This is a genomic window from Aquimarina spinulae, from assembly GCF_943373825.1.
Lineage (GTDB): Bacteria > Bacteroidota > Bacteroidia > Flavobacteriales > Flavobacteriaceae > Aquimarina > Aquimarina spinulae.
On the sequence record NZ_CALSBP010000002.1, the window covers coordinates 3,950,119 to 4,007,789 of the forward strand.

Sequence of the window (57,671 nt, forward strand, 5' to 3'; positions counted from 1 at the left end):
TTTTTATCAGGTTCTTGTATTTATACGATACCAAAAGGAGCAATTAAGTATTTTTATATTTTTAAACTTATTAAAGAACAAAAGCTTACAGTTCTTACAATGGTGCCTTCGATCATAAATTATCTAAGGCCTTATTTCCCCGAAATTAATGCTCCCGATGTGCGATATTGTAGTTTTGGAGGAGGAGCATTGCATAGTGATATTGCCAAAGAATGGAGCGAATGCCTTCCTAATTGTAAAATATTTAATTATTATGGCCCTACAGAGTTTACTGTTTATAGTGGCTTTTATCCATATCATAAAGAAACTCATCAAAAAGCCCATAATGGAATAATAGCCATAGGAACACCGCAAGAAGATACGTTGTATCTTGTGGTAAATGAGAATAATGAAGAAGTGCCAGTAAATGTAACAGGAGAGCTATCTTTGGGAGGCCCACAGATAACTCCCGGATATTGGAAAAATGAAGAACGAAATGCTCAAAGCTTTTTTGTAAGAGAAGAAAATGGAAAAAAACAACGTTACTATAAAACCGGAGATCTTTGTTTTAAAGATGAAGAAGGGGATTTTTTATATGTAGGTAGAGCAGATTTTCAAGTAAAAATTAGAGGATATCGGGTAGAACTGGCAGAAGTTGAATTTCATGCAAAGACAAAATCAGATAAAAAAGTCAATATGGTTGCCCTGGATATTACCAATGCATTAGGTAATGCAGAGTTAGGCTTAGCTATAGAATCTGAAGAATTTGATACTGAAGAGATATTCAAGTATATGAAAACTAAAATGCCTGATTATATGATTCCGGGACATGTACGATTTATAAAAGAGTTTCCGCATAGTATCAACGGAAAAATTAGCAGAAAAGAATTAAGAACATATTTTGACATAAATTAAATAATCAATAATGAGTAAAGAAGAGATTTTATCAAAAGTAAAAGAAGCTTTTGTATCTGTATTAGAGCATGATAATTTTCAACTTGCCGATGAAACTACAGCAGATGATGTTGATGGGTGGGAATCTGTAACGCATATGATGATTATTTCTGAAGTCGAAAAATCTTTTGGTATTAAATTTAAACTAATGGATTTAATGAATATGAATAATGTCGGGGATTTAATAAGAACCATAGAATCAGAATTATAAGTATATAAAGTACTTTTGTAGGTATATCAAGAAATAATTTGTAAAAAAAAAACGTGGATGGATAAAGTTTTGATAATTGGAGCTTCGGGTCACGCTAAGGTGATTATAGAAACTATTGAGTTGAATGCAAATTATCAAATTCATGGTCTTATAGATACGTTTAAACCAAAAGGTGAAAAGCTACTTGATTATGAAGTGCTTGGTACAGAAGATTATATTAAAGATCTTGTAGAAAAAGGGATTAATAAAGGAATTATAGCAATAGGAGATAACTGGACTAGGTTTTTAATGCAAGAGAGAATAAAAAAAATATCTCCGGATTTTGAGTTTATTACAGTAATTCATCCATCTGCAATAATTAGCCCAAGTGTTGTGATCGGCAAGGGAAGTATAATATTAGCTTCGGTTACTATTAATGCGCATGCAAGGATTGGAAATTTTTGTATTATGAATACCGATGCTAATTTTGATCATGATAGTGATATACAGGACTTTTCTAGTTTAGCACCAGGAGTTACTGTTGGAGGAAATGTTAGTATAGGTACATGTACTGCAATATCACTGGGCGCAAATATTATTCAGGGTATTACAGTTGGGAAACATAGTATTATTGGAGCAGGAGCTTTACTTCTAAACGATGTAGATGATTTTAAACTCGTTTATGGAGTTCCCGGAAAAGAAATAAGAACTGTTGTAAAAGGAGAAAACTATTTGTCTAAGTCCTAAGAACAAAGATTATAATTTTAGAAATAATGGTAAGCTTACGGATATAAAGCGTTGTTAATTAAATTTATAAAAGCGATAAAAAATATATGTACAACCCATATGTAAAACGATTATTAGATTTTGTGCTTTCCTTTTTGGGTATAGTAATGTTATCTCCCATTATACTAGTGCTGGTTCTAATATTAATTGTGGTTAATAGCGGTAAGCCATTTTTTTTTCAGTTAAGACCGGGAAAAAATGGTCGACTTTTTAAAATCATTAAATTTAAAACAATGTCTGATTTAAGATTAGTGGATAAAGATGATGTACACAATGTTTCTCGTATAACCAAAGCAGGAGCATTTATTAGAAAGTACTCCTTAGATGAGATTTTACAACTTATTAATGTTTTAAAAGGAGATATGAGTTTAATGGGGCCAAGACCTCTTTTGGTCGAATATTTACCTTTGTATAATGAGACGCAAAAGAAAAGACATGATGTAAGACCAGGTATAACAGGATGGGCACAGGTAAAAGGTAGAAATACAATATCCTGGAGTCAGAAATTTGAATATGATGTATGGTACGTAGAAAACCTAAGTTTTAGGTTAGATATAAAAATTTTATTTTTAACCATAAAGAAAGTAATTAAGAAAGAAGGTGTAAACATCGATCAAAATACCATTATGCCTGCTTGGAAAGGAAATAACTAATTAAAAAAAACTTTTATAAAAGTTCTTATAGAACACTATAATTCACACAACCAACAAATCAACTTAAATTTAGTAATGAGTAAAATGAAAATAACTGACGACCCTAAAAAAATAAGGATTTATGGAGCTGGCGGGCATTCTCAAGTCATACGAGAAGTACTAGAAGAGAACGGTTATGAAGTAACCGAAACTTTTGATGATAAACCATCTGGACGTCATTATGCGTCTAAGAATGTAACTTCTGGGGCAAGAAAAAATCTAAAAGAATTTCCACATAAAGGATATCCTGTAATTGTGGCAGTAGGTATAAATGCAGAAAGAGCAGAGATAGCTGGTTTTCTAAAAAGTGATTTTGAAAAGGCAATACATCATTCGGCGATTATAGCCCCAACAGCAAAAATAGGAGAAGGTACCGTTGTTTTTGCAGGAGCGATAATTCAACCCAATACGGTTATCGGAGAACATGTAATTATAAATACAGCAGCAAGCATAGACCATGATAATATTATAGGGAATTTTGCACACATCTCACCAAAAGCTGCTTTATGTGGTCATGTTGAGGTTGGAGAAGGTTCACATGTTGGAGTTGGTGCTGTTGTAATACCAAAGGTTAAAATAGGGAAATGGTGTACCATTGGCGCAGGAGCCGTAGTTTTAAAAGACGTTCCTGATTATTCTACAGTTGTTGGTAATCCCGGTAAAATAATAAAAACAAAACTCACAGACTTGAAGCTTAATAACAAACCAAAATCGTCAGATATCACTTTTATTGGTTCAGGAATTTCATCATCCTTTACGATTTTACATTTTTTAGATCTTATAGAAAGCCATAAAACAAAAAGAAAGATCAATATCAATATAATTGATAAATATAGAGAATTTCACTCTGGGATACCATACGGTTCAAGATCTGGTTTTTCGGTACATCTTATAACGTCTTTAAAAAACTTTTTGCCAGAACCAGAATTGGGAAAATTTATTAAATGGCTTAATAATAATAAGAATTGGTTATTAGACGAATTAAAAAAAGACGGAGGTACATTATCCTCTGAATGGATTACCAAACATGAGGATAAAATTAAAAATAATGAGTGGGAAGATCTTTTTATCCCTCGCCGCTTTTTTGGATGGTATATCAATGAAAAAGTAAAAAACAGATTAGAAGAATTTAAAATCAAAGGTGCTATTGATGTTAATTACATCAATGCAGAAGTGATTGATATAGAAAAATCAGAAAATACATATGAATTGTCTCTAGATAACCAAGACACTGTTTATTCTGAAAAAGTAATCTTATCTGTTGGTTCTCTACCTGTTAATCACCTTTGGAAAAATGAAGATATAATAGAAGAGGATAATTTACTTTTTGTAAATGATCCTTACAGTTCTGAGTTAAAGACAACTTTAGAGAAAATCGATAGCTTTCTTGAAAAACAATCAGAAAAGAAAACTAATGTGCTTATAGTAGGAGCCAATGCAAGTGGATTAGAGTTGCTTTATAAATTAAATGATGTCGAAAAAATAAAATCTAGAATTAATAAATTCATTATTCTTTCTACTCAAGGATTATTGCCAGATGCCGTTATCGATGAAAAACGAAAAAAAGAATACACGCCTTTTAACTTACAGGCATTAACCAAAGAAAAAAATATAACTGCAGAAATTATAGCAGAAGCAACATTTAAAGATTTGGATTATGCCGATCAGATTCATCTGGGAGCAGCGTCTACAGTAGATATTATATCAAAAGCTTTTGGCACTTTGTTAAATAAGTTAGACCCAGAAGAACTAAAAAAGTTTGCTTGCCATTATGGTAATGAAATAGGAAGAAGACAACGATGTGCCGGTTTTCATTATTCTAAAACCGTTGATGAATTGAAGGAGGAAAATCGTTTTGATCATATTGCAGGACGATTTAGAGATATTAATAACGAAACTACAGGAGAATATTCTTTAGAATATTTAGATACAAAATCTGGGAAAAATAAGACCCATGAAGATTCTGTAGGTATAGTGATTAATTGTGTAGGTAGTACAAATCTAACCAAACAAAATATCCCAGAATTATTAAAGAAATTAATAGAGAAAGGATATTGCAAACCTAACGATTCTAAGATAGGATTCGAAGTTAATGAGCAATTAGAAGCTTCTGATAATTTACATATTGTCGGACCACTACTAGCAGGAAATGTGTTTGATGGGAAAGCTGTGTGGCATGTTGAACATTGTGGTAGAATTATATGGCTATCACAAGTGTTATCTGAAAAAATGAATGATTACTTTTTAAAAAAAACTGAATTAAAAGAAAAACCTATATAGTACTAATAAACAACCATACCTAACTAATATTTTTACAATTGGAGCAAAATTACAAACTGTTAATTAAAAACCTTGATGAAAAATCAGACATCATAGAATATAAGACGCTCCTTCAAAAAAAATGGAACAACAATGTATATTATTCGGCCGAGCATTTGTTACATTTTGAGAAGGATTCTGATACGCTAAAATACTTTTTGTTTGAAAAAGAAAAAGAGCCTGTTATTCTAATGCCTTTTGTTTTTAGAGAAATAAAAATAAAAGATCAGAAACATCCGTATTTTGATGTTACAAGCCCATATGGCTATAGTGGACCTTTATTTAATGATACTGTTACAGAAGAAGATATTGCTCAATTTTGGGACAATGTTGATCAATGGTATATGGATCATAATGTAGTAACAGAGTTTATTCGATTTAGTTTAAATGGAAACCACAAAAAATATTCAGGATGTTTAACTAATACATTATCAAATGTTAGAGGGCATCTTTTAGATAATTTTGACGATCAATGGGTGGCATTTTTACCTAAAGTTAGAAATAACTACAGAAAGGCAGTGAATCACAATTTAGTATTTAAAATATTTCATAAGCATGAAATAACAAAAGATATCATTAAAATCTTTAATGATATCTATGTGAATACGATGAATCGCAATAATGCAGATCGTATTTATTTTTTCTCCAATACTTATTTTGAAAACCTGATATTATCAAATTTAGATAATTTTTCTATTGCTATTGCGTATTACGAAGGTATCCCAATTTCTATCGAACTTATCATTGGTTATAAGGATACTATTTTTGCATTTCTAGGGGGAACAAATGCAGAGTATTTTAGTTATAGACCTAATGATTTTCTTAGAGTGAAAATTATAGAATGGGCGATCAAAAATAAGATCAAATGTTATGTTTTAGGAGGAGGTATGAAAGATGGTGATGGATTGTACAGACATAAAAAATCACTTTTTCCAAAAGATGAGGATGTGATTTTTCATACCGGAAGAAAAATTATTAATGAAAAAATTTACGATGAGCTATGTCGCTCTGCCAATCCAGAATATTCTCATGTTCATAAAGAGAATGTAAAAGATTATTTTTTTCCTTTTTATAGATTAAGTATATGAAAAAGGTCCAGATAGATTATTTTTTTGAACTTTTTGAAAAAGGATTGATACCAAAAATATTTCCTAAGATTGGTAATTTAGAAAGTGAAGAAGGATTAATTAATCCAGATTATGATGAGAAATTAATAAATAATCCCGATACGGTTTACTCGGTTTTCTTTATAGCTGATTATCTAAAACCAGAACTTAATAAAGGAGTATTTAATCTAAAAAAAATTAATCAGTTTTTTAAGGGCTATGCTATTTTACTGGATGGTTTTGCTAGTGCAGATGCTTATGTAAAATATCGTTTCCGAAGTAATGCAAAAGGAATAAGAAGGAGAGTAAAACGACTCGAATCATGTTTTCAGATTTCATATAAAACATATTATGGCGCAATAGAAGAGGAGGAATACGATCTATTGATGGATTGTTTAGAAAAAATGTTGATCAGAAGATTTAAACAGCGTAATGATGTGAGTCAAAGTCTTATTCGATGGGATCACTATAAAAGCATATATTTTTCTTTGATTAATCAAAAAAAAGCATCATTGTTTGTTGTTTATGACAATGATAATCCAATAGTTATATCACTTAATAATCATTTTCACGGACAATTATTTAGTGCAATATCATCATATGATATTGATTACCGAAAATTTAGTTTAGGGAGTGTAGAAATTTATAAGAAATTAGATTGGTGTATCGCAAATAATCATAAGTCATATGAGATGGGGATGGGAGATCTTACTTACAAACGAGAATGGTGCAATCATATCTATAATTTTGAACACCAAATAATCTATCCCAAAAAATCTATTTCTGCCGCTATTAGTGCCACTATCGAATATTTGAAAGTAAGTTTTAAAGAATTTGTTTTTAAAATAGCTTATGTTCGATATAAAAAATATAAAGCAAAACGAAAAAAGAGCACTGTTGTCTTACAGGAGCCAGAATACCAAGCATTACCTATAATAGAGGCACAGTATGAAAAACAATACCCTATAATAGATTATAATAGTGTCGAGTATAATTTTTTAAGAAAAATTGTGTTTGACTTTTTGTATACTAGTATTGAAAAAGTATCAGATGTTAGCGTATTAAAAGTTTTGGAAGAAGAAAATACATATTTGATTATCGGGAAATCGAAGATGCAAAAAATTGTTTTTGAGACCAATTTACATATGTCTTAAATGATGTCGTTTTTTTACAATCCTGGCATTGTATGTCGGTATATATTTGTGATATGAAAAAAACAATTACAGCACGATTAAGTGTGCAGAAAGAAAGTACCGAACAATTTTTGATACAAGCAAAAAAGATGGTTCGGGAAAGTAATTTAGAAGAAGGTTGTATAACCTATCGTTTATATCAAGAAATAGATGTTGATACAGAGTTTATTTTTTATGAAGAATATACAAATATGAATGCAGTGGATGCTCATAATTCTTCGAATCATTTTAAAGAATTTATTTCACTGGTATCCTCAATACTTACATCAGAACCAGTAATAGAAGTTTTCTAATTGTTAATCAATAAAACGTCATATAAACCTAATAAAAGTTTGGCGACATATGTTGATCGAATTTATGTGCTAAAACATTCGGGAGCATTTAAATTGCCTGCGATTTTGCCTGGTACAGGTTTAGAATTGTTGTTTCATACTCATGAACCATTGCTAATAAATAATCATAAATGTGATAATGGCCATGTTATTTGTCCTAGAAATTCAATATTACATATAGATGAGTTTAGTGATGTTTCTTTTATATCGGTTCGATTTAAAAGTGGGGCTTTTCGTCACTTTTCTTCAATTCCATTTATAGAACTAAACAATCAGTTTGCTTCTGTCGAGGATATTTGGGGGGTTAAGGGTAAATATTTTTTAGAGAAACTAAATGAGCACCATACTATTAATGACAAAATTAAATGTATAGAGTCCTTTTTGCTTAAATGTTTGTATGATTACCATAATAAACAAAATGACAAATGGGACACTATCATGCATTCTTTGTATAAGCAGTATAATTCAATTTCTTTAAAAGAATTAGCTGCTTATACTAATTTGAGTTACCGCCAGTTTGAAAGAAATTTTAAATCTCAATTTGGGATTACGCCAAAGAAAATCCAACGAATTATACGGTTTGAAGCTACGGTAAAAAAAATACTATTAAACAGAAACCCTGGGTATTTGTCTACTGCATTAGATCATGGCTATTACGATCAAAGCCATTTTATCAACGAATTTCAGTTTTTTACCGAAGAAAAGCCTTCTAACTATTTTGTGACAAAGAATTATGATCATCATTTTTATGATAAATCAATAAAAGCACCAGAAAGGTATTAGTTTTTTACAAAGTTGATATCTCCTAAATATTGGGTAATATCCTTTGCTATGATATCTCTACCATGATTGTTCCAGTGTCTGTCATAGATTAAAGTAGTAGAACGATCAGAGGTTTCAAAAGAAGCAGAGAAATCGATGTAATTAAATTCATTTTTTTCTAAATACGATAAAAATAGAGGACTTGTTATTTTGGAGTCTAAAAGAAGCGTAAATCGTTTTTTATCATATCCATATTTAGAAATCAAGCTTTTGAAGTTGGCCAGGTATTTCTCTTCATTTTCTTTTTTAATTCTCAAAATTTCGGCATCATCTATCGAAACTGTCTTTTTTTTGGGTTTAAGCATATTAAGGAATCGATACATAAGTTCCTGAGGAGGATCTAAAATCCCAATGCTTTTACAGTATACTATTAGTTTACTTTTTTTAAGCATTTTGTTCATGGGAGACTCTAAAGCTAATCGACTATTAACAACCCGGTATTCTGCACGCGTTAAATCGTTAGAGAATTTTATACCCAAAATAACGTGGTCAATAAGATCGAATTGAGAAGCATACGAATGTATCAGGTGTAGTTGGTCTGCAAAATCATAACCGGCATAGCCATATTCATATACTTCAATTTCAGGAATAGCATTTTCAATCTTTTTACCAATAGAGTTGTAGTAGTTTTGATGAAACCCTTCTATAAATGAATCCCCAACCAATGCTACTTCGATTTTATCTTTTGTTGGGATAAATTCTCTATAAGAATTATACCCTGTCGTATTAATATGATATTCTGAAAAATTTTGCCTTCTGTTTCCAGTAACCGAAAAACCATTTTGGTTTGGTTTCCATTTTTCTACTTTGTATTCGTCGAGAAATCGGGTAGGAGTGTCTTTTCCTAAATGAAAAACACGCACTAAGCCTTCTAATACGATGAGTATTAAAAAAACATATAAGATACTTTTGATTATAAGTTTTTTCATGTGACTTTAAAATTATATCATAATGCTTTTTTTATTGTCATTATCTATTTTTAATTAGAATTGGAAATAAATAAATGATCTGTCTATGTTATCATCAAAAAACAGTAACATTCCTAAAATTACTAAAGTATATGCAACGAATCTCACGATTCTAGACTTAAATTTAAAAGGAGCGCGCTCGTCTCTTCTGATTCTAAATTCATATAAAATAAAAAGACCTAACAAAATAAAATAATCTACCATGCGATACCCTAAAGGATGTTGATAGGTTTCGTATGAAAAATTGGCGTATATCTGCTCTAAAAAACCAAAAGCATCTGTAATGGACTCAGATCTAAAGAATACTCTAGAAAATGTGACTAATAAAAAAGTGAGTAAAATTTGTGAGATTTCTGTTAAAGAGGGAAGCCAGCGATTTTCTGCTACCACAGTATTCATATAAATACGATTTCGTCCCATTAAAAAAACAGGAATGTATAAAGCAGCATGAATTGCTCCCCATACGATAAAAGTCCAGTTTGCACCATGCCAAAAACCACTCACTAAGAAAATAATAATAATATTTCTAACCGATTTAAGTTTGCTTACTCTGCTTCCGCCAAGAGGGATATATACGTAATGTCTAAACCAGGTGGATAAAGAAACATGCCATCGCTGCCAATATTCGGCAACATTTCTAGAAAATGTAGGAAACTTAAAGTTAGACATTAATTCTATTCCAAATAGTTTGGCTGTTCCTATAGCGATATCAGAATACCCACTAAAATCTCCATAAACCTGAAAACTAAAAAGCGATACGCCAAGGATTAAAGTAGAAGCAGAATAATCGTTATAATTAAGAAAGATATCATCAACAATAGGAGCAATAGAATCTGCAATAACTACTTTTTTGAATAACCCCCAAAGTATAAGCCTTAGGCCTTCTGTGCATTGTGTGTAATTAAAAATTCTTTTGGTGGTGATTTGTGATAAGAGATTAGAAGCTCTCTCTATGGGGCCAGCAACCAATTGAGGGAAAAAACTAACAAAAGTAGCAAATGCAATAAAATTCTTGGTAGGCGTTAATCTTTTGTAATAAATATCTAATGAATACGACATGGTCTGAAACGTATAAAAAGATATGCCTACAGGTAAAATAATCTGTAATGTCCATGTGCTTTTAAGCTCATATCCGAAAACAGAAAGAAAATCTACCCAGGACCCTATAAAGAAATTGTAGTATTTAAAGAAGCCTAAAAGACCGATGTTAAAAATTACACTTACCCATAACCAGGCTTTTCTTTTTGAAGCAGAATCATTAGCATGAATAGTTTGACCTATAAAAAAATCAACAACAGTACTTGCGAGTATAAGAAATAGAAATCGCCAATCCCATAAGCCATAAAAGATATAACTGGCGATAAGTATAAACAAATTCTGAATTTGAATTTTTTTATAGAAAATAAACCAGTAAAGAACAAAAACGACTGGCAGGAATATAAAAAAATCTAAAGAATTGAATAACATCTATACCGTATATAATTATAAAATTCGGAGAAGGGTTACACAAAGAAATATAGCGAAAATATCTCATTGCTATTGAAGGGCATAAATTTTGTGTATTTAATTTTATAAATCAAATATTTATGAAGTTATTTTTTATTTGATACTAAATACTAGGTTTTGTTATAAAAAAAAATGATGATAAGTGGGGGAAATGCCCCTGTTCAGAAATAGGTGTTATCCCCATGAAATTAATTTATTATTAAACTATACTTGTACTACCCAAAATAGTTTACAAAAAAGTAATACGAAAAATGAATTTTGGTGATGCATTATGTTTAATTTTGCGGTAAATTATGATTTTAGGTTTAAATTCGTTTTTTATTACAAGTAGTTTTATGGAGTATCTATAATACTTTTCTTACGGGATTTCCGTATTGTAAGGCAATATTTAGGCAAACGTGAGTCATTGAACGTTTTTTTTAAGTATTCTGTCTAAAAAATTAAATTTTGAATTGTTAATTGATTTAACTAGACTATTTTAGCTTTGGAAAACAAATGTAAAGTAAGTTCAAAAAAGGAAGTTCTACCCCCCTTCTTCCAGCGTTTTTTAGATTGTCATCAAAAAGATTTGACTAATTGTTATGCATGTCGCGTAATTGTTATGTCAATAGGAAATTATTGTTCATTATTAATGGGAAAATTATGAATATAATTGATTCAAAAAAAATATGGCTTTCTTCACCGCATATGGGTGGATCAGAGCAAAAATTCGTAAAAGAAGCATTCGACACAAACTGGGTAGCACCTTTGGGTCCAAACGTTAATGGATTTGAGAGTGATATTGAAAGTTACCTTGGAGAAGATGTTTATGCTGCAGCATTAAGTTCTGGTACAGCTGCATTACACCTTGGGTTAAAACTACTTGGTGTTACGGTTGGTGATGAAGTATTATGCCAAAGTATGACATTTGCTGCTTCGGCCAATCCAATAGTATATCTTGGTGCTAAACCTATATTTATAGATAGCGAAAGAAGTACCTGGAATCTATGTCCAGATCAACTAGAAATAGCAATAAAAGACAGAATTGCAAAAGGTAAAAAGCCTAAAGCAATTATTGCTGTACATTTATATGGAATGCCATATAATGTAGAGGCTATTCATAATATTGCTTCAGAATACAAAATCCCTATATTAGAAGATAGTGCAGAAGCCTTAGGAAGTTCTTATCAAGGAATTAACTGTGGAACTTTTGGAGATATTGCTATCCTTTCTTTTAATGGGAATAAGATTATTACTACCTCTGGAGGTGGATCACTTGTTTCTAAAAAACAAGAACATAAAGATAAAGCCATTTTCTTGGCAACTCAAGCCAGAGACAATGCACCTCATTATGAACATTCTGAAATAGGATATAATTACAGAATGAGCAATATTACTGCAGGCATAGGAAGAGGGCAGATGGAAGTTTTGGATGCCCATGTTGATAATAGACGTAGTAATTTTGAATTTTACAAAAAGAACCTTGAAGATTCCTCTGAAATAAAGTTTTTAGAAGAACCTTCTGGATATCATTCTAATAGATGGTTAACCTGTATAGAAACCAGCTCTTATAAGTTAAGAGAAGGAATACGGTTATCACTGGCAGAAGAAAACATAGAATCAAGACCGTTATGGAAGCCCATGCATCAACAAGCTGTATTTGCAGATTGTGATGCTTACCTCAATGGAATTTCTGATGACCTATTTGATCGCGGCCTTTGCTTACCCAGCGGGTCTAATCTTGAAGAAGATGATTTATATAGAATTGTATCAGTAATTAAAAATGTATTGAGATGATAAAGAGCTACCTTATAAATAATTCGCATAAACACGCATCTAAATGGCTAGTTTTATCTATTGATGTGTTAATTACGATCTTTAATTTCTTTTTGGCGTACGTAATTAGATTTGGAATCACGTTAAATTTTGATACCACTAATTTAATATACCAATTACCAATTATAGCAGGTTTATCTACCTTAAGCTTTTTAATGATAGGATCCTATAAAGGAGTGGTTAGACATACAGGAATGAGAGATGCTTATAACCTGTTTGTTGCTGTAACTATCTTAATTAGTTTAATGGGATTTTTTATGGCATCCAGTAGATTAGCACTATTGCCAGAATTGTTAAATATTCCTGTGTCTATAATTTGCGTGCACTATTTATTAAATATTATAACACTTACTACAAGTCGTTTGATATTTAAATATTGCTACTACTATGTGAAGTCAAAAATAGGAGAAACTTCTAGAATATTGATTTATGGGGCAGGAGATTCTGGATTAATAACCCTTGCAGCGGTTACTAATGATTCAAACAGATCCTTATCTGTAGTTGGTTTTGTTGATGATAATTCTCAAAAAATTGGTAAGACAATTAATGGGATTAAGGTATATCCTTCGGGAATGATTAATCAAAGCTTTATAACAAAGAACAATATTAAGGAGATCGTTGTATCTATTCCACATATAAGTAAAAAAAGACTCTCAGAAATTTCTGATAACTTGCTTAAGCTAAAGGTTACCGTTAAAATAATACCCGCAGTAAATGATTGGATTGATGGTAAATTAAAGGTTTCTCAAATTAAAGAAATTCAAATAGAAGACTTATTAGAAAGAGCTCCTATTAGTATGGATAATCAGAATATCACACAAGAACTTAATGATAAAGTGATTTTGATAACAGGAGCAGCTGGATCAATAGGAAGTGAAATAGTAAGACAAGCTTCATATTATAGCTATAGACATCTTGTTTTGGTTGATCAGGCAGAATCCCCTTTATATGATTTACAACAAGAGCTTTTAAGTAAAGGAGTAACCAATTTTACGCCTATTGTTGCTGATATAAGAGACCATCAAAGAGTAGAAACTATATTTGAAAAGTATAGACCTAATATGGTTTTTCATGCAGCAGCATATAAGCATGTACCTCTAATGGAGAATAATCCTTGTGAGGCAATTAAAATTAATGTACTTGGAACCAGGAAACTTGCAGATTTGTCATCTGAGTTTGGTGTAGATAAGTTTGTTTTTGTATCTACAGATAAAGCAGTGAACCCTACCAATGTGATGGGAGCAACCAAGAGAGTTGCCGAAATGTATATAAAATGTATTAATGGAACCAGTAATACTAAATTTATTACCACTAGATTCGGAAATGTACTGGGATCGAATGGATCTGTTATTCCATTATTTAAAAAACAAATCCAAAAAGGAGGGCCATTAACAGTTACTCATAAAGATGTAACTCGCTTTTTTATGACTATACCAGAAGCTTCTCAATTGGTTATAGAAGCAGGAACAATGGGTAATGGAGGCGAAATATTTATCTTTGATATGGGAGAATCTGTAAAGATTTTTGACCTTGCAAAGAAAATGATACGATTATCTGGCCTTAGATATCCAGAAGATATAGATATAAAAATAACAGGCCTTAGACCTGGAGAGAAATTGTATGAAGAACTCCTGGCTGATACAGAAAATACGTTACCAACCTATCACAAGAAAATAATGATAAGTAGATTTGATGATAATGATTGTGTATTGGTAAAAGATAAAATTGATGACCTTTGTATTATGAATTTACTAAGCCAGGATCATCAAATTGTAGGAAAATTAAAAGAGATAGTTCCAGAATTTATCTCCAATAATTCTACCTTCGAAAGTATTGATAAAATTAATAAGAAAAGTATTCAAGGTAAGCGAGAAGTTCTTGCATAGAGCTTGATGTAACAAAATAGTAGGTATTATATAGTAAGGGAAAAAATACCTTCAAAACATTTTAGTAAGAAGAGATAGGCTTGTTTAGGGGAATAAACTTGCCTAAATGTTTTATGGTGTTCTTTTAGAACGCGTGAAAGGAAAATAGTATAGATAAAGCAAAATCTTATTGCTAAACTAAATAAAGTTATATTTTTGTAACTCTATTAATAGGCTTACTTATAAAGTATTAAAATATGCGATGTAGATTTTTGTTATTATTTGTGGTATTAATATCAGTTTTTTCCTGTAAAGTACCTGAAAATGTGGTTTATTTTCAAAATTCTGCAAATTTGGAGAAGATTTCTTCTACAAATTCTTTCACCTCTATTTTTAAAGTTGATGATATCGTTGGGATACTGGTTTCTGCAGCAGATATGGATGCAGCAAGACCATTTAATTTAATGCAAAGTTCTTCTATGTCACTAGGAGAAGGCGGAGGAGGAAATGCAGTAAGTTCTGCAGGATCAGGTGAACCTACGTACCTAATAAACGAAGAAGGAAATATTGATTTTCCTGTTTTGGGAGAGCTAAAAATTGCTGGCCTAACTCGAATCGAGGTTAAGGAAATGATTAAAGAAAAGCTAAAAATTTATATCAATGATCCTATAGTAAGTGTACGGCTTAAAAATTTTAAGATTACCGTTATGGGAGAAGTATCAAGACCTGGTTCTTATACAATACCCAATGAAAGAATTACTATTATTGAAGCCCTTGGTTTAGCGGGAGATATGACTATTAAAGGAAGAAGAGAAAACCTAATGGTGATTAGAGAAAATGAAGGAGTAAATACATATCATCGTGTAGATCTTACTTCTAAATCAATTTTTGAATCCCCTGTATATTATCTGGCACAAAATGACGTTGTTTATGTTGAGCCAAATAACTCAAGAATAAAAGAATCCAAAACACGTGATAACACCCTTGGTGTCATTATTAGTATTGTTGGTGTAATTATATCTGTAGTAACTCTAGTTGTAAGATAATAAGTATATGATTTCTAATACTAATAATACCCCTACGAAGAATACTAATTTTGATTCATCTTCTGGATTTAGTTTTAATCTTAGAGATCAAATTTTAAAATACCTTAAACGTTGGTATTGGTTTGTATTAAGTGTCTTTATTTTTGTTAGTTTGGCGTATCTTAAAGTAAGGTATACAATTCCTCAATATAATGTGTCTTCTAGTATTGTGATCTCTCAGGATGAAAGTATGGGTGAATCAGAGTTGTCGGCATTTAAAGATCTTGGTTTATTGGATGATGGGCAGAATAAAATTGAAAATGAGATTCAAATTTTAAAATCAAGAACGTTATTAACTAATGTAGTTAATAATTTAAAACTTAATGTTCGATATTTTAGTGAAGGAAGAATTCTAGAAGTAGAGAATTACCCAAAATCACTTATTGAAATTAATTTTTTATCAGATGATTCTATTGTACATAAAAAATCAAAAGTTTTTCATGTGCAAATTGATTCTGACACCTCTTTCTCGTTTTTAGATGAAAAAAAAACAAAAAGTAAGTAACCATTCCTTCGGAAATACTATTAGTACTAGTATTGGTGATATTATTATTACTCCAAGTATGGATACTATGAATGCTAGTATTGGTAAAATCATCAAAATTGTAGTAACGCCAGTAAAGTTTGTTGCCGAGTCATATAGAAATAGATTATCTATTATTTCGGTTAAAAATTCGGCAATTGTTAGATTGTCGTTAAACGACCCGGTCAAGGAAAAAGCAAAAGATATTATTAATAACCTTGTAGAAGAATACAACAAGGCAACTATAGAAAATAAAAAACAAGCTTCGGCAAGAACTGCTGATTTTATAAATGATCGTTTAGAGCTTATTTCAGGAGATTTGACCCAAGTAGATGATCAAGCGGCAACGTATCAATCGAGTAGAGGATTAACTAGTAGTGATGTGGCAGTTCAAGCTCAACAGTTTTCAGATTTAGATACAAAAAACTCTCAAGAAATAGCACGGCTAAACACACAGCTATATTTTATAGAATCGATGCGAAAGTTTGTGCTTAGCCAAGATGGTAAGTTTGATCTTGTACCACAATCTAATTCTGGATTTAGTGATCCAACAGTTGCTACTACGATATCAAGATATAATGGATTAATTCTTCAGAGACAACGTTTATTAAAAACTTCGAGTATAAAGAATCCAGTTGTTGTAAATATAGATCAACAAATTGGTGGATTAAGACAAGTTCTAACAGGAAGTTTAAATAGCCTTAAAAACTCTATCAATGGGCAATTACGAAGCTTAAATACCCAGAATCAATATTTTGGAGGTCAAATATATAGCGCACCAACACGACAGAAAGATATTAGAGCTATAGAGCGGGAACAGACCATAAAAGAACAATTATATCTTTATCTACTTCAAAAAAGAGAAGAAGCAGAGATAAAGAGTCATATTACGCTTTCTAATGCCAGAGTAATCGATAAAGCGTCTACATTGGGATCATATCCAGTATCTCCAAATAAGAAAACAATATATGCAGGAGCTTTCTTTCTTGGTTTGATATTGCCTTTTCTTATTATTTATACCTCAGATTTGTTAAATGTAAAAGTAAGTTCTAGAGAAGACCTCGAAAAAGTACTTTCTATGCCAATTATTGGGTCTATACCAAAGGTGAAATCCAAAAATAAAATAATGATTTCGCAAAATGATAGATCAGGAATAGCAGAAGCATTTAGGATCTTAAGAACAAATTTAGACTTCTTAATGGCAGGAATTAACAAAACTAAAGGAAAAGTTATTTTTGTTACCTCTACTATTTCTGGAGAAGGAAAGACTTTAATCTCTTCAAACTTGGCTAAAACTTTAGCCATTTCAGGAAAAAAAGTAGCCTTTTTGGGTACGGATTTAAGAGATCCTAAATTTCATAAGTTTTTTGATCTACCTAATGGGAAAGATTCTAAAGGACTTACTAATTTTATAATGAATGATGAATTAACTCCAGAAGATATCATATATAAATATAAAAAAGAAGATGCATTTGATATTGTACCATCTGGAGCAATACCACCTAACCCTGCAGAACTTTTAATGCAAGAAAGAGTAAATGTAATGTTTAAGTATCTAGAAGAACACTACGATTATATTATTGTAGATACTGCTCCTGTTAGCCTTGTAACCGATACGCTTTTAATAGCAAAACACGCAGATTTAAGTATTTATATAGTAAGAGAAAATTACTCTGATAAAAGAGTATTACAGGTTCCAGAAAATTTCTATAGAGAAAAACGTTTACCAAATATTGCAGTTTTACTTAATGCAGCTGGTAATAAGACTGGTTATAACTATGGATACGGTTATGGAAAAAAGAATTAAGAAAATTCGATATTATTTTTCATTAATGAAGTAATCTTTTTAGCAATTTTAAAATCAAATCCTTTCTCAAGAACTTCTAATTGATGATAATTATGGATATCTGTACCCGTAAAATCAATATAGTCCTGATCTATCAGTTTTTTTTGTAAAAGATTTGATTTGCTCACCATAATATCCAGATATTGATAATAGGTTAACCTGAAATAGAAACCCTGATGCTTTTAACTCATCATATTTTTTTAGATCATCTTGATAAAAAGTATATCGCTCTGGATGTGCCAAAATAGGAATGTATCCTGCTAATTTAATTTCGAATAAGATTTCATTTAGATTAATAGGAGGGGCAAAAGTAGACATTTCGACCAGGATATAATTTTGGTGTAATGGTAAAATATCATTGTTTTTTATACGCTTATAAAACAAATCGTCCATCATATATTCTGCACTTGCCTGTAATTCGATTTTTGTTATTCCCAAAGGAACAAGAACATCTTTGAGCTTTTTTAAATTACTAGTTATAGTTTGCGAAGAATTTGGCCATATATCTTGCATTATATGAGGAGTAGTAATTACTTTTTTAAAACCAAAATTTTCAAATTGCTCAAGGATATATCCCGATTGATAAATTGTCTTTACTCCATCATCAATACCCGGAAGTAAATGTGAATGAATATCAATGTAACCATCGGGTACAATTTCTTTAAAAGGAACCTCTTTTTTTGATAAGAACCGCAATTTGATTTTTGTTTTGGGGTGAACGTAAAATAAAATATATCTGTTATAATAACATTATTAGTGCATTATAACAAATAAAATGTAAAAATATAGATTTATTATACATAAAAAACTGTTTAAGAATAGAGATTCTTAAACAGTTTGATGTATTTAATAGTTATCTTAATACTATCTTTTTGTAATATCTCCTGATCCAGATACTTTTTTATCTTCTTTTTGAGGGTCTCCTTTATAAAATATATCACCAGATCCAGATACACGAGCCTTTAAGTAGGTAGTAGCCATTACTTCAATATCACCAGACCCAGATACGGTTGCTGTTACATTTTTTGCATTTAAGTCATACGCAGAAAGGTCTCCAGAACCAGATACATTTCCGTTAAAACTACCGGTACTTCCTTTTAATACCAGATCACCAGATCCAGATACTTGTCCCCATATGTTTTCGGCATCAACAACAAGTTGAATATCACCAGACCCAGATACTCCGGTTTTAAAATCAGAAGCCTTAATTGTATCAGAACTATACACATCTCCCGATCCTGATAATGTAACTTGAGTTAGATCTTTAAAAGGAACAGTAATAATTAGTTTTTTTCCTACAGAAGGTTTTAGATAAAACCCTTTTTTCACATAAATTCTAAGAGCATCTCCTTGGATCTCGGTTACTATATAATCAATAAGGTTACTTTCTCCTTTGATTGTGATTTTTCCTTCTGTACCAGATATTAAGGATACATCCAAACTTCCTTTTACTTTTACTTGATCATAGTCTGATGTCGATCTGTTTTTGGTAATAGAATTGCCATTACCATTAATTTTTTTCCCATTTCCCCACCATTGTGCTTGTAAAGAAGTTATACTGCATAATGTAAGTCCTATAATAAATGCTGCTGTTCTCATTGTATTGATGTATTAATGTTTTGTATATATTAGTTTTTTCTTAATTTGATTCCACCATAACTAGAGGTAATATTAATTGCTTTACCACTATTAGCTTGGCCACTATACCCTTGATAATCTTTTTTAGAATCCTTAACGTATTTCTTTTGTACGTTTATACTTTCATCTAGTTTAATACCTCCATATGAAGTCTTAATTGCAAAATCAAAGGTGCATCCATCTTCATATCCAATATTAACGCTGGTATAATCTGTTTTAATTGTTACGTTTTTGAAGGTTGGCTGTAGCGAACGAACTTCGATAGACCCATAATCAGAATCAATGCTTAGTTCTTCAGAAATACTCCCAAATTTTGTATTAACATAATCTGAATGTCCTATGATTTTACCGCCATTTTCTATTCGAATCCCGCCATAATCGCAGTTATAGTTTAAGTTTTTTATCGATTTAAATTTTGACTGTGTATAATCTGCATTAAGATCAATCTTATCACCGTTGCCAACTTCAAAATCAGAATAGTCTGCATTGATTTTTCCATTTTTCATGTAAGAAATAGTACTGTTATTAGTATAATCTATGTTGATGTAATTGTTATCGCCTAATAGTTCTCCGATAATAATTTGACCATAATCGCAATTAATTTTAGCATTACCTTTTATCTTATCCAAAGTGATGCTTCCGTAATCATTATTAAAATCTACACTATTAGTTACAGGAACTTTTACGGTATAATTGATTTTCATATTCATATTGTTGTTCCATCCGCTAGTCCATTTATCCCACCAGGAGCTATTATTTTTATTAAAAGTGGTTTTGGCAGTAACCATTTGAGAAGAAGAATCAAACTCGACATCGATAGATTCTAGTTTTTTGATCACTTTTTCTTCATTGTTTCCACTTACTTTAATGGTAATTTCCATAACGATTCGATTTTCATTCCAGGAAGTAATATCCAGGTTACCATAATCATTACTAATTTTTAATAACGCATCTGCGTTAACCGAGAAGTCTTTTTTTAATGTTTTTTCTTTGGTATATTTTCCTTTCAGATCTCCATTATTGGCTAATGCCAAAGCAGGAATCATCAATAAGAGGATTATATTATAGTATAAAGTTTTCATTTTCTGATAATTTAAATTCGTTAATGCTGTTAATTTTTTGAAGTACTTCGTCTAATAAATTTGCACGTTTCTGAAAGTTCTTAATCATAGCGCTAATTACACGTTTATCGTTTCCACTTTGAAAAAGATCTTTTTTAAGTGTTTCATAATCAGATTCCAGTTTTTCTAATTGATTCATTGCATCCAAAACCAATTCTTTGGTTTCTATAGAAGAAACTTTATCGATTTCTTCGAGTTGCAATTGAATAGCAGAGGTAAAAAAGCTTTGAGTTTCCTCCATTTGAGGAGAAACATTTGCCAGATCTACTTCTTCTTTTGGACTAAACATAAAAGTCATTGCTGCCATTCCAAATACTATAGCAATCGAAGCAGCTATTGCAAGTGGTTTATACCAATTTACCTTTTTAGGCTGCAATTGTACAACTTTGTTTTGTTGCTGCAACTTTTCTAAAAACCGCATTTGGTGATTAGCAGAAGGTTCATGTATGTCTAATTGATCTTGCATACGTTTAAATAACTTTTCTATTTTATCGGTACTCATACAAATTGTAATTTTTTTCGTAAGCTTTCTTTTGCGCGCGAAATAAGCGTACGACAATTAGAATATGATATATTCATGATCTGACAGATTTCTTCATAATCATAACCTTCTATAAGGTGTAATGATAATGCAGTACTATAGCTGTCTTTAAGTTGAGTTAGTGTATTTAGTACTGTATTTACTTTTACAGAAGCAAGATCTTCTTCTACAATTCCGTTGCTATCTGTAAGAGCATACTCAACAGTTTCTAGGGCTACCTCACGATGAACATCTTTTTTACGTGTAGCGGTTAAACTGGCATTAATAACAATCCTTTTTAACCAGGCCCCAAACATATTATTATCTTCTAGCATTGATAGTTTTGTAAAAGCTGTTAAAAAAGCTTCTTGCATAATATCTTCAGCTTCTGCTGTGTCCTTTATGATTCTCAATGCTGTATTGTACATTGCCTTATAATAACGATTGTATGTTTCGAGCTGCGCATTTTGATCTTGCTCGCGACATTTCGCAATTAATTGCTCTGTATTTAGTTGGGTTAGTGACAAAAAATATAATTTACTTTAACATAAAGATATATATTGCATTGCTTTGTTACAGTTTTTTAATTTTTTTTTTAAAACTTGTGGCATAACAATTGAAATATAAATAGTGAATCTATTATAAAGGCCTTGTTTTAATGGGCTTTATATGGTTTTTAATCAGTTTCATTAAATTCTAAAAAAAAATGTTGTTTTGTCGTGATGACAAAATGACTTTGATATATACTTATGGCTAAAACCAAATTTACGACACTTGACAGTTTGTCATTTCAAGGGATAGATGAAGATGCAGAATTAATTCCTTTAATGACGCCAGAAGATGAAGAAGAAATAGACAAAGAAGATTTACCCGACATATTACCGATATTACCTTTAAGAAATACCGTACTATTTCCTGGAGTTGTTATTCCTATTACTGCAGGAAGAGATAAATCTATTAAACTTCTTAACGAAGCTAATAATGGTAATAAAACAATTGGTGTAGTTTCTCAAAAAGAAGAGGGTATAGAAAACCCATCCTTAAAAGATATTAATAGAGTAGGTGTGGTAGCTCGTATTCTAAGAGTCTTAAAAATGCCAGATGGTAATACTACAGTAATATTACAAGGGAAAAAGCGATTTCATATAGACGAAGTTGTAGAAGAAGTACCTTATATTAAAGCTAAAGTTAGAGAAGTTCCTGAAGCCAGACCGGCAAAAGAGAATAAAGAGTTTAGTGCTATAATCGATTCGATCAAAGATTTGGCTCTAGAAATTATAAAAGAAAGCCCCACAATACCTTCTGAAGCTTCGTTTGCTATAAAGAATATAGAGAGTAATTCTTTTCTTATCAATTTTGTGTCTTCTAATTTAAACCTTCCTGTAGAGGAAAAACAAAAATTACTAGAGATTAATGACCTTAAGAAAAGAGCTTTAGCTACTCTAAAATATATGAATGTAGAGTTTCAGAAACTGGAACTCAAAAATGTCATTCAAAGTAAGGTTCAGCATGACATGAGTCAGCAACAGCGAGAATACTTCTTACATCAACAGATGAAAACCATACAAGAAGAACTTGGTGGCGTTTCACATGAAGATGAAATCGAAGAAATGCGTGTACGAAGTAAGGATAAGAAATGGGATGATAAAGTAAAAAAACACTTTGATAAAGAGCTATCCAAAATGCAACGTATGAATCCTCAGGTTGCAGAATACTCTATACAACGTAATTATTTGGATCTATTTCTGGATTTACCCTGGAATGAGTTTAGTACAGATAAATTTGATCTAAAACGAGCTATGAAGATTTTGGATAGAGATCATTATGGTTTAGATGAAGTAAAGCGCAGAATTATAGAATACCTCGCAGTATTAAAACTGCGTAATGATATGAAATCTCCGATATTATGTCTATATGGCCCTCCTGGTGTAGGTAAAACTTCATTAGGAAAATCTATTGCAGAAGCTCTGGGAAGAGAATACGTAAGGATATCATTAGGAGGATTGCGTGATGAAGCAGAAATAAGAGGGCATCGAAAAACATATATAGGAGCAATGCCAGGTAGAATTATCCAAAGTCTTAAGAAAGCAGGAACCAGTAATCCTGTATTTGTATTAGACGAAATAGATAAATTATCAGTAGGTAATCAAGGCGATCCATCATCTGCGTTATTAGAAGTTTTAGACCCCGAGCAGAATTCAGAATTTCATGATAATTTTCTTGAGATGGGATTTGATCTCTCTAAAGTAATGTTTATTGCTACTTCTAACAGCCTGGGAACAATTCAGCCTGCACTTAGAGATCGTATGGAAATCATTAATGTTACAGGGTATACGATTGAAGAAAAAATAGAGATTGCCAAACAACACTTGTTACCAAAACAGCTAGAAGAACACGGGTTGAATAAATCCCATATAAAAATGGGGAAGACGCAACTAGAAAAAATAGTTGAAGGATATACCAGAGAATCTGGAGTACGAGGCCTGGAAAAACAAATTGCTAAAATGGTACGTTATGCTGCGAAGAATATAGCAATGGAAGAGGAGTATAATGTGAAAATTAGTAATGAAGATATTATTGAGGTTCTTGGAGCACCAAAGTTAGAACGTGATAAGTATGAAAATAATGATGTCGCAGGTGTAGTAACAGGACTTGCATGGACAAGTGTAGGTGGAGATATTCTATTTATAGAATCTATTTTGTCTAAAGGAAAAGGTAGCCTGACTATTACCGGAAACTTAGGGAAAGTGATGAAAGAATCTGCTACCATTGCTATGGAATATATAAAGGCTAATGCTGTAGAATTAGGTATTAATCCAGATATTTTTGAAACCTATAATGTACATATACACGTACCAGAAGGGGCTACGCCAAAAGATGGTCCTAGCGCAGGAGTTACAATGCTGACATCTCTGGTTTCTTTATTTACACAACGTAAAGTGAAGAAAAGTCTTGCCATGACAGGAGAGATTACATTAAGAGGAAAAGTATTACCTGTTGGTGGAATTAAAGAAAAAATCCTTGCTGCAAAAAGAGCACATATAAAAGAGATATTACTTTGCGAAGATAACAGGAGAGATATTAATGAAATTAAATCTGAATATTTAAAAGGGCTTAAATTTCATTATGTTAAGGATATGGAAGATGTATTAAAACTTGCAATTACAAGTACCAAGGTTAAGAATGCAAAGAAATTATAAGAATATAATTTAACATGATTACAAAAACAAAGCAGCATTTTTAAATGCTGCTTTGTTTTTAAATTATCTTCTCTTTTTAATCAAGACATCTTTATATAATTCCAGGTTTTTTAAAACAATATCGCTTCCTTTTACAACAGTTTCTAGTGGTTGATCTCCTAGATGTACAGGAAGTTCTGTAGCTATAGATAATCGATCATCAAGCCCTCTTAGCATTGATCCACCACCTGTTAAATAAATGCCAGAATTATAGATATCAGCAGAGAGTTCTGGAGGAATTTCAGAAAGTGTTTCCATAATTGCATTTTCTATTTGTATAATAGACTTATCTAAACTTTTTTTAATCTCTTTATGTGATAATTGTATTTGTTTAGGTTTTCCTGTAAGAATATCTCTTCCTTCTACCATCATTTTTTCTGGAGGTGATGCTAAGGTATCGATTGCAGAACCAATTTTTATTTTTATTTTCTCTGCCATAGACTCTCCTATATGTAGATTTCGAGATTCTCTTACATATTGAGTAATATCTTCATTAAAAACATTTCCAGCAATTTTTACAGATTGGCCACTAATTATTCTCCCTAAAGAGATCACAGCAATTTCTGTAGTTCCTCCACCTATATCTACAACCATATTTCCTTTAGGTTCTAGAACATCTATCCCGCCACCTATTGCTGCTGCTATAGGTTCTGGTATTAGAAATATATTTTTTGCATTGAGTCGTTTTGCAGATTCTTGTACGGCTCGCATTTCAACTTCGGTACTTCCGCAAGGGATAGCAATAATCATATTATAAGAAGTTGCAAAAGCTGAAGTATTAAAAACTGATAACTTTTTGATAAATGTCTTTAGCATTTTCTCTGCTGCATCAAAATTAGAAATAACACCATTATTAAATGGAGATATTGTTTTTATATTCTTGTTAATTTTGCCACGCATCATACCTGCTTCTTTACCTACTGCAATAATTTTTCCGGTAATTTGATGAATTGATATGATAGAAGAGTTGTTTACTGCTATTTTTCCTTTATAGGTAATAAGCGTATTTGATGTGCCAAGATCTATTGCTATTTTTTCGTTTAAAAAATCAAAAAAGCCCATGATTTGTGTGTACTTAGGTTAATGTGTGTTGATTTAAGGTGTAATAAAGTAGCTTATATTCATGCAGTAGGGGTCTAAAGGTAGATAACTTCGATAAAACGTAATTATTGTATTTCTAAACAAGTTTTAGCATCATTTCTTGTAACGACAAATGATTGGACGCCTTTGTTGTAGTGAAGTAACCTCTATATTTTAGTAAGTGATTTATTAGATGTAATTATTTCATTGATAATAACTTTTTTTACATAATCTGTATTTTCCAAATAGTTTGGTTTATTTTTGGTTTTTAATACAAATAGCATTTCTCATAAATTTGGAAGACAATAAGATAATAATAGCTATAGATGGACATTCTTCTACAGGAAAAAGTACCGTCGCAAAACAATTAGCCAAAGCATTAGGGTATATTTATGTAGATACTGGAGCTATGTATCGAGCGGTTTCTTTATATGCTATGAGGAAAAAAATTATTGACGAGTTTCATTTTGATCAGGAAGCACTAGAAAAAGACCTTTCTGAGATAGATCTTAGATTTATGATAAACCCAGAAACTGGCCTGGCAGAAATCTTACTTAATGGAGAAAATGTAGAAAAAGAAATCAGGACGCTTACCGTTTCTAAATATGTAAGTAAAATTGCTGCAATCTCGAGTGTTCGTAAAAAATTAGTAGAACAACAACAAAAAATGGGGATAGATAAAGGGATTGTTATGGATGGGAGAGATATAGGAACTGTTGTTTTTCCAAATGCCGAACTTAAACTATTCATGACTGCAACTGCTAAGGATCGCGCAGAACGTAGATTTCTAGAGCTTAGAGAAAGGGGAGAAGATGTAACTTATGAAGATGTTTTAAAAAATGTAGTAAATAGAGATCACATAGATAGTACAAGAAAAGATTCGCCGCTTAAGAAAGCAGAAGATGCTATCAAGATAGATAATTCTAATCTTACCTTAAAAGAACAATTTGAGCAAATTTTACAACTTGCTAAAACTTCTGTTATTACTGCAACTTAATTTTTTGGAGCAACAAGAGAATCTGAGATATTATTTTCGTCTAAATTAAAATCAGAAAGCTCACGAGATTCGTATAATTTCATTTCTTCTTTTACCCATTCGATTAATTGTATATATTCTTCATCATTACTAAGAATAAGGACACGATTTAATCGTAAAAGATGATGATTAGCGTATTGCTTGTATTTTTTTATCGTAGTGTCAGAAACTGAATAAAATGGTTTGTTAACCAGGATTTTATATTGTTTTCCGTTATTCATTACTATTTGATCCTTATGCTCATATATAATCCTTGTTTTGGATAAGGATTGTGCGTAATTATGTAATGAAATAAATAAGAAGACTAAAAGTAATAATTTTTTCATATAAATATTCTATAGATTCGGAAAGCAAAAATACGGTAAAACCGTAAAATAACAAGGTTTTGTAGTGTTTAGATCGTTGTTTTTTCGATGAAATACACGATTTTTACCTTTAAACTAACTTAAAATGGAAAAAAAGCTATTAAAAAATATTTTTTAATAGCTTTTTTATTCTTGTTTTATTACTGAAATCAATTCATAACTAGTTCATAATTAGTTTATGAACAGATGTTTTATGATCAGTTTTTAACTTAACCAGATATGCACCATTCGCAAGATTACCTGGGTTAAATGATTTATTACTTACATTATCATTTTTGTATACACTTCTTCCAAATAGATCGAAAATGATAACCGAAATATTATCTGTAGGAGCAGTAACTCTAAGCATTGTGTTAGTACCACTTACTACTGGATTTGGTGCTATTGAAACCTGAGAAGCTTTTGTCGTATTAAAACTCTCTACTGTTACACCTCTAGCAGTACCACCTACTGTAAATGAAGTATTTTCTGAACTACCAAAAGAACCACCAGATGCTAGTGTTGTACTACCTGCTGTTAGTGAGTAAGATCCATTACCATATTGGCAGCAAATCCCATCTCCATAAACATCACTCATTGTAAAAGTATAAGAACCAGCAGCCAAACACTCTGTAAGAGTTAGTGTAGAACCATCTGCCTGAGAACCATATGTTCCTCCAGAGGCTACAACTTGATTACTACTATTAGTAATTTGCCAGCTTGTTTCTTCTGGGTAGTCATCAAATGTAATTGATAAGTTTACATCGGTACAAGAAGGATTAACCGCTCCTGTAGTTAGTTTAACATCATCAAAAGCCATATCACCACTCCAGGATGTACTGGTAATACCATTAAACCTTAATTTTACTGTAGCTCCGGTATAGGATGCTAAATCTACACTTTCTGATTTCCAAGAATTACCTTGATTGCCAGATTTAGTCCATAAAGAGGTCCAATTAGATCCATTATCTGTACTCGCCTCTAGTGTTAATGTTCCTATACTAGTACCATACATATGATATTGAAAAGTAAATGTTGCTTGTGATGCAGTACTAAGATCAAAACAAGGAGAGTTTAGTATTGCTCTTTTGTTAGGGAATCCTGCACCATTTCCAGAAGCTTCTGTATATACATAATATGTACCTTCTGCAGCACTTGATGGCCCGGTATTTCTTGATGGAGTTCCATTAGAATCTATAGTCCAGTTAATATCATCACCAGTGGCTTGAGACCATGCTCCGAGCGTATTTTCGAATCCTTCAGTATATGGGAAAGAAGAAATCTCTCCTGTACATCCTCCACCAGTATTTCCTGGTAGTGTAGTTGCAGTTGCAGTATTACTAAAACCAGATTGGTTTCCTGCAGCATCTTTAGCTTTTACTCTAAAAGAATATGATGTATTAGCAGATAACCCAGTAGCTTGATAAGTTGTAGTTGTAGCTGTTCCTATAACTGTATTACCTTGATAAACATCGTATCCACTTACTCCAACATTATCTGTAGAAGCGCTCCAGGATAGATCAATAGTAGTTTGTGTTGCATTAGAGGTAGCTAAACTTGCAGGAGTTGTAGGTGCCTGTGTGTCTCCACCTGTTCCTCCAGTAATTTCAAAGTTAGCATTAGAGATATCAAAGAATATGTTTCCAGATCCTCTTACCATAATTCTGTTTTGTGTTCCCTGAGAATTTGGAACCGTTATGCTATGAGAACCATCATTTGGTACCGCTGTAGCGATAACCGTTGGATAAGTATTTCCACCATCTGTAGATAGTAAAATATCGACATTGGCAGCATTAATCCCATTTCCAGTTGTACCAGCAACATCCCAGGTTACAGTTTGCGTAGAACCAGCAGACCAACTAACATTAGTGTTAGGAGTATTAACTACAAAAGGTCCAGCAGAAGCAGTGACATTAACTTTCATGTTATCACTATTATTTGCTCCACCACCAGCTCTGTTATCTCTAACAGTTAATCTGAAGTTTAAAGCTCTTGTTACATCTGGAACAACTTCCCATTTCCAAGAGGTAGCACCAGTTTTAATAGTTTCTAATCTTGGAAAATACCTTTGATTAGATGCAGTAGGAGTATAAGATCTAAAAGCAACACCAGAAGTAGCTGTAGTACTTGGTATTGTTCCAACACGACTATCCGTTTGTTCCCAGCAATAGGTAAGCGCATCTCCATTATTAGCATCAGTACCTTGGCCAGTTAATACAAATGGAGTTCCTTTTGGAACGGTATAATCAACACCTGCATTTGCCGTAGGAATAGCATTACCTGTATTGGTATTGGTCTGACAACTAGTTGATTTTACATAATTTGTAATCTGCTCGATTGTTACTGCATGAAAATAGGGGTCGCTATTTTGCTGTACATCTGTATTAGCTCCTGTAATCCCTGCATATCCCATAATTGTAGTTCCACTTCCTGGCTCTACTTGAATATTGCTATTAGCATCACCGGTAAATGTAAACGTGTGATTTCCACCAAATTGATGTCCCATTTCGTGTGCTACATAGTCTACATCATAAATATCTCCCTGAGGCGTATTTCTTGAAGAAAAACCACTTCCTTTTTTTCCATCTACACATACACATCCGATACATCCTGCATTACCATTTTTTGGAGCAAGAACAAATACATGACCAATATCATAATTAGCTTCTCCGATTACACTGGTTAATGTAGATTGTAATTGGCTGTTGTAACTTCCTGTATATGGATCTGTATTTGCGTTTGTGTATACAACATCATCATTGTTTGCAATAAGAACCATTGTAACTCCAAAATCGGTTTCATATATTCCGTTTACACGAGTCATAGTAGCATTAATTGCTGCCATGGCTCCTGCCTTAGTACCTCCATGAAATTGAGCATACTCCCCAGTAGTCGAAACAGCTAATCGATACGTTCTTAAAACACCGTCATCAGCATTTTTTTGATTGATTGCACCACCAGAAAAATTAGGTGTATCCTTATCAACAGAACAATTTAACCTATCAACAGTACCTGATCTCTGATCTCTAGAGTAAATAGTATATACAGAACCACTTGTTGTATAGGGCTCTATAAATACAGTTTTAGAATTACCAGATAGACGCATACTTTGCAATCCAGAAGGAGCAACACTAAATCTGATTGTAGCTGTTGGATCATCGATTCCCTGACCAGCATACGATTTAATTTCAGGATATTTAACAGCAAGATCAGGATGCATTACAGGAGCCTCTACTATTCTAAAAGATTCCATAGTACCTTGCGCATTTGGAAACTGCATAACGACAGCAGAGCCATTGGTTGATTTTCCTCGCAACTGAGAGTCCTGAAGTGCTTTTTTCAGAGCTTCAATATTAAGATCAAAAAGAGTGTTTGATGGTAAATCGGTCTTTGTCTTTATAACATTAAGACTTTTTGAAGAATTAGTTCTTTGCCAAGGATTATTACCTTGTGCGCATACGTGGGCCACAATAAATAAGCCCACGAATAAAAATAATCGCGTTTTCATATAAGTTGAGTTTGAGTTAGGCGGCAAAAGTAGAAATATTATCTAATTTTTTGCTAAATGTTTGAGGAATTGTTGGTATTTTGTTATTATTTATGGTTTTTACGTAATAAAACAACGGTTTTAATAAAGAGTTTTACGATAAATACGATTCGATAATAGGCTTTTGGTACGTAAAATTTGGAAAAATTTGTTTTGGGGAGGAGAATTTTTTAGAGCAGTAAATTTTAAATGTGGGAATAAAAAAGACCACTAATTAGTGGTCTTTTTTATTTTAAATATATATAATATTATAAATTAGGAATAACAAGTTCCTGATCTGGGTGAATAACGTCAGGGTTTTTAAGAATATTTGTATTTGCTTCAAAAATAGCCTTGTATTTCATTGCATCACCATAATAGTGCTTTGCAATTTTGCTTAATGATTCACCACTTTTTACTGTATGTCTATGATATATAGACGTATCAGCAACTTTAATATCCGCCATAATATCAGAAGGAGAATTACCTCCTATTTCTTTTATTTTATCCCAAAGTTGGTTTTTTTCATACTGCGTTTTTGCAGTACCTTTTATCTTAAGAGTTCCATTTTCTTCAGATACATTACCATCCTGGATATTTAATTCTTGTCCTAAATCCAGAACACTTTGATATTTTGACTTCACCATAACTAAGTTGATTTTAAATTATTAATTAGCTTTACCCAAATATAACAAATAATAGAATGGTGTTCACATAATTTTAGGATTAAAAATTGATCAATTATCGTTGAAATACATGATTTATCTATATCCGGACACTTTTTAATACTATATTCAATGTTCCGTAAACGTTATTATTATATCATTCAGTTGCAATACCTTGGTTTTAGATATCATGGTTGGCAGAAACAGCCTACAGTAAATACTCTTCAGCGAATGGTAGAGCGAACAATTGCTTATGTTCTGGAACATAAAGATTTTAAAGTCCTGGCAACAGGAAGAACAGATGCTAAGGTATCGGCTAATGAAACTTATATTGAGTTGTTTGTAGACCATCAACCTTTGGATATTGAAGTATTTTATCCTTTATTGAATCAAAACCTTCCTCAGGATATTAGGGCCTTGGGTATTGAAGAAACTAATGAGCAGTTTAATATTATTCAATCTCCGAAGAGTAAAGAATATTTGTATTTATTCTCCTTTGGGGAGAAATTTCATCCATTTTGCGCTCCGTTTATGTACAATATTGCAGAAGAACTTGATATAGATTTAATGCAAGAAGCCGCTTCGCTATTTGTAGGAAAACATAATTTTAGATCGTATTGCCACAGGCCAACAAAAAATACAATTTTAGAAGGTGAAGTAACACATTGTGAAATTAAAAAAAATGAAGCGTATACTGCTAGTTTTTTTCCAAAAGAAAGTTATCTTTTACGAGTAAAAGGCGAAGGGTTTAAAAGAAACCAAATTCGCTTAATGATGGGGGTATTATTGGATTTAGGAAAAGGAAAAATAAATCTTGATTTCATTAGGCAAACCCTGGATCCTGAATCAGAAGAAATTGTATTAGAACATATAGTGCCTGGTTCTGGATTAATATTAAACTCTGTTGAATTTAAAACATAAATTATGAAAGTTTTATCTACTAATATCGCAACGCCACGTAGTATACTTTGGAAAGGAAGAGAAGAAAAAACGGGAATCTATAAACTTCCGGTAGAAGACCCTATATATTTAGAGAAAGAAGATGTTCGAAATGATCATGTTATAGATAGGAAATATCATGGTGGGGTTGATAAAGCTTGTTATTTATATTCGGCTGATCATTATCCCTATTGGAAAACAAAATATCCTGATTTAGAATGGAATTACGGAATGTTTGGTGAGAATATTACGGTAGAAGGGTTTGATGAAAAAAATATAAAAATTGGAGCTGTTTATCAACTAGGAAGTGCTACAATACAGATTTCACGTCCCAGACAACCTTGTTACAAACTAGGTATTCGTTTTGGTAATCAAGCGGTGTTAAAGCAAATGATAGATTCACTGCTTTCTGGAGTTTATGTAAGAGTTATCCACCCGGGATCTGTTGTTGCTGGTGATGAATTACAGCTAACAAAGGAAAATGATGATGGAATATCTATTGCCGAATTAAATACATTATTATTTCATTATGATGAAAACACACACTTAGAACTTGCTAAAAAAGCACTTAGTGATACTTTGGTTTCTGATAGTGATAAAAAATATTTTAGAAAAAAAATAAAAGCGTATTAGCATATGCCAGATAAGACAAAATTGTATAGTCCTGATAAAAAAACTATAGTTACTATTGATAAAGGTGAATTAATAAGTTACTTGATAGATGATATAGAAGTAATGCATCAAAAAGGAGATTTAGGATGGGGAAATACAGAAATCGAAATGTTTCCTACGATTGGCTCGACTAAAGAGAATCAATTTTCGGTACAAACTCCAAAAGGAGATGCAAAACTAGATCAGCACGGGATTTTAAGAGTTATGGATTATCTTCCTATAGTAATTGAGAAAAGTAGTGCTTGTTTTCATAAAAAATACATAGCGAATACCCAGTTGCCTAATCATAAATTTCCTAATAAATCTTCGCAACAATGGCTTAATTGGCCATATGATTTTGAGTTTATTAAAACTTTTGAATTATCGAATGAAGCTTTAAAAATTGTCTTTGAGATAAAATCAGAAAAAAATATGCCATTGATGTTAGGGTTTCATCCTGCATTTAAAATTTATAATGAGAATATCATATTGAAAACTGCAGATCAACATATTTCTTTAGATACTATTTTAAAAGCAGGAGCATCTGCTTTTTTATTAGAAGATTGTAAAGAAATAGCTGTCACCAATAATGGTAGTCTTGCTGTTAATGTAAAAACAAATGGTTTTAGACATATCATGCTATGGAGTGAAGTAACAAATATGGTTTGTATAGAACCTATTACTTTTTATCCTGCGAGCGTTCCTGTACATAAACTACATACAGGGTTTGATTATAGTTCGGGGTATGAAAAATATGAAGTTATCATTTCAGCATCGGCCTCTTGAAAATTCGAAAAATTGAAAATATAATTATTAGAGAAGGTTCGGTTTATTTATAGATACATGAAAATCAGGTGCAGTTTCTTGATTAATTAATTTTACATCTTTAGATAAGACACCTATTTGCTATCTGTAGTATCGTAGTATTATTCTACTGGCTTATATTTATTACCTTTTAAATCAACAAAATATGTTAGATCATTTTCTTCTATCGAATAATAAATAGTGGCATATTCTCTATCTGAATGAGAATATCCATATTTAAACTTGTTTAACTCCGCTTTACTGGTATAGGTAATATTTTCTATTATTTCTATTTGAGGTTTTACTACCCATTCCATTTTATAACAATCAAATATTGCAAATACTTCGTCTTTTCTCATTATCGATAATCCAAAAGTAGTAATAGGACTTGGACTTGAAAGAATTTCATCTTTAAATTTTATTTTGCCATTAAAATTTTTTAAACTCCATAGGTCATAATCGTTCTGAACAAAAAACCAAACATTTTTTTCGTCATTTGCATCTTTATTAAGCAGTATTTTTTTTTGAGTAAAATCAAACCCTTTAACCCTTTTACCTGAGGTTGTTATGATTCCATATTGTCCGTTTGTTTTAAGTATTGCAATTGCATAGTATTTGTCACCTTTTTTAAAAGGTTTTACTTCTTTATATATATCTGAATATTCGGATAAGGAACCTTCTTCATCAACTTTAAACCCTTTATAGCCTTTGTTGTGTGAAGAAATAATTTTTGCACGACATATCTTTTCGAAAGGAATGTCAACAATTTCTTGATGTTCAAAAAAGCTAATATCTCCATGTCTATTTATATCAAAACCTACTTCTCCTTTGTAATGTCCTGTCATGTTGGGATGAAAAAACTCTAAATTTCCATATTTAGCAGGTATTACAATATTATTGGTTTTACGATCAATATATCCCCAATAATCTTCAATTCTAAAAGGAATTAAATCTGTTAATTCATAAGATTTAAAATTAGAAAAATCCTTTATGACTTCATTCTTCTTTTCTTCAAACTTTTCTTTTTTCAAATTTTTTATTTCCTTGGTAATATGAAACTCTAAATTTCTTACCATTTGCATTTTGGCAGCATCCAGTTGTTCCGATATCATTAATGTTTTTTCTGTAATTGCCTTCCCGGCTTCAGAACTGTAAAAAGTTATATAGTTGTCTATATCAGATTCTGTATAGGTTTTAGAATATATTGGTATAATGATTGACTTAAATTTAGTGAGAAGTTTTTCCGTAATTTTTTTTTTAACCAATTCTTCATTATTGCCAAAAACTTCATAATAATATTGCACTTCTTGTTCAATTATTTTAGTTATTGTTTTTTCCATTTGGCCAATAGTTCCGTTTAATTTCAAAAACTTTTCTATTTTTTTATTAATATTTTGAGCATTAACTTGAAATGCGAAAAATGTAAATAATAATAGTAATATTTTCTGTATCATAAGGTTTATTAGTGTATGTGATAAAATTTTGAATTAAAAATCGTTTTACTCATCTGATTTTTCTATTATACAAAGGATATTGTTATTTTTTTTAAACCACCTGGTATTCCATGAAATTTACTCATTACTATTTCGTTTTATCAATTCATTAGAAATTGTAGTACTGTCTATAGTTTTATTACTAATGCTATCTAATAGAGTAGGAGAATCATAAAAATCTAATAATTTAGATTGATCTGCAATACGACCACCAAGGCCTTCATAAAATGGTGTTTTTACAAGAACTGTATTATATTTACCTTCAATACCAATGTAATAATGATTAACTTTATTGAGGTCAATATCTTCAAGGCAATATTCTACTAATGTAATTAGTTGTTTTCTTGACTTTACTTTTATTTTTTTTAGATCTCTTATTTCTAGTAAAACTAAAAGCTTATCCATATTTTGTTTAGTAAAGTATTTAATTTTATCAGTATTGATTCCTTTATTTAAATAATGGGTAGCGCAATTTTTAAGAAGTAAAGATGTAGAGTCTAATTCGGATGCTTTATTTTCGATAAGTGTATTCATATCTCTTTGCAAAAGTATTTTTCGAGGATCCGTATCTTCGGGTTTTGGTGCAACGTTATTATTAGAATGAAACATTATCGTAAACACAATAAACAAAATAAAAACTAAAATTAGCAGAACTGGCACCAAGCAACCTATAGCATGCCAAATAGGTGTTTTCACAGGGTTTAATTGATTTTCTTTAAATAATGAGGTTTTCATTTCTGAAGAAAATTCTCTTTCTGAATATTTCTTTTTACAATGAGAACATTTTGCAGTAGATGTTTTTGATATAGGAAAAACAGGAACCCAAAAAATATGGAAGTATTTTCCAAAAATAGTTACCGTAAAAGAGTTTTCTGTTTGACAATAGGGACATTTAGTATTGTTTAATTTTTTACTCTTTAGTATAGAGGAATTTAATCCATAAAAAAAAAGCATGAGAATAAGTTTTTTGTTTTAAATCCTTTTGAAAATTTAAAAGTTTCGTTAAGGTATTGATTGTATACATTATGGCAAATTTAGATGTGTAGGTTTACATATTTATACCTGAAAACAGTGATTTAGAGTATACAGAAGAATATAATAAATTGTTGTTATTAACTAATCTATTTAGGAATCATAGGATAGAATGTTTTGAAATTAATTTAGAAACTTTTTCTTTTATACAATAGAGTTTATGTATCTAAGGTATCTATAACTGTTAATGCTATTTTAATAGTATTATAATCAAGTACTTGTTCAAAATGATCAAAATAAGCTTTTAATGTATCTGGGGCATTTAGCTCTTTTTTTGCTTGCTTTACAGAAGAAATATCTTCTTTACTTATGAATTGGTTTAGGTTTATATCTTCACCGTCTTCATATAACTTCATAATATGCGAGAAGATGGTAGATTGTGCCAGTCGACGTTGTAGCGCTATTTCTTCTATAGAAAGTCCATGCTGGTACAAGGCTAAAGTTTCTAAATACGTATTTCCTTTTTTGTTTTTTCTGCAGAAAAGTCAATAATAGCTTTAATAAATTGATATCCGTAGTTTTGCATTTTTTGTCGTCCACCCCATTAATTTGCATGAATTCTTCATCACTCATTTGATGAAACTTCTCCATTTCTTTTAGGGTTGCATCACTAAAAATCTGATAAGCAGGTGCTAATTCTAATCGCAGTTGACGTAATTTCTCAAATAGATTAGGCGCTACTCCTTGATCCACTTGCTTTACAGCAGCAGCTTGTTTTGCTTTTTCAAACTCCTGTAAATGAGCAAAACTCACTTTTTCTCCTTCAAATAATACTTTTTGAGAAAGCGAAGTAAGTTTTAGTTTGTTGTTTTGATGAAAAGCAATCTCCAAATATCCTTGATTTATTAATTGTATAATGTATTGTTGCCAATCTCTCCATGCCATATCACTACCAATACCATATATTTTTACGTTTTGATATTCTTTATCATATACAGCAGCATTTTGTGCCCCTCGTAATATATCAATCACAGTGCCAATAGGTTCTTGTTCTTTGATTCGGTTTACTTGTAGATAATGCTTTTTGAGCAATAATAGTCCCATCGATAAAAGTTGGAGGGTTCTTATATACATCACAATTCTCACAATCTTCTTCGATTAATTCTCCGAGTTTCATGCGATCCAGTTTAGCTAATTGTACTTCTTGATTACCAGGCATGTTAGCAAACTTTTGTAATTATACTACATCTGCATAGCTATGAAAGAGTAGAGTAGAAGATGGTAAACTATCCCGACTGGCACGTCCGATTTCTTGATAATACCCTTCAATATTTTTTTGCACAGTAAAACACAATTAATTCATAAAATTTTAGTTACTATAGAGTTGATTCTTAAAAAATTAAGTTTTTATTAACGCCCCAAAATTTTATAATAGAGATCGCTCTATAATTGTTAATATTTTAGTTTAACTATTTCAAGAGTCTTAATTATGATACATTACAGCGCTTCTATTTTTGTAATGATTATATGGTAGGCTATAAAAAGTAATAACACAAACTCAGTACTTTTGAAAAGGGGCTTATACATACTAATTTTAGTTTATACTATTTTCCTATCCTGTAGTAATGATGATAAACTTTTAGACGATAAATATGTTCGTGGTGTTCGACTAACGAATAATTATGCAGAAAAAACAAATGATGATACCTTTTTAAGATATATACTTAATGATGATTATATAATTACAGGGGTACATAAAGTTAAAATAAAACCAAGTGTCTTAAAAAAAGAAGATTCTATAACGGTAAAGAAAGAAAAATCTCCTAGAAAAAAACAAAAGGAAAAAAATAAAAAAATAAAGAAGAACGTAAAGAAAGAAATAGATAGTGATTCTATCGAAATTAAATATAGAAGATATCATTTTATTGGACTACCAGAAGAAGTCACCAATCAAATAGTAACGCTACCCAAAAGAGAAGGCTTTGACAGGTTGATACAACAACAAGAAGCAACATTAGAAATATTAGAAGAAAAGTTAATAAGCAGAGAAGATATTGGTGGTAAAGTGTATAAGGATATAGCGATTGATTACCTTGCACAAATTGACAATCATTTAAAATTTGTAGAATTTTATAATGAAAGATTGTACGATGCATATTTAAAATTGGTAATAGAAGCAAAACAACTTGATCATTCGATAGAAGAAGAATACAATGCTGTATATGGGAGAATCAATAGCAGTACCGTTAAAGATTCTGTAGATGTAGAAAAACTGGTAGTTTTAGAAAAAAAATATACATCCCATAAAGAACTATTACAGACGCTCTTGGATTGGAATTTGAAGTTAGAAGATTTTCAAAACTCTACTGATGATTTTAAGATATTAAAAGATCGTAATATTGCAGAGACATTCGAGATGTACAAAAATAAAACTTCGCAAAAAGAAGTAATTCATTATTTAGAGATACGATTAGCAGATTTATTTCATAATACTATACGATCTGCAGAATAACATTAAGACTTTGAGCTTTCTTCTTCCAAAATTGTTAGTGCCAATTTAATAGTATTGTACGCTATAGCCCCTTCAAAATGTTCAAAATATAGTTTTAAGGTTTCTGGATTGTCCAATTCTTTTTTTGCATTTTTTACGGCATTAATATCTTCTTTATTTACAAATTGTTTTAAATCAATACTCTCACCATTTTCATAGAGTTTCATTATATGTGAGAAGATAGTAGATTGTGCCAATTGACGTTGCAGTGCTATTTCTTCTATAGAAAGCCCTTGCTGATACAAGCTTAAAGTTTCTAAATGCGTATTTCCTTTTTTAGTACTTTTCTTTTTTTTCTTTTTTGTTTTTTCGGCAGAAAAATCAATAATGGCTTTAATAAATTGGTATCCGTAGTTTTGCATCTTTTGTCGTCCAACCCCATTAATCTGCATAAATTCTTCATCACTCATTGGGCGAAACTTCTCCATTTCTTTAAGAGTTGCATCACTAAAAATCTGGTAGGCAGGAATACCAGCTTCTTTTGCTAATTCTAATCGCAGTTGGCGTAATTTCTCAAATAGGTTAGGTGCGGCTCCCTGATCTACCTGCTTTACAACAGCCGCTTGTTTTGCTTTTTCAAACTCTTTTAAATGTGCCAGACTTACTTTTTCTCCTTCAAATAGTACTTTTTTAGAAAGCGAAGTAAGTTTTAATTTGTTGTTTTGATGAAAAGCAATTTCCAGATATCCTTGATTGATTAATTGTATAATATATTGTTGCCAATCTCTCCACGCTAAATCCTTACCAATACCATATGTTTTTATATTTTGATATTCTTTATCATATACAGCAGCATTTTGTGCACCTCGTAATATATCAATCACGGTCCCGATAGGTTCTTGTTCTTTGATTCGGGTTACTGTAGATAATGCCTTTTGGGAAATAATAGTTCCATCTATAAAAGTTGGAGGATTCTTACACACATCACAATTACCGCAATTTTCTTCGATTAATTCTCCGAAATAACTAAGTAGAATTTTACGTCGACAACTTAGCGAATCAGCATATTGTTTCATGCGATCCAATTTAGCTAATTGTACTTCTTGATTACCAGACATGTTAGCAAATTTTTGCAATTGTACTACATCTGCATAGCTATGAAAGAGTAGAGTAGAAGAAGGTAAACTATCTCGACCGGCACGTCCGATTTCCTGATAATACCCTTCGATATTTTTTGGTAAATTATAATGAATCACCCAGCGTACATTAGATTTGTCTATACCCATACCAAAAGCGATGGTAGCACAAACAATTTGAACGGTATCATTAATAAAACCTTCCTGAACATGAGATCGCTTTTGATGATCTACCCCTGCATGATATGCTTCTGCATTAAATCCCTGGTTTTGCAGTTTTTCTGATAGCATTTCAGTGGTTTTTCTACTTAAGCAATAGATGATTCCGCTATCATTAGGTTTATCTTTTAGAAAGTCAATGATTTGCTCAATTCTTTTGTTTCCTGGTCGTACTTCGAGGCTAAGATTTTTACGATCAAAAGAAGCAAGATGTTGTTTGGCATTCGAAATGTTTAACTGGTCACAAATATCTTGACGTGTCGCTTTATCTGCTGTAGCAGTTAGTGCAATAACCGGAGTTTTAGGAAATCTGTTTTTAAGATACCCCAGTTGTGTATATGCAGGTCTAAAATCATGACCCCAGGCAGAAATACAATGCGCTTCATCTATTGCAATTAAGCTAATTTCTATTTGTGAGAATATTACATCTAAAAAAGATAAACTCTCTGGAGCGATATATAATAACTTGATTTCTTTATCCGATAATTGTTGATAAATTTCCTGCTGCTCGGTTTCAGTTTGGCTACTATTGATAAAAGCTGCTTTAATACCGTTTGCCAATAAGCCATCTACCTGATCTTTCATTAAAGCAATTAAAGGAGAAATAACCAAAGTCACCCCAGGTAATAATAGCGCTGGTAGCTGGTAACATATAGATTTACCACCTCCTGTAGGCATAATAACAAGGTTGTCATCTCCGGCAAAAACAGAGGTAATGATATCTAGTTGTAATGGACGAAAGCTATCATACCCAAAATATTCTTTTAAGGTATGTGAAATGAGTTGTTGATCTGGCATAACTACAAAGAAAAGAAAATAGCATGTGAAAATGAATTTGTTTTATTTGTAATTCTTGTGTTGGTTGCAATTATTTAATTATAAATAAAATAAAGCTTTTATTTATTCCAGAAACCCCAAATAGGCTTTTTAGTATATAGATGACGGGATTCTTGTAAGTAAGTATTCATTATCCGAGGTTTGCGGTTTAATATTTTTTCGACTGTATCAGTTGTGGGTTCGGTAACATTAATTGCTAATTCGTCAAGCTCTACGATGTGGCGTGCTAACCATTTAGGTAATTTTGCTCGTGTTGTTAAGGTATGATAGAATTCTTCTGAACTGATATTTATATATTCAATTTTGCTGTTAGTTACAAACGATAACCGTTCTGCCATATCATATATCATAGTTTGTAATAGCTTCGGGGCCAGAAAGAATAACTGATTTTTTATGTAGAGCTCGATTTGATATTAAATAATGTACAGCAATTTCTGCAATATCGCGACAATCAATATAATTTCTTGAAGCATTACCCATGGCACCAAAAATTTTACCAAATCGTCTGATAGTAAAAGTATTTCGTTCCCAATTTTGCATAAATGAATGTGGTCTTAAACAACAGTAATCTATTGAGCTTTTGGCAAGCCTTTCTTCAATTTCACGATGCCAGTTACTAACTTCGACCTTTATATCAGAAGGAATTACTGGTGCTGATAATTTAACAATTCGGGTAATGCCAGTTTCTATAGCCATATTGATTATATTGACTTCGTTTTCAACCTGATCGGGAGAAGTTCCTGTTAGTAAAAAAAGAATATCTGCTTTTTTACAGGCGTGTTTAAGTTGTGATTTTGATTTTAAATCGGCACTAATGTAGCTCACATTTGTACATTGTTTATTTAGTTTGATGGGATATTCCCGATCAGGATTTCGTAGTACTCCTCGAACAATATAGCCCTGATTGTTTAATTGACGCATTACTTCTGATCCTACAGCTCCTGTACATCCAAAAACAACAATGGTTGGTTTTATTGTATTCATGATTATTTTTTGATTTTAAATATTGGTTGTCGCCAAGTTGTGATAGTAGTTCCAAGGGTAGTTGAAAAAAGAATATTAAATGTTTCAGGTTTTAGATAAGTTAATTCTATTGTAGTTAAAGCCAAGCATACCATAATGATGACTAGCAATATGGTTCTTATAAATTTATTTGTAGGGAAAAATTGAAGTTTTTCCATATACCACAATAGTATATAACTCAGTATAGAAGAAATAAGGGAAGGAAAAGCGATTGTTGTATAACTTGCTTGCATTACTTCAGAATTATTCATAAACCATCCCGAGATCCAGGACATAGCTGCTGGAAATATATATGATGGAATACTGGCTAAGAGAAATGCTTTGGTATTAAAATTAGTTGACTTATGAAGGTTATCTTTCATTATAATATGTATAAGTAGTTCTTTGTAGATTAGAGCTTTGAATTAGCGAAAAGGATTAAATTTGATTCCGATAGCAATAGAAGATTTTGACTTTGGATTAAAATCATAAACAGTATTCTCATTAGGATCTTGTAAATCATAATTATCATACACAGAGTACAATGCTCGTACCATTATCCCTAAATTATTGGTCATCCAGTAATTATATTCTAAACCAGCAGAAACGGATGTATATATTGCCCGATCAATTTCAGTATTTCTTAGATGAATAGGAGTGTTTAGGTTGGCAGAGAAATCATTTAGATCTCCCAGAAGTTTTATAGAATGTCTATCATTAAGATTGTACTTTATATATGTATTTGGAACTCCTAAAACAAAAGATAGTTTATCATTTACTTTTGCCATAAGATTTATGGTAGGGTTAATTCTCGTTTTACCTGCCATTGTAAGATATCCGGCTCCAAAAGTTAATTTGTAATACCCTGTAGCATTCTTTTTTCCGAATTTTTTTTCGATAAAAACAATACCGTTAATATTAAAATCATCTGCTTCCATATTTCCTTCTAAATTTGATATTATATGGGGCATTGCCAACACATTAAAAGACCAGTTTTTTGAGATTTTATAATTTAATAATAGGCTATAATTTATATTATAAAACTGTTCTATATTTTTTGAAAATACAGGTACACTCGATTGATATTTATAATGGTGGTAATCGGCTCCAATAGTGTTATATATTGTTAGCCTATTCATTTTGATAGGAGGGAGGCCTAATTTCATGTTGGCCTTTTGATATTCGAATAGGTCATCTTCTATAATCGAAGGAGTGTAATATAGATAAAAAATATCTCTATCTTCATCTAAAACAAATACCTCTCCATTTACCTGACCATTGATTTTGAATATTAACAGTAGCGATAGTATCAATATTTTTTTAATCATTATTTTGGGTTTACAATTTATACAAAGGTCGACTGTATATACACTCTTAAAATTGCCAAATGACAATAAATGATTTTAATACTTATGATGAAATGGTATAAATAAAAAAGCATAGAAAGGAAAGAACCTTACTATGCTTTATAAATGGGTAATATGTTATTGGTCTAAATTATTTGATATTTATTTCTAATACTTTTTTTGAACTAAAAAAATCAAATCTAGCATCGCTAAACGAAGGGGTAGACCTTGAGTTTGGATTATTAGATACGCCTGTTTTTTCTTTAGGAATTCCAATAAAATTAGTGTCTAATTTTTCGTTAGAATTTTCATCATGATATATTGCAATAGCATATGTACCGTGTTGTAAATTGTTTATGATTAAGTCATTTTCTCCTTTTTGTACTTTAAATCGCAGTTTTTTAAATGCAAATTCTTCTGAGGTAGGGAAACCCTTATTTGTTTTGTATATATCCACCTGGATATACCCTTTGTAATTTTTAATCCCTTTAACTTTTACCAGAATTTCACCAGTACTATTAATACTTAGAATTCCTAGAAATAGGCTTACAGCGAAAAATAAACTCTTTGTAATCATACATTGTATATTTTTAAATTTATTACAAAGCTATCTGTTATCAAAGTACAAGAAATTACCAAATGACAATAATGTGTCTACAAAGTATAACAGATATGAGTTTATCTACAGATTTCTTTTCTAATTCTACTAAGGGAAGAAGGAGTAACACCCAAAAACAAAGATAAATCTTTAAGAGGGACTCTATTAATAAGGTCTGATCTTTTTAGGAGATCTAGATATCGTTCTTTGGCAGTGAGGGATTGAAAATTATGAATACCATAGAGTACACTGGCAAAAGAATCCTCCCAAACGAGTCTTCCGAATTTTTGCCAAACAGGAAAACGCTCGTAGAGATCTTCCATCTTTTGATATGTAATTGTATATATAATAGTATCTTCTATAGCTCGAATATATGAATCAGATCGTGCCTTGGATTTTATTTTTGAAATATCGGTAATAAGTTCATTTTCAAAAGCAAAATATCTTGTTGATTGCACATCATTTTTTATATCATATATGATGAGGCCTCCAGAATCTACAAAATAGTAATCTGTTACCAATTGTTCTTTTTTTAAAACAAATTGTCCTTTTGATATATGCCTCTGTTTGAAAAAGGAGAGTATTATTTCTAATTCTTTTTCTGTAATGCATACATAACTCTTAATATAATTGGTTAGTTTTTCCATCAATGCTCACTGCCTTTATAAATCCACATGGGTTCGGTTTCACCGGCTCTAACGAATCCTACTTTTTGATAAAAATTAATTGCTTTGCCATCTGCTGTTAACATTTGCATATGAAAATGGCCATATTTTTCCTGCATTTTATCTACTATCATTTTTCCAATACCTTTTCCCTGATAATCAGGATGAATAAGTAAATGAGGATAATACACAACTAAATATCCATCAGAAATAGCATTACCCAGTCCAACCAGATGATCTCCGCTCCAGGCAGAAACTAATGAATGAGAATTTAGTAAGGCATTATATAATTCTTTAGGTTTATCTGCAGAACTCCATTTATTAGCTTTATATAAATCAATGATTTGATTTAACTCTATATTTTTTGTTTCTGAGATTTTTATTTCCATCTAATTTTATTTGTGCCAGTATTCTACAATGTTATTTGTTTATTTTTTCTACGATAAGTATGGTATGAATTTCTTCAATATCATCTGTTTTTTTATATTTTTTTTGAAATGTTTCTTTGATCTCGAAAGATGCTGTCATTAAATCTTTTTCAATATTTTTTAAATCATGATAGTAAAAATAAACTCTATCTCCACTACTTCCTGATAGATATCTGGAGTTACCTGGGTTTCCAGCAACAAAACTTATATAAAACATTCCTAAATCATTAAGTAATTTATTGCAATCCATTATCATTTTCGAGCAATCTGATTGTGATAAGTAGGGGATACAAAACCCGCAAATAATGGCATCAAATTTATTTGGTATGATATGTAGGTCTCTACTATCCATTAGCTGTACTTTGGCTGTTGGATTATTTTTTTTAGCCAGCTCGATCATATTTACCGAATTATCTATGGCTGTTATTCTAAAATTAGGATTTTTAGATAGAAGATACTGAGTTATATTCCCTGGGCCACAACCAACTTCAAGAATATTGGGATTACTTTTAGGAATTAATTCGCAGAATATGTCATAGGTGTCATTGTACAAATCCAGATTCATAAACTTATCTTCATAAATCTGAGCTATTTTATCCCAAGTTTTAAATGTTTCCTGATATCTATCCATTTTTCCTTTTTAGAAGTACATGATGAATACTTTTGTATCAAATTTCGATTATGGTAGATTCTCCAGAACTAAAATCGTTACAAGTCCATTGCCAAAATTCGTTTATTTTTATTTTTCCACCTTCCATATATTCAATGTATGATTTACATTTCCCGGTCATTAATTCATACTCTTCGTTTATGTGTTGATATACAAATTCTAAGTGATCATTGACCCATTTTCCTACCAAATGCCCTTTTATAATTTGCCCACCGTCATAATTAGCCCAAATGATGTTTTCATTTTGGTTATATCTAAAAATAGTTTCATCTGATACTTCTCCATTATTGGTATTAGATTGTGTCTTGAATTTTTTATTGTTTAAATCAATTTTCATTTTTTACTTTATTGTGTTCATGAGTGGCGATATACTTGATACAAAGTATTACTTACTCTGTTTTTACATTTTAAAATTCGTCGATTAGAAGGGGGCAACTTTAGAAGAAATGTATTGAAAATAGATTTTTGAAATAAAAAAACTATTCACGATGAAGATTACTCACTTTTCTATTAATCGATATCTTTTTCTGTCAAATTCATCTTTCATTTCATTTTGATCATATACTTTCAAAAGTTCAATAAAGCCATCTTTACACAATCGATCTAAATCATTTTGAGAAATATCGTTTGCAGTAAAATACATCGATTCTCCATTTACTTCAATAAACCATGGTATCCACAACACGCCCCACATTTCCCAAAAATATTCAAATTCACTACTATTATTTTCAGAACACCTTTCTTTTAATTCACTCAAGAACAATTCTAAACGATCATCCATAAATAATTTGAATTTTTGAAATTATAAATATCAATAGTATCCATTCTTAATATTGTATCCTAAGGGTAATCTAAGATAATAAAGAGAAGTATATGTAGTATGTCAAAATTCTAATTTTTTGAACTGTATTTCTTATTTATAAAAACTAAAGAAATTGGGGATGATAAGCATCTAAATTAGAAAAAACTAACATAAAAGAAATTATAAAGTATATGGTAAGAAAAAACAGGTATTACTCAAATAAATCAGAACTTAGGTACCTATCTCCACGATCACAGATAATAGCAACAAGCACACCTCTTTTTAGTGTTTTTGCTAATTTTATAGCAGCAGTAACAGCTCCACCACTACTCATGCCAGAGAAAACACCTTCTTCTTTTGCTAATCGTTTTGCCATATCAGTGGCTTCTTCCTGGCTTACTTCGATAACCTGGTCTACTTTATTTGGATTAAAGATTTTAGGAAGATATTCTTTTGGCCATTTACGTATTCCGGGAATTCTGGATTCGTCGGTAGGTTGTACTCCAACAATTTGTATATCTTTTGATTGTTCTTTGAGATAAGTCGATGTTCCCATAATCGTTCCTGTAGTTCCCATAGAGGATACAAAATGTGTAATTTTACCTTGCGTATCTTTCCAGATTTCTGGTCCGGTAGTTTTATAATGGGCACGCCAATTATCATCGTTAGCAAATTGATTTAACATAACATACCCTTCTTTATTAACTTTATCTTCTGCATAATCTCTAGAACCTTCTATTCCTATATCTGATGAGGTAAGTGTTACTTTTGCACCAAAAGCACGCATAGTCTGTACTCGTTCTTTGGTAGAATTTTCTGGCATTACCAATTCAATATCCAGTTTAAAAATTCCTGCGATCATCGCCAAAGCAATTCCTGTGTTACCACTTGTTGCTTCGATAAGCTTAGTATTTTGATTAATATCACCACGATCCAGTGCAGATTTAATCATATTATAAGCAGCGCGATCTTTAACGCTTCCTCCTGGGTTATGCCCTTCTAGTTTTAGATATAATGTAATATTGGGATTGTCTATTAGGGAAGTAGCCTTTACCAAAGGGGTATTTCCTATCAGGTCTAAAATACTATGTGACATTAGATAACTTTTTTGATCTTAATTTCTGCTGTATTTGAAATAATCGAATTTTCGGGAACCGAAGAGGTAATCCACGCATTACCACCAATAGTACTATTGGCTCCAATAACAGTACTTCCACCTAGTATTGTTGCATTAGCATAGATAGTTACATTGTTTTCTACAGTTGGGTGACGTTTTACATTACGAAGTTTTCTGTCTACATATAACCCTCCAAGAGTTACACCTTGATATATCTTAACATTGTCTTTTATAATTACCGTTTCTCCGATAACAATACCTGTTGCATGATCTATAAAAAACGATTCTCCGATTTCTGCTCCCGGGTTAATGTCGGTACCTGTTAATCGATGCGAATATTCTGTCATTAATCGAGGGACAAGGGGTAAACCAAATTTAAGAAGCTCGTGACTTAATCTATAGATTGCTATAGCATAAAACCCAGGGTAGGCCATATATATTTCTTCTATAGAATTTGCTGCCGGATCACTTTTCATAAAGGCCTGAGCATCCAGATTTAGTTTTTTTAGTATGCCAGGTAACTTCTCTAAATAAGATTGCCAAAGTTTACTACAAGGTTTATCGGTTTCCCAACACGCAAGATCAACAAGCGTTTCGAAAGTTTTTTCAAGACGATCTATATTCTTGGCTACTTCTGTATCTGTATCGAATAATGTATAGAAAAGTAATTTCGTAAAATATTCGGTTTTTTCTTTTAGCTCAAGTTTAAGATTCGGATTCTTTTTCAGCTCTTTTATCTCATCGATAATTTGATCTCTTTCTTTAGTCATTGTAGTTTATTTGAAAACTCTAGTAAATATATAGAATAAAAGGTATAAAAGTCTTTTTAAACCATAAATACTTACATTTTTAAAATAATAATAACATTAGGAGGGAATAATTGCTTGTATTCTGTAATTTTTAGTTAAGCTTTCATGAGCATAGGATATGTGGATAATGAATCATTATTGATCGGTTTATGATTTAAATCATATTTGGGAGCATAGTGTTTATCTATTTTTACATCAATAAAAGATAAAAAGATCTTTTTATAATAAATTAAACTAATTATCACTATGTTATCTAAAAAACAAGCGCGAAATTTCTTTCTGGGAGGAACATTGGTCACTTTTTTGGCATTTATTGGGTTAACGATCTATTCTTTTAGTGAAGAACAAGATCAATCTAACTATACCAATATAACAGAACAAGTGGTGCGTGGAAAACACTTATGGGAAACCAACAATTGTATGGGATGTCATACTCTTCTGGGAGAGGGAGGATATTATGCTCCAGAACTAACCAAGGTTCTCGATAGAAGAGGAGAAGGGTATGTAAAAGCAGTGCTAATGACTCCTGTTCCCTGGGCACCAAATGGCAGAAAGATGGTAGCTTATGGTTTCTCTGAAGAAGAAGCAAAAGATCTGATCGCCTTTTTTGATTGGATTGATGATATCGATCTAAATGGTTTTGATAGAGTTGTGTCGCCATTAGCAAAAGATGAAAACTAAATAACTTAAAAATATAAATAGATGAAATACAAATCTCAAAAAGTAGCATACTGGTTCTTTGCCTTATCCATGTTACTATTGGTCTTACAAATTACCTATGGATTTATTATGGGCTTTGCCCGTATTGGTATGGATGGGTTACATGATTTTATTCCCTTTAATACAGCTAGAGCCGTACATACAAATTTATTAGTAGTCTGGTTGTTATCTGGCTTTATGGGGGCTGCATATTATATTATTCCCGAAGAAGCTCAACGTGAACTTGTAAATGTAAAATTGGCTTATGTACAATTAATTTCACTTGCGTTGGTTGGTGTTACCGCTATCGTTGGATACCATTTTAATTGGTGGGAGGGACGTAAGTTTTTAGAAATACCAAGACAATTAGATTTTTTGGTTGTTATTAATGTACTACTCTTTTTAGGATTGATACTCATGACTCTCTTTAAAGGAAAACGCAGAACTACTACATCATTAGTGCTATCTATGGGACTATTGTTTGCTGCTCTATTGTATCTGCCTGGGATGTTACCATTCGATAGCCAGGTGACTGATTCATTTTTTCGTTGGTGGGTTGTACATTTATGGGTAGAAGGAGTATGGGAGCTTATTATGGGAGGTATACTTTCTTTCTTGTTAATTAAGCTTACCGGAGTTGATAGAGAGGTTATAGAGAAATGGTTGTACGTTATTGTGGGGTTAACTTTTTTATCAGGAGTATTAGGTACTGGTCATCACTATTATTATATAGGAGTTAATAAGATATGGTTAATTGTTGGAGGTATATTTTCTGCTCTAGAGCCTCTGGCTTTTTTAGCAATGGCCCTTTTTGCAGTAAATATGTATCGAAAAGGAGAGAAAAAACATCCTAATACCATAGCGCTATTCTGGACTATAGGGTCGGCAATTGTATCCTTTGTAGGAGCAGGGCTATTAGGTTTCGCTCACACATTACCTCAGACCAATTTATATACGCATGGTACTCTGGTTACTGCCATGCATGGTCACCTTGCTTTTTGGGGAGCATATGCAATGATTGTACTTGCAATTATTAGTTATTCTTTACCAAATCTAACAGGGAGAAAATTGTACAATAGTGTAAGAGGAAGAACTTCATTCTGGACATCAAATATTGGTATGATAGGTATGACCGTTGCTTTTGGTGTCGCTGGTGTTGCTCAGGTATATTTAGAACGTAAGTTTAAAATGGAATTTATGGCTGTACAAAAAGAAATTAGCATTCACTTCGTTGTATTGATTCTCTGTGCATCATTATTCACTATCGGAATCATATTATATATAATTGATTTTATAAAACATGGTCGCCCTAATGATGAGGCTATGGAAGTTCGAGAAGTCTAATTGATATAAAATATAGTTTTCTTTTTTCAAGATAAGGTCTAAAAAGACATGTTGCGTTTATGTATCTACCTTTCCCCCATATATTGTAGATGTACGATTGATGTTACAGTGATAAAGTGATTTACAAGACTTCATTTATTACTACTCATAACTTTTTAGGCCTTTTTCAATTTAAAAACAATAACATTATGGACCATATTGCTCCCAACGGAAACAAAACAGCACTATCCAAAATGACTACTGAAGTACCACTTAGTCCTCCTTTTTATAGACCCATTGCCAAAGAGATAGAAGTTTTTGAACATTCTTATAAAAGCAAAATCCCATTTTTATTAAAAGGGCCTACAGGTACCGGTAAATCAAGATTTATCGAATATATGACATATCAATTGGGTAAGCCCCTAATTACAGTTAGTTGCCATGAAGAAACCTCTTCTACCGATTTAATCGGAAGGTATATTATCAAAGGAGCCGAGACCATCTGGCTGGATGGCCCACTAACCACAGCAGTTAAAAAAGGAGCAATTCTTTATTTGGACGAAATTGCAGAAGCAAGACCAGATGTAATTGTTGCCATTCATTCACTTACAGATCATAGAAGAGAGTTGTTCGTTGATAAGTTAGGAGAAACCATAAAAGCACATCCCGATTTTATGTTAGTCGCTTCTTTTAATCCCGGGTATCAAAGAGGGTTTAAAGAATTAAAACCTTCAACCAGGCAACGTTTTGTAGCTGTATCTTTTGATTACCCAGAGGCCAAAATTGAAACCGATATTTTGATAAATGAAACAGATGTTCTTCCGGCAGAAGCCAAGAAATTGGTAAACATTGCAAACAAAGTAAGAAACTTAACCGAGTTAGGTCTAACCGAAACTGTTTCGACACGATTGCTGGTTGATGCAGCAAAATTAATCCATTCTGGGTTACCAAAACGTCTTGCAGTACATGTAGCTATTGTAGAACCTCTCACAGATGATCTAGAGGTGATAAGTGCTTTAAAAGATCTGTGTGATTTGATGATATAATTTAAAATGCAGAATGTTTGGTAATGAGTGTTTAGTTACTCTAAACCAAAATGTAACATATCAATACTAAAATCATGTTTGAGTTTGAACCAGATGAATACATCTTTACCAAATTTGCCCATTATTTCAAGCGTCGCAGAAAGAAAAAAGAAGCAAATTTGACTTACGCAGTAAAGTTAAACGATATAAAACCTCGTTTGACCATTTTTGCAAGAGCTATTACAGGTAAGTCTATAGAAATTTATGAAGCAGAAAGAGAAGGTGGTTATAAAAATAATAACTTCTTTCTGCCTTCAAAATATGCTGAATTTTTAACGATCGAAGAAAATATTTCTTTTTATCTATTTAGAGTATTATACCTGGCTACTCAAAAAAACTTGGATTTGAACTGGAATGATACTTTAGAACATTCAGTAGAAGAATCCCGAATACTAGCCTCAGATACTTCATCAAAAGTGTTAAAACATTTATTTGAAGAATTCCCGATCACCGAGAATTATTTCCAAAAATTCATAGCGTATTATGCTGGAAAAACTAAAAAAGACACACAAATAGATTATTCATTTATTTATGGAAAGTGGATGCGCAATATTCCTGAAGAAATGCTTAATGAAACTTTGAATAATTTTACTGAAAAAATAAAAACTGCCAACCCAGAGCAGCCAAAAACAACTTTGAAAGCTAATGCTGTAGAAGAAATAATTTCGATTCAAGTAGATGAAAAACAAGTAGAAGATGCTGTTTTGCAACATCAGTTTGAAAAGGTGGAAACGGCAGATGAATTTGGAGGGAATTTCAAAGACATGGATGGAGATGATGAGCTAGATGATCATGCTAATGCTTTAGAAGATTTAAATATGAAGTACACTGTGCGAGTTGATGACACAGCACATTCTGTTTATCAGGCAGATTTCATTGAAAATACAACTATAGCAGAAAGTGCCGAAAGAAATGAAAAAGGGTATTTTATCCCTTATGATGAATGGAATTATGCAAAGCGTACGTATAAAGACAATTTTTGTAAAGTATATCCCAAAACCATCCTAAAAACAGATGTTGGATATTATAAAAAAACAATATCGAAAAATGGGTCTACACTGCTTGGACTAAGAAAAATGTTGACAACAGTTAATAATAAATATCAACAACAACGCAGACAGACACAAGGAGAGGAGTTTGATTTAGATGCCATAACCGATTTGTTTGTCGATGTACATTCTGGTATAACTCCATCAGAGAAAATATATTTATCAAAACAAAAAAAAGAAAAAGATCTATCTATTTTACTGTTGTTAGACATTAGCTTATCTAGCGATGGTTATGCTGCCGGTAATCGAGTTATCGATGTAGAAAAACAAGTTTCCATTCTTTTTGGTGAAATATTAGATGAATTTAATATCGATTTCTCGATCAATTGTTTCTATTCTAAAACCAGAAATCATTCTAGTTACATAACGATTAAAGGTTTTGATGATCACTGGAGTAAAGCAAAATTTAAAATAGGAGCCGTAGAACCTGGAGGATATACTCGTATTGGACCCGCACTTCGACATTCGGGGGCATTGTTGGATAAACGAAATACTAAGAATAAATGGATTATTCTTATTTCTGATGGAAAACCAAACGATTATGACAGATATGAAGGAAAATATGGTATCAATGATATAAAACAAGCCTTACGAGAACTCAATGAACGTCAAATAAATTCGTATGCCCTGGCAATTGAAGCACAGGCAAAATATTATTTACCGCAAATGTTTGGACAAAACCATTATCAAATTTTAACAACACCAGTAGAGCTATTACAATCATTAGTAAAACTCTACGAGAAGATTAAACACCAAAATTAAATGAACTCTTTTTTGCCAGAAGTAGAAAAATTACCAGAGGGACACCCGGTAAAAGTGTATTATCAGGAAAGTGAACTCATCCAGGAATTATTATCTGAATTATATGAAGCAGACGCTATAGCAGACTTTCAACAGTATTTCAATATATTTAATCAGTTAACAACCATAGAAAAACGATTTGCTCGAAAAGAGAACCAGCTATTTCCATATTTAGAGAAACATGGTTGGAATGGCCCCAGCCGGGGAATGTGGTCTTTTCATGACAATTTAAGAGACCAGATTAGGCTGTTAAATACACATAATGCAGAGAGAAATACTACTAAAATCATAGAAAACCTTCCGTATTTGATAGAAGGAATAAAGCGGCTTCTCACTATTGAAGATATGAGATTGTTTCCTATAGCTATGCAAATACTTAGTGAAGAAGACTGGAAAGAATTTTATGAAGGAGATGAAGAAATGGGATGGATGTTATCTCAGAAACCTAAACCATATCCCGCAATAGAAACAGCATATATTCACCCAAGCGAAGATTTTACCGAACGTGATTTACCATTTTCTTTAGAAGATACCTTTCATTATGATGAGGGCTACATGACCCCAAATCAGGTAAACCTATTGCTTCGCTATTTACCGGTTGATATTACTTATGTAGATGAAAACGACAAAGTCATTTTTTATAATAGGGGAGAAGATCGTGTTTTTCCCAGAAGCAAAGGAATTATAGGAAGAGAAGTTCGTTTTTGTCACCCTCCCAAAAGTGTAGATATGGTACTACGTATAGTAGATGAATTTAGAGCAGGTACAAAAGATGTGGCAGAATTCTGGTTTAATTATAGAGGTCAGGTAATTCATATCCGATACTTTGCCATTAGAGATAAGCACAAAAATTATAAAGGAGTTATCGAAATGTCTCAGGATGTAACCGAAATTCAAAAACTAAATGGAGAAAAACGACTGTTGGATTGGGATTAAAAAAACACATAGAAAAGGATTAAAGAAGATAAATGAAACAAACACCTATTAACTATAGCAATATATACTACCCGCCAGGAGGAATTCTTATGTGGATTATAATTTCTTTAGAATTAATAACTTTTGGAATGGCTATAATAGCAATGGTATACTGTGGCAAACAAGAGCCTGATCTTTTTCATCAATCAAGGATGCTGTTAAATCCAGTTTATGGAATTATTAATACTATTCTTTTGCTTACCAGCGGTTTTTGTATGGCAATTTCGGTTCATTATCTAAAAATTAATATCCCACAAAAATCTAAAATACTGTTGTTAGCAACAATGCTGTTTGGGATGTTATTTTTAATAATAAAAACCTTTGAATACAACGAAAAAATAAATCTGGGCCTTGATATTAATCACAATTTGTTTTTTACATTTTATTGGTTACTCACTTTATTTCATGTCATACATGTTATTGTTGGCTTGGTGATATTAGGCTCTGTTTACTTTGGACTAAGAAATAAGAAAACAAATATAGAAGATGTTGAAGCAAGTGCTTCATTTTGGCATATGTGTGATTTGATATGGTTATTTATCTTTCCTATCATTTATCTATTTTTTTGATAAAAAAAAGACATGTCTGTTTTAAGTGATGCACACTAATTTTAAAAGATATCCTATGAAAAAAAGTATAACTATTACCTACGTGTTTTTAATATTGCTAACCGTTATTTCGGGAATAATATCTGGTGCAATAAATAAAAATATTTCTTTTATCATTTTACTGTTATCTGCATTAAAATTTATTGGCGTATCGTTTTATTTTATGGACTTAAAAAAAGCACATACTTTTTGGAAATCTATTATAATAGGGTATGCTATAGCATTGGTTATCATTGTTTTGATGATTTAATGATGTCGTTGTTTTGTAAATGCAAATCGATCCGCAATAGATATGAATAATGTATTGAAAAATTGACACAAATTTTGAATACATGAACTGATATTTATCATAATTTTTTTATGAGTTTGATCCTATCTTTAGTATAGAATTTAAACCTAATAGAATGAAAAAAAGAACACCTGTTTCCAAAATTATGACTTCCGATGTAATTACCTTAAATCACACTAATGGTTTAGAAACAGCGGAAAAGCTATTTAAAGAAAATAATATCCGTCATATTCCTGTAGTTAGTGGCGATGCTATTATTGGTATGTTAAGTTATACCGATTTACTACGTATAAGTTTTGCCGATGCTGTAGAAATAGAAGAGCAAGATGTTGACACAGTAGTTTACGAAATGTTTACTATAGAACAGGTAATGGCAAAAAACCTGGTAAGTGTAAGCTCTAGTACTACAATCAAGGAAGTTGCAGAAATATTGTCGAAAAAAGAATTTCATGCATTACCTGTAGTAGATAATGATAAACTGGTAGGTATAGTAACCACAACAGATTTGATAAATTATTTATTAGATCAATTCTAATAACTCGGTTTTTAGAAAATGCAAAAAAGGGAAGTAATGTGCTTCTCTTTTTTGTTGAAATAAAGTAAAGTTTGATCTACCGTATTCCATAAAATTTAGTTAAACTTCTATAGAGAAAACAGATTTTAGTATTTTTAAGATCAAAGTATATTATATGAGTACCATACCAAAAACAATATTTGAATTTTTAAAAGATCTAAAAGAAAACAATCATCGAGATTGGATGACAGAAAATAAGAAACAGTATCAGAGTAATGAAAAAATACTCAAAGCGTTTTATGCATCTGTCGCAGAACGATTAAATGAGAAAGATGAGATCGAAAAAACTAAAGTATTTAGAATTAATCGAGATGTTCGTTTTAGTAAAAATAAAACACCGTATAATGTACATCGCAGCGCAAGTTTTAGCAGGGCAGGAGTACATAGGAGAGGAGGATATTATTTGCGATTAGAACCGGGTAATTCACTTATGGCAGGAGGTTTTTTTAGCCCAGAACCAGCAGATTTATTAAGGGTTAGGAAAGAATTCGAAATGGATGATCAAGAGATTCGTGAAATATTATCAAATGCAGATTTCAAGAAAGCATTTAATGGTTTTGACTCTTCAAACCAGGTAAAGACAGCTCCAAAAGGATTTAGTAAAGATCATCCTAATATTGATTTAATCAAAAATAAATCATTTTTTGTAGCACATAACTTTACAGATACAGAGGTTTTTGCGCCTGATTTTCTGGATAAAGTAGTATACCATTATGAATTACTAAGACCATTTTTTGATTATATGAGCGATGTGCTTACGACAGACCTTAATGGTGTTTCTTTAATTGAGTAAAGAATAATGGAAATACGAATCATAAAAGATAATAGAAGAAATGTATTGTCTTGTATTAGAGAAGATGGTAGTATAACCAGTACTGGTTTAGGCCCTGACCTTCCTAACCATGATATGGCACATTTTGTTGTAGAATCTTATTTTGGTTTAAAACAAGGATTTTATGGAATGATAAAATCAGGGATGACTATAGAAGACCTTTCTAATAAAGAAATTATTAAAACCTTAGGAAAAGAATCCTGGCTTGCTGAGATTTTGGCTAGAAACCTTCAAGCATTAGGTTCGGGTTCTAGTACAATAGAAGAATTTATTTCTTTGGTTACCTGGGAAACAAATACGATGTCAATTCAACCTCCAAAAATGAAGTTATCCGATGTTAAAAAAATCAAATTCAGTTTTGATGTGCTATGTAAGCAATGGAAACAATTATCTGATCAGGATCGTCTGAGTTTGATGTTTTAAAAAATTATATTACTAACATTGGAAAATTCTGTGAGGTTTTATAAATAAATCATTTTAAATTTAAAAACCTCACAGATATATTGACCAGTAAACAACAAACTTTTCGATTTTGATTTAATGTAGTTTATGTTGTGATAGGATAGATATAGAAAATTAAACCTGAGTCATTCCCCCATCAACTTCTAATTCTATACCATTGATATAGGATGCATCATCAGATGCTAGGAATAAAGCAGATTTAGCTATTTCTTCTGGAGTCCCAAAACGACCCAAGGGTACTTGCCTGGCAAAACCTTTTCCCATTTCTTCTGAAACATCTTTTGGTAGCCCCATTTTACTAAAAATTGGAGTTGTAATAGGTCCTGGGGAAATAGAATTAACGCGAATACTTCTGGACTTTACTTCTGATGTTAAAACCCTTTGGTAGGCACGTAAGGCGCCCTTGGTAGCAGAATATATCGCTAGACCATCAAAGGCTCGATGTGTTACTACAGAGTTATTAAAAAGGATTGTTCCTTGATCATTAATATGTGGTAATGCTTCTTTAACCGCTAATATTGGTCCTTTTACATTAATATTAAAAATCTCTTCATAATGTGCTTCTGTGATTTCATGGGTTGGAGTAGGGCGTAAAACAACGCCAGCATTAAGGAATAGAATATCAATTTTACCATATTTATTTATGGCTTCTTTAATCAATCTTTTATTATCTTCTGGTTTGGCTACATCTGCTGTAACGGTTATAAAATCCCCTACAAGTGTTTTTGAAACTTCATCCAATGCTTCCTGGCGTCTTCCTGAGAGTACCACTTTGGCACCTTCTTGTAAATACAGCTTAGCCGTTGCTAATCCGATTCCGCTGTTTGCTCCTGTAATAACGGCTA

Annotated in this window: 60 protein-coding genes (2 of these 60 only partly in view); 30 read left to right on the top strand and 30 right to left on the bottom strand. The window is 31.6% G+C overall.

What is annotated here, in order from left to right:
• From NNH57_RS22385 to NNH57_RS22425, 9 genes are all read left to right on the top strand, one after another.
• A protein-coding gene (locus NNH57_RS22385; protein WP_074406515.1) for an AMP-binding protein crosses the window boundary here: on the top strand, positions 1-894 show its 3' portion. 603 nt of this gene lie to the left of the window's left edge; the window shows 894 of its 1,497 coding nt (coding positions 604-1,497); its start codon lies off the left edge, out of view; its stop codon occupies positions 892-894.
• 10 nt (positions 895-904) lie between these two features.
• Positions 905-1,144 carry an acyl carrier protein gene (locus NNH57_RS22390; protein ID WP_074406514.1) on the top strand — a complete coding sequence of 80 codons (240 nt, stop codon included), beginning with the start codon at positions 905-907 and terminating at the stop codon, positions 1,142-1,144.
• 57 nt (positions 1,145-1,201) lie between these two features.
• Complete coding sequence (locus NNH57_RS22395; protein WP_108808847.1) at positions 1,202-1,870, top strand: acetyltransferase; 669 nt, start codon at positions 1,202-1,204, stop codon at positions 1,868-1,870.
• A gap of 86 nt (positions 1,871-1,956) precedes the next feature.
• Positions 1,957-2,562, top strand: a complete 606-nt coding sequence (locus NNH57_RS22400) for a sugar transferase (RefSeq protein ID WP_074406512.1) — start codon at positions 1,957-1,959, stop codon at positions 2,560-2,562.
• An 84-nt stretch (positions 2,563-2,646) separates the two neighbouring features.
• Positions 2,647-4,881 (top strand): NeuD/PglB/VioB family sugar acetyltransferase, encoded by a 2,235-nt coding sequence (locus tag NNH57_RS22405; protein WP_132066183.1) that lies wholly within the window; start codon positions 2,647-2,649, stop codon positions 4,879-4,881.
• 38 nt (positions 4,882-4,919) lie between these two features.
• Positions 4,920-6,008 carry a GNAT family N-acetyltransferase gene (locus NNH57_RS22410; RefSeq protein WP_074406511.1) on the top strand — a complete coding sequence of 363 codons (1,089 nt, stop codon included), beginning with the start codon at positions 4,920-4,922 and terminating at the stop codon, positions 6,006-6,008.
• Positions 6,005-7,180, top strand: a complete 1,176-nt coding sequence (locus NNH57_RS22415) for a GNAT family N-acetyltransferase (RefSeq protein ID WP_074406510.1) — start codon at positions 6,005-6,007, stop codon at positions 7,178-7,180. Before NNH57_RS22410 ends, NNH57_RS22415 begins: the two co-directional genes overlap by 4 nt.
• Positions 7,181-7,233: 53 nt before the next feature.
• Positions 7,234-7,512: a putative quinol monooxygenase gene (locus NNH57_RS22420; RefSeq protein ID WP_159099306.1), complete on the top strand. Its 279-nt coding sequence runs from the start codon at positions 7,234-7,236 to the stop codon at positions 7,510-7,512.
• Positions 7,513-8,334, top strand: a complete 822-nt coding sequence (locus tag NNH57_RS22425; protein ID WP_108808849.1) for a helix-turn-helix domain-containing protein — start codon at positions 7,513-7,515, stop codon at positions 8,332-8,334.
• Here the strand turns inward: NNH57_RS22425 and NNH57_RS22430 are convergent.
• Together NNH57_RS22430 and NNH57_RS22435 are read right to left on the bottom strand one after the other, a co-directional pair.
• Entirely contained in the window at positions 8,331-9,302 is a 972-nt protein-coding gene (locus tag NNH57_RS22430) for a hypothetical protein (protein ID WP_074406507.1), read from the bottom strand. The genes NNH57_RS22425 and NNH57_RS22430 overlap by 4 nt on opposite strands.
• A 54-nt stretch (positions 9,303-9,356) precedes the next feature.
• Entirely contained in the window at positions 9,357-10,715 is a 1,359-nt protein-coding gene (locus NNH57_RS22435; protein ID WP_328515251.1) for an MBOAT family O-acyltransferase, read from the bottom strand.
• Between the two features lie 774 nt (positions 10,716-11,489).
• On the opposite strand from NNH57_RS22435, the gene NNH57_RS22440 reads away from it, so the two are divergent.
• From NNH57_RS22440 to NNH57_RS22460, 5 genes are all read left to right on the top strand, one after another.
• Positions 11,490-12,623, top strand: a complete 1,134-nt coding sequence (locus NNH57_RS22440; RefSeq protein ID WP_074406505.1) for a DegT/DnrJ/EryC1/StrS family aminotransferase — start codon at positions 11,490-11,492, stop codon at positions 12,621-12,623.
• Positions 12,620-14,548 (top strand): polysaccharide biosynthesis protein, encoded by a 1,929-nt coding sequence (locus NNH57_RS22445; protein ID WP_074406504.1) that lies wholly within the window; start codon positions 12,620-12,622, stop codon positions 14,546-14,548. The genes NNH57_RS22440 and NNH57_RS22445 overlap by 4 nt, the downstream gene beginning before the upstream one ends.
• 332 nt (positions 14,549-14,880) lie before the next feature.
• Positions 14,881-15,573, top strand: a complete 693-nt coding sequence (locus NNH57_RS22450) for a polysaccharide biosynthesis/export family protein (RefSeq protein WP_234423422.1) — start codon at positions 14,881-14,883, stop codon at positions 15,571-15,573.
• Between the two features lie 7 nt (positions 15,574-15,580).
• On the top strand, positions 15,581-16,117 hold the full coding sequence (locus NNH57_RS22455) for a Wzz/FepE/Etk N-terminal domain-containing protein (RefSeq protein WP_254504248.1): 537 nt from the start codon (positions 15,581-15,583) through the stop codon (positions 16,115-16,117).
• Positions 16,092-17,942 (top strand): GumC family protein, encoded by a 1,851-nt coding sequence (locus NNH57_RS22460; protein WP_254504250.1) that lies wholly within the window; start codon positions 16,092-16,094, stop codon positions 17,940-17,942. The genes NNH57_RS22455 and NNH57_RS22460 overlap by 26 nt, the downstream gene beginning before the upstream one ends.
• Before the next feature lie 114 nt (positions 17,943-18,056).
• Here NNH57_RS22460 and NNH57_RS22465 read toward each other — a convergent pair whose 3' ends face one another.
• The 5 genes from NNH57_RS22465 to NNH57_RS22485 form a co-directional block, all read right to left on the bottom strand.
• Positions 18,057-18,677 (bottom strand): tyrosine-protein phosphatase, encoded by a 621-nt coding sequence (locus NNH57_RS22465; RefSeq protein WP_254504252.1) that lies wholly within the window; start codon positions 18,675-18,677, stop codon positions 18,057-18,059.
• Positions 18,678-18,845: 168 nt separating this feature from the next.
• Positions 18,846-19,580, bottom strand: coding sequence for a head GIN domain-containing protein (locus tag NNH57_RS22470; RefSeq protein ID WP_108808851.1), 735 nt, complete (start codon positions 19,578-19,580; stop codon positions 18,846-18,848).
• 29 nt (positions 19,581-19,609) lie between these two features.
• On the bottom strand, positions 19,610-20,701 hold the full coding sequence (locus tag NNH57_RS22475; RefSeq protein ID WP_108808852.1) for a DUF4097 family beta strand repeat-containing protein: 1,092 nt from the start codon (positions 20,699-20,701) through the stop codon (positions 19,610-19,612).
• The gene (locus tag NNH57_RS22480) at positions 20,682-21,242 is read right to left on the bottom strand and encodes a hypothetical protein (protein WP_074406499.1); all 561 of its coding nucleotides are present in this window, start codon (positions 21,240-21,242) and stop codon (positions 20,682-20,684) included. The genes NNH57_RS22475 and NNH57_RS22480 overlap by 20 nt, the downstream gene beginning before the upstream one ends.
• Positions 21,239-21,787: an RNA polymerase sigma factor gene (locus NNH57_RS22485; RefSeq protein WP_074406498.1), complete on the bottom strand. Its 549-nt coding sequence runs from the start codon at positions 21,785-21,787 to the stop codon at positions 21,239-21,241. The genes NNH57_RS22480 and NNH57_RS22485 overlap by 4 nt, the downstream gene beginning before the upstream one ends.
• Positions 21,788-22,009: 222 nt before the next feature.
• Between NNH57_RS22485 and lon the strand changes: the two genes are divergently transcribed.
• A complete protein-coding gene (gene lon / locus NNH57_RS22490) occupies positions 22,010-24,460 on the top strand; it encodes an endopeptidase La (protein ID WP_108808853.1) in 2,451 nt (816 codons plus the stop codon).
• Between the two features lie 63 nt (positions 24,461-24,523).
• On the opposite strand, the gene mreB is transcribed toward lon, so the two are convergent.
• On the bottom strand, positions 24,524-25,561 hold the full coding sequence (gene mreB / locus NNH57_RS22495) for a rod shape-determining protein (RefSeq protein ID WP_108808854.1): 1,038 nt from the start codon (positions 25,559-25,561) through the stop codon (positions 24,524-24,526).
• Between the two features lie 313 nt (positions 25,562-25,874).
• Here mreB and cmk point away from each other — a divergent pair, with 313 nt between their 5' ends.
• The gene (gene cmk / locus NNH57_RS22500) at positions 25,875-26,576 is read left to right on the top strand and encodes a (d)CMP kinase (protein WP_074406495.1); all 702 of its coding nucleotides are present in this window, start codon (positions 25,875-25,877) and stop codon (positions 26,574-26,576) included.
• Here cmk and NNH57_RS22505 read toward each other — a convergent pair.
• The 3 genes from NNH57_RS22505 to NNH57_RS22515 form a co-directional block, all read right to left on the bottom strand.
• The gene (locus NNH57_RS22505) at positions 26,573-26,941 is read right to left on the bottom strand and encodes a hypothetical protein (protein WP_074406494.1); all 369 of its coding nucleotides are present in this window, start codon (positions 26,939-26,941) and stop codon (positions 26,573-26,575) included. The genes cmk and NNH57_RS22505 overlap by 4 nt on opposite strands.
• Positions 26,942-27,140: 199 nt before the next feature.
• Entirely contained in the window at positions 27,141-30,467 is a 3,327-nt protein-coding gene (locus NNH57_RS22510; RefSeq protein ID WP_108808855.1) for a reprolysin-like metallopeptidase, read from the bottom strand.
• Between the two features lie 287 nt (positions 30,468-30,754).
• Positions 30,755-31,132, bottom strand: a complete 378-nt coding sequence (locus NNH57_RS22515; protein ID WP_074406492.1) for a LysM peptidoglycan-binding domain-containing protein — start codon at positions 31,130-31,132, stop codon at positions 30,755-30,757.
• Between the two features lie 150 nt (positions 31,133-31,282).
• Between NNH57_RS22515 and NNH57_RS22520 the strand changes: the two genes are divergently transcribed.
• The 3 genes from NNH57_RS22520 to NNH57_RS22530 are packed head-to-tail and all read left to right on the top strand — an operon-like array spanning position 31,283 to position 33,526.
• Entirely contained in the window at positions 31,283-32,071 is a 789-nt protein-coding gene (locus NNH57_RS22520; RefSeq protein WP_074406491.1) for a tRNA pseudouridine synthase A, read from the top strand.
• Positions 32,072-32,074: 3 nt separating this feature from the next.
• On the top strand, positions 32,075-32,722 hold the full coding sequence (locus NNH57_RS22525) for an MOSC domain-containing protein (protein ID WP_074406490.1): 648 nt from the start codon (positions 32,075-32,077) through the stop codon (positions 32,720-32,722).
• A gap of 3 nt (positions 32,723-32,725) precedes the next feature.
• The gene (locus NNH57_RS22530; protein ID WP_108808856.1) at positions 32,726-33,526 is read left to right on the top strand and encodes an aldose epimerase family protein; all 801 of its coding nucleotides are present in this window, start codon (positions 32,726-32,728) and stop codon (positions 33,524-33,526) included.
• Between the two features lie 140 nt (positions 33,527-33,666).
• On the opposite strand, the gene NNH57_RS22535 is transcribed toward NNH57_RS22530, so the two are convergent.
• The 5 genes from NNH57_RS22535 to NNH57_RS22555 form a co-directional block, all read right to left on the bottom strand.
• Positions 33,667-34,998: a DUF2059 domain-containing protein gene (locus NNH57_RS22535; protein ID WP_108808857.1), complete on the bottom strand. Its 1,332-nt coding sequence runs from the start codon at positions 34,996-34,998 to the stop codon at positions 33,667-33,669.
• Between the two features lie 117 nt (positions 34,999-35,115).
• Entirely contained in the window at positions 35,116-35,991 is an 876-nt protein-coding gene (locus tag NNH57_RS22540; RefSeq protein WP_108808858.1) for a zinc-ribbon domain-containing protein, read from the bottom strand.
• Between the two features lie 236 nt (positions 35,992-36,227).
• The gene (locus NNH57_RS22545) at positions 36,228-36,503 is read right to left on the bottom strand and encodes a helix-turn-helix domain-containing protein (protein WP_234423423.1); all 276 of its coding nucleotides are present in this window, start codon (positions 36,501-36,503) and stop codon (positions 36,228-36,230) included.
• The gene (locus NNH57_RS22550; RefSeq protein WP_234423424.1) at positions 36,412-37,041 is read right to left on the bottom strand and encodes an RQC domain-containing protein; all 630 of its coding nucleotides are present in this window, start codon (positions 37,039-37,041) and stop codon (positions 36,412-36,414) included. Before NNH57_RS22550 ends, NNH57_RS22545 begins: the two co-directional genes overlap by 92 nt.
• Positions 37,034-37,228 carry a hypothetical protein gene (locus tag NNH57_RS22555; protein ID WP_234423425.1) on the bottom strand — a complete coding sequence of 65 codons (195 nt, stop codon included), beginning with the start codon at positions 37,226-37,228 and terminating at the stop codon, positions 37,034-37,036. The genes NNH57_RS22550 and NNH57_RS22555 overlap by 8 nt, the downstream gene beginning before the upstream one ends.
• A 348-nt stretch (positions 37,229-37,576) precedes the next feature.
• Here NNH57_RS22555 and NNH57_RS22560 point away from each other — a divergent pair, with 348 nt between their 5' ends.
• Positions 37,577-38,521: a hypothetical protein gene (locus tag NNH57_RS22560; RefSeq protein ID WP_108808859.1), complete on the top strand. Its 945-nt coding sequence runs from the start codon at positions 37,577-37,579 to the stop codon at positions 38,519-38,521.
• 2 nt (positions 38,522-38,523) lie between these two features.
• Here NNH57_RS22560 and recQ read toward each other — a convergent pair whose 3' ends face one another.
• The 13 genes from recQ to epsC all read right to left on the bottom strand — a co-directional run bounded on the left by recQ (position 38,524) and on the right by epsC (position 48,090).
• Entirely contained in the window at positions 38,524-40,653 is a 2,130-nt protein-coding gene (recQ, locus tag NNH57_RS22565) for a DNA helicase RecQ (RefSeq protein WP_074406487.1), read from the bottom strand.
• Positions 40,654-40,751: 98 nt separating this feature from the next.
• Positions 40,752-41,030 carry a hypothetical protein gene (locus NNH57_RS22570; RefSeq protein ID WP_234423426.1) on the bottom strand — a complete coding sequence of 93 codons (279 nt, stop codon included), beginning with the start codon at positions 41,028-41,030 and terminating at the stop codon, positions 40,752-40,754.
• 1 nt (position 41,031) lies between these two features.
• A complete protein-coding gene (locus NNH57_RS22575; protein ID WP_234423427.1) occupies positions 41,032-41,676 on the bottom strand; it encodes an SDR family oxidoreductase in 645 nt (214 codons plus the stop codon).
• A 2-nt stretch (positions 41,677-41,678) separates the two neighbouring features.
• Positions 41,679-42,077, bottom strand: coding sequence for a hypothetical protein (locus NNH57_RS22580; RefSeq protein ID WP_074406485.1), 399 nt, complete (start codon positions 42,075-42,077; stop codon positions 41,679-41,681).
• 42 nt (positions 42,078-42,119) lie between these two features.
• Complete coding sequence (locus NNH57_RS22585; protein ID WP_074406484.1) at positions 42,120-43,022, bottom strand: DUF6268 family outer membrane beta-barrel protein; 903 nt, start codon at positions 43,020-43,022, stop codon at positions 42,120-42,122.
• 169 nt (positions 43,023-43,191) lie between these two features.
• Positions 43,192-43,617 carry a DUF2141 domain-containing protein gene (locus NNH57_RS22590; RefSeq protein ID WP_108808860.1) on the bottom strand — a complete coding sequence of 142 codons (426 nt, stop codon included), beginning with the start codon at positions 43,615-43,617 and terminating at the stop codon, positions 43,192-43,194.
• A gap of 101 nt (positions 43,618-43,718) precedes the next feature.
• Complete coding sequence (locus NNH57_RS22595; protein ID WP_074406482.1) at positions 43,719-44,285, bottom strand: Crp/Fnr family transcriptional regulator; 567 nt, start codon at positions 44,283-44,285, stop codon at positions 43,719-43,721.
• On the bottom strand, positions 44,285-44,692 hold the full coding sequence (locus NNH57_RS22600; protein WP_074406481.1) for a GNAT family N-acetyltransferase: 408 nt from the start codon (positions 44,690-44,692) through the stop codon (positions 44,285-44,287). Before NNH57_RS22600 ends, NNH57_RS22595 begins: the two co-directional genes overlap by 1 nt.
• A 31-nt stretch (positions 44,693-44,723) precedes the next feature.
• Entirely contained in the window at positions 44,724-45,362 is a 639-nt protein-coding gene (locus tag NNH57_RS22605; RefSeq protein ID WP_108808861.1) for a class I SAM-dependent methyltransferase, read from the bottom strand.
• A gap of 37 nt (positions 45,363-45,399) precedes the next feature.
• Complete coding sequence (locus NNH57_RS22610) at positions 45,400-45,738, bottom strand: hypothetical protein (RefSeq protein WP_074406479.1); 339 nt, start codon at positions 45,736-45,738, stop codon at positions 45,400-45,402.
• 162 nt (positions 45,739-45,900) lie between these two features.
• Entirely contained in the window at positions 45,901-46,182 is a 282-nt protein-coding gene (locus NNH57_RS22615; RefSeq protein WP_108808862.1) for a hypothetical protein, read from the bottom strand.
• A gap of 232 nt (positions 46,183-46,414) precedes the next feature.
• Positions 46,415-47,299, bottom strand: coding sequence for a cysteine synthase CysM (gene cysM, locus NNH57_RS22620; protein WP_074406477.1), 885 nt, complete (start codon positions 47,297-47,299; stop codon positions 46,415-46,417).
• On the bottom strand, positions 47,299-48,090 hold the full coding sequence (gene epsC, locus NNH57_RS22625; RefSeq protein ID WP_074406476.1) for a serine O-acetyltransferase EpsC: 792 nt from the start codon (positions 48,088-48,090) through the stop codon (positions 47,299-47,301). The genes cysM and epsC overlap by 1 nt, the downstream gene beginning before the upstream one ends.
• 285 nt (positions 48,091-48,375) lie before the next feature.
• Between epsC and NNH57_RS22630 the strand changes: the two genes are divergently transcribed.
• The 10 genes from NNH57_RS22630 to NNH57_RS22675 all read left to right on the top strand — a co-directional run bounded on the left by NNH57_RS22630 (position 48,376) and on the right by NNH57_RS22675 (position 56,787).
• A complete protein-coding gene (locus NNH57_RS22630) occupies positions 48,376-48,810 on the top strand; it encodes a c-type cytochrome (RefSeq protein WP_074406475.1) in 435 nt (144 codons plus the stop codon).
• A 21-nt stretch (positions 48,811-48,831) separates the two neighbouring features.
• Positions 48,832-50,172: a cbb3-type cytochrome c oxidase subunit I gene (locus NNH57_RS22635; protein ID WP_074406474.1), complete on the top strand. Its 1,341-nt coding sequence runs from the start codon at positions 48,832-48,834 to the stop codon at positions 50,170-50,172.
• 188 nt (positions 50,173-50,360) lie between these two features.
• Positions 50,361-51,197, top strand: a complete 837-nt coding sequence (locus NNH57_RS22640; protein WP_279434194.1) for a CbbQ/NirQ/NorQ/GpvN family protein — start codon at positions 50,361-50,363, stop codon at positions 51,195-51,197.
• A gap of 74 nt (positions 51,198-51,271) precedes the next feature.
• Entirely contained in the window at positions 51,272-53,047 is a 1,776-nt protein-coding gene (locus tag NNH57_RS22645; protein ID WP_108808863.1) for a nitric oxide reductase activation protein NorD, read from the top strand.
• Positions 53,048-54,022 (top strand): DUF438 domain-containing protein, encoded by a 975-nt coding sequence (locus tag NNH57_RS22650; RefSeq protein WP_074406472.1) that lies wholly within the window; start codon positions 53,048-53,050, stop codon positions 54,020-54,022.
• Positions 54,023-54,054: 32 nt separating this feature from the next.
• Entirely contained in the window at positions 54,055-54,630 is a 576-nt protein-coding gene (locus NNH57_RS22655) for a cytochrome c oxidase subunit 3 (RefSeq protein ID WP_074406471.1), read from the top strand.
• 55 nt (positions 54,631-54,685) lie between these two features.
• On the top strand, positions 54,686-54,919 hold the full coding sequence (locus NNH57_RS22660) for a cytochrome C oxidase subunit IV family protein (RefSeq protein ID WP_108808911.1): 234 nt from the start codon (positions 54,686-54,688) through the stop codon (positions 54,917-54,919).
• Positions 54,920-55,073: 154 nt separating this feature from the next.
• Positions 55,074-55,493, top strand: a complete 420-nt coding sequence (locus NNH57_RS22665; protein ID WP_074406470.1) for a CBS domain-containing protein — start codon at positions 55,074-55,076, stop codon at positions 55,491-55,493.
• Positions 55,494-55,647: 154 nt separating this feature from the next.
• Positions 55,648-56,325, top strand: a complete 678-nt coding sequence (locus NNH57_RS22670) for a DUF2461 domain-containing protein (protein WP_074406469.1) — start codon at positions 55,648-55,650, stop codon at positions 56,323-56,325.
• A 6-nt stretch (positions 56,326-56,331) separates the two neighbouring features.
• Complete coding sequence (locus NNH57_RS22675; protein ID WP_074406468.1) at positions 56,332-56,787, top strand: hypothetical protein; 456 nt, start codon at positions 56,332-56,334, stop codon at positions 56,785-56,787.
• 153 nt (positions 56,788-56,940) lie between these two features.
• On the opposite strand, the gene NNH57_RS22680 is transcribed toward NNH57_RS22675, so the two are convergent.
• Positions 56,941-57,671, bottom strand: partial view of an SDR family NAD(P)-dependent oxidoreductase gene (locus NNH57_RS22680; RefSeq protein ID WP_074406467.1) — the 3' portion only. It continues 22 nt past the right edge of the window; the window shows 731 of its 753 coding nt (coding positions 23-753); its start codon lies beyond the right edge, outside the window; it ends in the stop codon at positions 56,941-56,943.

Coding starts and splice junctions, on each gene's coding strand:
- NNH57_RS22670 (WP_074406469.1), top strand. CDS start 55,648: ATGAGTACCATACCAAAAACAATATTTGAATTTTTAAAAGATCTAAAA.
- lon (WP_108808853.1), top strand. CDS start 22,010: ATGGCTAAAACCAAATTTACGACACTTGACAGTTTGTCATTTCAAGGG.
- NNH57_RS22440 (WP_074406505.1), top strand. CDS start 11,490: ATGAATATAATTGATTCAAAAAAAATATGGCTTTCTTCACCGCATATG.
- cysM (WP_074406477.1), bottom strand. CDS start 47,299: ATGTCACATAGTATTTTAGACCTGATAGGAAATACCCCTTTGGTAAAG.
- NNH57_RS22650 (WP_074406472.1), top strand. CDS start 53,048: ATGAACTCTTTTTTGCCAGAAGTAGAAAAATTACCAGAGGGACACCCG.
- NNH57_RS22665 (WP_074406470.1), top strand. CDS start 55,074: ATGAAAAAAAGAACACCTGTTTCCAAAATTATGACTTCCGATGTAATT.
- NNH57_RS22575 (WP_234423427.1), bottom strand. CDS start 41,676: ATGAATACAATAAAACCAACCATTGTTGTTTTTGGATGTACAGGAGCT.
- NNH57_RS22390 (WP_074406514.1), top strand. CDS start 905: ATGAGTAAAGAAGAGATTTTATCAAAAGTAAAAGAAGCTTTTGTATCT.
- NNH57_RS22530 (WP_108808856.1), top strand. CDS start 32,726: ATGCCAGATAAGACAAAATTGTATAGTCCTGATAAAAAAACTATAGTT.
- mreB (WP_108808854.1), bottom strand. CDS start 25,561: ATGGGCTTTTTTGATTTTTTAAACGAAAAAATAGCAATAGATCTTGGC.
- NNH57_RS22515 (WP_074406492.1), bottom strand. CDS start 31,132: ATGGTGAAGTCAAAATATCAAAGTGTTCTGGATTTAGGACAAGAATTA.
- NNH57_RS22460 (WP_254504250.1), top strand. CDS start 16,092: ATGAAAAAAAAACAAAAAGTAAGTAACCATTCCTTCGGAAATACTATT.
- NNH57_RS22400 (WP_074406512.1), top strand. CDS start 1,957: ATGTACAACCCATATGTAAAACGATTATTAGATTTTGTGCTTTCCTTT.
- NNH57_RS22525 (WP_074406490.1), top strand. CDS start 32,075: ATGAAAGTTTTATCTACTAATATCGCAACGCCACGTAGTATACTTTGG.
- NNH57_RS22470 (WP_108808851.1), bottom strand. CDS start 19,580: ATGAGAACAGCAGCATTTATTATAGGACTTACATTATGCAGTATAACT.
- NNH57_RS22415 (WP_074406510.1), top strand. CDS start 6,005: ATGAAAAAGGTCCAGATAGATTATTTTTTTGAACTTTTTGAAAAAGGA.
- recQ (WP_074406487.1), bottom strand. CDS start 40,653: ATGCCAGATCAACAACTCATTTCACATACCTTAAAAGAATATTTTGGG.
- NNH57_RS22510 (WP_108808855.1), bottom strand. CDS start 30,467: ATGAAAACGCGATTATTTTTATTCGTGGGCTTATTTATTGTGGCCCAC.
- NNH57_RS22555 (WP_234423425.1), bottom strand. CDS start 37,228: ATGCCTGGTAATCAAGAAGTACAATTAGCTAAACTGGATCGCATGAAA.
- NNH57_RS22660 (WP_108808911.1), top strand. CDS start 54,686: ATGAAAAAAAGTATAACTATTACCTACGTGTTTTTAATATTGCTAACC.
- NNH57_RS22430 (WP_074406507.1), bottom strand. CDS start 9,302: ATGAAAAAACTTATAATCAAAAGTATCTTATATGTTTTTTTAATACTC.
- NNH57_RS22610 (WP_074406479.1), bottom strand. CDS start 45,738: ATGAAAATTGATTTAAACAATAAAAAATTCAAGACACAATCTAATACC.
- NNH57_RS22600 (WP_074406481.1), bottom strand. CDS start 44,692: ATGGAAATAAAAATCTCAGAAACAAAAAATATAGAGTTAAATCAAATC.
- NNH57_RS22630 (WP_074406475.1), top strand. CDS start 48,376: ATGTTATCTAAAAAACAAGCGCGAAATTTCTTTCTGGGAGGAACATTG.
- NNH57_RS22655 (WP_074406471.1), top strand. CDS start 54,055: ATGAAACAAACACCTATTAACTATAGCAATATATACTACCCGCCAGGA.
- NNH57_RS22455 (WP_254504248.1), top strand. CDS start 15,581: ATGATTTCTAATACTAATAATACCCCTACGAAGAATACTAATTTTGAT.
- NNH57_RS22395 (WP_108808847.1), top strand. CDS start 1,202: ATGGATAAAGTTTTGATAATTGGAGCTTCGGGTCACGCTAAGGTGATT.
- NNH57_RS22535 (WP_108808857.1), bottom strand. CDS start 34,998: ATGATACAGAAAATATTACTATTATTATTTACATTTTTCGCATTTCAA.
- NNH57_RS22505 (WP_074406494.1), bottom strand. CDS start 26,941: ATGAAAAAATTATTACTTTTAGTCTTCTTATTTATTTCATTACATAAT.
- NNH57_RS22595 (WP_074406482.1), bottom strand. CDS start 44,285: ATGGAAAAACTAACCAATTATATTAAGAGTTATGTATGCATTACAGAA.
- NNH57_RS22675 (WP_074406468.1), top strand. CDS start 56,332: ATGGAAATACGAATCATAAAAGATAATAGAAGAAATGTATTGTCTTGT.
- NNH57_RS22615 (WP_108808862.1), bottom strand. CDS start 46,182: ATGGATGATCGTTTAGAATTGTTCTTGAGTGAATTAAAAGAAAGGTGT.
- NNH57_RS22640 (WP_279434194.1), top strand. CDS start 50,361: ATGGACCATATTGCTCCCAACGGAAACAAAACAGCACTATCCAAAATG.
- NNH57_RS22585 (WP_074406484.1), bottom strand. CDS start 43,022: ATGATTAAAAAAATATTGATACTATCGCTACTGTTAATATTCAAAATC.
- epsC (WP_074406476.1), bottom strand. CDS start 48,090: ATGACTAAAGAAAGAGATCAAATTATCGATGAGATAAAAGAGCTGAAA.
- NNH57_RS22580 (WP_074406485.1), bottom strand. CDS start 42,077: ATGAAAGATAACCTTCATAAGTCAACTAATTTTAATACCAAAGCATTT.
- NNH57_RS22520 (WP_074406491.1), top strand. CDS start 31,283: ATGTTCCGTAAACGTTATTATTATATCATTCAGTTGCAATACCTTGGT.
- NNH57_RS22645 (WP_108808863.1), top strand. CDS start 51,272: ATGTTTGAGTTTGAACCAGATGAATACATCTTTACCAAATTTGCCCAT.
- NNH57_RS22405 (WP_132066183.1), top strand. CDS start 2,647: ATGAAAATAACTGACGACCCTAAAAAAATAAGGATTTATGGAGCTGGC.
- NNH57_RS22540 (WP_108808858.1), bottom strand. CDS start 35,991: ATGCTTTTTTTTTATGGATTAAATTCCTCTATACTAAAGAGTAAAAAA.
- NNH57_RS22445 (WP_074406504.1), top strand. CDS start 12,620: ATGATAAAGAGCTACCTTATAAATAATTCGCATAAACACGCATCTAAA.
- NNH57_RS22635 (WP_074406474.1), top strand. CDS start 48,832: ATGAAATACAAATCTCAAAAAGTAGCATACTGGTTCTTTGCCTTATCC.
- NNH57_RS22590 (WP_108808860.1), bottom strand. CDS start 43,617: ATGATTACAAAGAGTTTATTTTTCGCTGTAAGCCTATTTCTAGGAATT.
- NNH57_RS22420 (WP_159099306.1), top strand. CDS start 7,234: ATGAAAAAAACAATTACAGCACGATTAAGTGTGCAGAAAGAAAGTACC.
- NNH57_RS22605 (WP_108808861.1), bottom strand. CDS start 45,362: ATGGATAGATATCAGGAAACATTTAAAACTTGGGATAAAATAGCTCAG.
- NNH57_RS22475 (WP_108808852.1), bottom strand. CDS start 20,701: ATGAAAACTTTATACTATAATATAATCCTCTTATTGATGATTCCTGCT.
- NNH57_RS22570 (WP_234423426.1), bottom strand. CDS start 41,030: ATGGCAGAACGGTTATCGTTTGTAACTAACAGCAAAATTGAATATATA.
- NNH57_RS22480 (WP_074406499.1), bottom strand. CDS start 21,242: ATGAGTACCGATAAAATAGAAAAGTTATTTAAACGTATGCAAGATCAA.